Source organism: Desulfuromonas versatilis, from assembly GCF_019704135.1.
In the GTDB taxonomy this organism is placed as follows: Bacteria; Desulfobacterota; Desulfuromonadia; order Desulfuromonadales; family NIT-T3; genus Desulfuromonas_A; species Desulfuromonas_A versatilis.
On record NZ_AP024355.1, the window covers coordinates 854,897 to 911,180 of the forward strand.

General features: G+C 64.2%; 53 protein-coding genes and 1 pseudogene (2 of these 54 cut by a window edge). 15 read left to right on the forward strand and 39 right to left on the reverse strand.

Features of this window, described 5'->3' with window-relative positions; all coding sequences use genetic code 11:
• The 4 genes from mtnA to gatC all read right to left on the reverse strand — a co-directional run.
• Positions 1-83 carry the beginning of an S-methyl-5-thioribose-1-phosphate isomerase gene (gene mtnA / locus DESUT3_RS03740; RefSeq protein WP_221251130.1) on the reverse strand. Its footprint begins 964 nt before the window's first position, so the window shows 83 of its 1,047 coding nt (coding positions 1-83); it begins with the start codon at positions 81-83; the stop codon falls past the left edge of the window.
• Between the two features lie 83 nt (positions 84-166).
• Positions 167-1,615 carry an Asp-tRNA(Asn)/Glu-tRNA(Gln) amidotransferase subunit GatB gene (gatB, locus tag DESUT3_RS03745; protein ID WP_221252455.1) on the reverse strand — a complete coding sequence of 483 codons (1,449 nt, stop codon included), beginning with the start codon at positions 1,613-1,615 and terminating at the stop codon, positions 167-169.
• Between the two features lie 89 nt (positions 1,616-1,704).
• Positions 1,705-3,162 carry an Asp-tRNA(Asn)/Glu-tRNA(Gln) amidotransferase subunit GatA gene (gene gatA / locus DESUT3_RS03750; protein ID WP_221251131.1) on the reverse strand — a complete coding sequence of 486 codons (1,458 nt, stop codon included), beginning with the start codon at positions 3,160-3,162 and terminating at the stop codon, positions 1,705-1,707.
• Positions 3,163-3,219: 57 nt separating this feature from the next.
• Complete coding sequence (gene gatC / locus DESUT3_RS03755) at positions 3,220-3,507, reverse strand: Asp-tRNA(Asn)/Glu-tRNA(Gln) amidotransferase subunit GatC (RefSeq protein ID WP_221251132.1); 288 nt, start codon at positions 3,505-3,507, stop codon at positions 3,220-3,222.
• Positions 3,508-3,718: 211 nt separating this feature from the next.
• Between gatC and DESUT3_RS03760 the strand changes: the two genes are divergently transcribed.
• Both DESUT3_RS03760 and DESUT3_RS03765 read left to right on the forward strand, forming a co-directional pair.
• Entirely contained in the window at positions 3,719-4,372 is a 654-nt protein-coding gene (locus DESUT3_RS03760) for an OmpA family protein (protein WP_221251133.1), read from the forward strand.
• A 492-nt stretch (positions 4,373-4,864) separates the two neighbouring features.
• Positions 4,865-5,410, forward strand: coding sequence for a hypothetical protein (locus tag DESUT3_RS03765; RefSeq protein ID WP_221251134.1), 546 nt, complete (start codon positions 4,865-4,867; stop codon positions 5,408-5,410).
• Positions 5,411-5,716: 306 nt separating this feature from the next.
• On the opposite strand, the gene tatA is transcribed toward DESUT3_RS03765, so the two are convergent.
• From tatA to DESUT3_RS03870, 21 genes are all read right to left on the reverse strand, one after another.
• Positions 5,717-5,908 (reverse strand): twin-arginine translocase TatA/TatE family subunit, encoded by a 192-nt coding sequence (gene tatA, locus DESUT3_RS03770; RefSeq protein ID WP_221251135.1) that lies wholly within the window; start codon positions 5,906-5,908, stop codon positions 5,717-5,719.
• 78 nt (positions 5,909-5,986) lie between these two features.
• Positions 5,987-7,210 carry a molybdopterin molybdotransferase MoeA gene (locus DESUT3_RS03775; RefSeq protein WP_221251136.1) on the reverse strand — a complete coding sequence of 408 codons (1,224 nt, stop codon included), beginning with the start codon at positions 7,208-7,210 and terminating at the stop codon, positions 5,987-5,989.
• Between the two features lie 12 nt (positions 7,211-7,222).
• Complete coding sequence (mobA, locus tag DESUT3_RS03780) at positions 7,223-7,807, reverse strand: molybdenum cofactor guanylyltransferase (protein ID WP_225911612.1); 585 nt, start codon at positions 7,805-7,807, stop codon at positions 7,223-7,225.
• Between the two features lie 121 nt (positions 7,808-7,928).
• A complete protein-coding gene (locus DESUT3_RS03785; RefSeq protein ID WP_221251138.1) occupies positions 7,929-8,711 on the reverse strand; it encodes an IclR family transcriptional regulator in 783 nt (260 codons plus the stop codon).
• Positions 8,712-8,763: 52 nt separating this feature from the next.
• Positions 8,764-9,675 carry an ATP-binding protein gene (locus DESUT3_RS03790; RefSeq protein WP_221251139.1) on the reverse strand — a complete coding sequence of 304 codons (912 nt, stop codon included), beginning with the start codon at positions 9,673-9,675 and terminating at the stop codon, positions 8,764-8,766.
• Between the two features lie 38 nt (positions 9,676-9,713).
• Positions 9,714-10,469 (reverse strand): NADH-quinone oxidoreductase subunit B family protein, encoded by a 756-nt coding sequence (locus tag DESUT3_RS03795; protein WP_221251140.1) that lies wholly within the window; start codon positions 10,467-10,469, stop codon positions 9,714-9,716.
• Positions 10,470-10,481: 12 nt separating this feature from the next.
• Entirely contained in the window at positions 10,482-12,005 is a 1,524-nt protein-coding gene (locus DESUT3_RS03800; RefSeq protein ID WP_221251141.1) for a hydrogenase large subunit, read from the reverse strand.
• The gene (locus DESUT3_RS03805) at positions 12,002-13,426 is read right to left on the reverse strand and encodes a proton-conducting transporter transmembrane domain-containing protein (protein WP_221251142.1); all 1,425 of its coding nucleotides are present in this window, start codon (positions 13,424-13,426) and stop codon (positions 12,002-12,004) included. The genes DESUT3_RS03800 and DESUT3_RS03805 overlap by 4 nt, the downstream gene beginning before the upstream one ends.
• Positions 13,427-13,430: 4 nt before the next feature.
• A complete protein-coding gene (locus DESUT3_RS03810) occupies positions 13,431-14,069 on the reverse strand; it encodes a hydrogenase (RefSeq protein WP_221252456.1) in 639 nt (212 codons plus the stop codon).
• A 22-nt stretch (positions 14,070-14,091) separates the two neighbouring features.
• Positions 14,092-15,006: a respiratory chain complex I subunit 1 family protein gene (locus tag DESUT3_RS03815; protein WP_318835981.1), complete on the reverse strand. Its 915-nt coding sequence runs from the start codon at positions 15,004-15,006 to the stop codon at positions 14,092-14,094.
• 7 nt (positions 15,007-15,013) lie between these two features.
• A complete protein-coding gene (locus tag DESUT3_RS03820) occupies positions 15,014-16,981 on the reverse strand; it encodes a proton-conducting transporter transmembrane domain-containing protein (protein ID WP_221251143.1) in 1,968 nt (655 codons plus the stop codon).
• Positions 16,978-18,981: a proton-conducting transporter transmembrane domain-containing protein gene (locus DESUT3_RS03825; RefSeq protein ID WP_221251144.1), complete on the reverse strand. Its 2,004-nt coding sequence runs from the start codon at positions 18,979-18,981 to the stop codon at positions 16,978-16,980. The genes DESUT3_RS03820 and DESUT3_RS03825 overlap by 4 nt, the downstream gene beginning before the upstream one ends.
• A complete protein-coding gene (locus DESUT3_RS03830; RefSeq protein WP_221251145.1) occupies positions 18,978-19,724 on the reverse strand; it encodes a YoaK family protein in 747 nt (248 codons plus the stop codon). The genes DESUT3_RS03825 and DESUT3_RS03830 overlap by 4 nt, the downstream gene beginning before the upstream one ends.
• 34 nt (positions 19,725-19,758) lie before the next feature.
• On the reverse strand, positions 19,759-20,436 hold the full coding sequence (locus DESUT3_RS03835; protein ID WP_221251146.1) for a PTS sugar transporter subunit IIA: 678 nt from the start codon (positions 20,434-20,436) through the stop codon (positions 19,759-19,761).
• A gap of 220 nt (positions 20,437-20,656) precedes the next feature.
• Positions 20,657-23,758, reverse strand: a complete 3,102-nt coding sequence (locus DESUT3_RS03840) for an efflux RND transporter permease subunit (protein ID WP_221251147.1) — start codon at positions 23,756-23,758, stop codon at positions 20,657-20,659.
• A gap of 184 nt (positions 23,759-23,942) precedes the next feature.
• Positions 23,943-25,277, reverse strand: a complete 1,335-nt coding sequence (locus DESUT3_RS03845; RefSeq protein WP_221251148.1) for an efflux RND transporter periplasmic adaptor subunit — start codon at positions 25,275-25,277, stop codon at positions 23,943-23,945.
• A gap of 192 nt (positions 25,278-25,469) precedes the next feature.
• The gene (locus DESUT3_RS03850; protein ID WP_221251149.1) at positions 25,470-26,756 is read right to left on the reverse strand and encodes a TolC family protein; all 1,287 of its coding nucleotides are present in this window, start codon (positions 26,754-26,756) and stop codon (positions 25,470-25,472) included.
• Positions 26,757-27,032: 276 nt separating this feature from the next.
• Positions 27,033-27,473, reverse strand: a complete 441-nt coding sequence (locus DESUT3_RS03855) for a hypothetical protein (RefSeq protein WP_221251150.1) — start codon at positions 27,471-27,473, stop codon at positions 27,033-27,035.
• Between the two features lie 35 nt (positions 27,474-27,508).
• A complete protein-coding gene (ccsB, locus tag DESUT3_RS03860; protein WP_221252458.1) occupies positions 27,509-28,360 on the reverse strand; it encodes a c-type cytochrome biogenesis protein CcsB in 852 nt (283 codons plus the stop codon).
• Positions 28,361-28,362: 2 nt separating this feature from the next.
• Complete coding sequence (gene resB / locus DESUT3_RS03865; protein ID WP_221251151.1) at positions 28,363-29,757, reverse strand: cytochrome c biogenesis protein ResB; 1,395 nt, start codon at positions 29,755-29,757, stop codon at positions 28,363-28,365.
• Positions 29,758-29,884: 127 nt separating this feature from the next.
• A complete protein-coding gene (locus DESUT3_RS03870; RefSeq protein ID WP_221251152.1) occupies positions 29,885-30,319 on the reverse strand; it encodes a hypothetical protein in 435 nt (144 codons plus the stop codon).
• A 179-nt stretch (positions 30,320-30,498) separates the two neighbouring features.
• Between DESUT3_RS03870 and DESUT3_RS03875 the strand changes: the two genes are divergently transcribed.
• Complete coding sequence (locus DESUT3_RS03875; protein WP_225911613.1) at positions 30,499-30,858, forward strand: ArsR/SmtB family transcription factor; 360 nt, start codon at positions 30,499-30,501, stop codon at positions 30,856-30,858.
• 6 nt (positions 30,859-30,864) lie between these two features.
• Positions 30,865-31,932, forward strand: a pseudogene (locus DESUT3_RS03880) (SO_0444 family Cu/Zn efflux transporter).
• Positions 31,933-32,087: 155 nt separating this feature from the next.
• On the opposite strand, the gene arsB reads toward DESUT3_RS03880, so the two are convergent.
• From arsB to DESUT3_RS03900, 4 genes are all read right to left on the reverse strand, one after another.
• On the reverse strand, positions 32,088-33,158 hold the full coding sequence (gene arsB, locus DESUT3_RS03885; protein WP_221251153.1) for an ACR3 family arsenite efflux transporter: 1,071 nt from the start codon (positions 33,156-33,158) through the stop codon (positions 32,088-32,090).
• 27 nt (positions 33,159-33,185) lie between these two features.
• Positions 33,186-34,403, reverse strand: coding sequence for an organoarsenical effux MFS transporter ArsJ (gene arsJ / locus DESUT3_RS03890; RefSeq protein WP_221251154.1), 1,218 nt, complete (start codon positions 34,401-34,403; stop codon positions 33,186-33,188).
• Positions 34,404-34,503: 100 nt separating this feature from the next.
• Positions 34,504-35,511, reverse strand: coding sequence for an ArsJ-associated glyceraldehyde-3-phosphate dehydrogenase (locus DESUT3_RS03895; RefSeq protein ID WP_221251155.1), 1,008 nt, complete (start codon positions 35,509-35,511; stop codon positions 34,504-34,506).
• A gap of 186 nt (positions 35,512-35,697) precedes the next feature.
• On the reverse strand, positions 35,698-36,045 hold the full coding sequence (locus DESUT3_RS03900) for an ArsR/SmtB family transcription factor (protein ID WP_221251156.1): 348 nt from the start codon (positions 36,043-36,045) through the stop codon (positions 35,698-35,700).
• Between the two features lie 75 nt (positions 36,046-36,120).
• Here DESUT3_RS03900 and phnD point away from each other — a divergent pair, with 75 nt between their 5' ends.
• From phnD to DESUT3_RS03955, 11 genes are all read left to right on the forward strand, one after another.
• Positions 36,121-37,002 carry a phosphate/phosphite/phosphonate ABC transporter substrate-binding protein gene (gene phnD, locus DESUT3_RS03905; protein WP_221251157.1) on the forward strand — a complete coding sequence of 294 codons (882 nt, stop codon included), beginning with the start codon at positions 36,121-36,123 and terminating at the stop codon, positions 37,000-37,002.
• On the forward strand, positions 36,993-38,477 hold the full coding sequence (locus tag DESUT3_RS03910; protein ID WP_221251158.1) for a sensor histidine kinase: 1,485 nt from the start codon (positions 36,993-36,995) through the stop codon (positions 38,475-38,477). The genes phnD and DESUT3_RS03910 overlap by 10 nt, the downstream gene beginning before the upstream one ends.
• The gene (locus DESUT3_RS03915; RefSeq protein ID WP_221251159.1) at positions 38,474-39,820 is read left to right on the forward strand and encodes a sigma-54-dependent transcriptional regulator; all 1,347 of its coding nucleotides are present in this window, start codon (positions 38,474-38,476) and stop codon (positions 39,818-39,820) included. Before DESUT3_RS03910 ends, DESUT3_RS03915 begins: the two co-directional genes overlap by 4 nt.
• A 345-nt stretch (positions 39,821-40,165) precedes the next feature.
• On the forward strand, positions 40,166-42,718 hold the full coding sequence (locus tag DESUT3_RS03920) for a molybdopterin-dependent oxidoreductase (protein WP_221251160.1): 2,553 nt from the start codon (positions 40,166-40,168) through the stop codon (positions 42,716-42,718).
• Positions 42,719-42,744: 26 nt separating this feature from the next.
• Entirely contained in the window at positions 42,745-43,518 is a 774-nt protein-coding gene (locus DESUT3_RS03925) for a 4Fe-4S dicluster domain-containing protein (protein WP_221251161.1), read from the forward strand.
• A 79-nt stretch (positions 43,519-43,597) separates the two neighbouring features.
• A complete protein-coding gene (locus tag DESUT3_RS03930) occupies positions 43,598-44,239 on the forward strand; it encodes a TorD/DmsD family molecular chaperone (protein WP_221251162.1) in 642 nt (213 codons plus the stop codon).
• Between the two features lie 2 nt (positions 44,240-44,241).
• Positions 44,242-45,198, forward strand: coding sequence for a 4Fe-4S binding protein (locus DESUT3_RS03935; protein WP_221251163.1), 957 nt, complete (start codon positions 44,242-44,244; stop codon positions 45,196-45,198).
• An 86-nt stretch (positions 45,199-45,284) separates the two neighbouring features.
• Positions 45,285-45,902, forward strand: coding sequence for a molybdenum cofactor guanylyltransferase (gene mobA, locus DESUT3_RS03940; RefSeq protein WP_221251164.1), 618 nt, complete (start codon positions 45,285-45,287; stop codon positions 45,900-45,902).
• Positions 45,899-46,408: a molybdopterin-guanine dinucleotide biosynthesis protein B gene (gene mobB / locus DESUT3_RS03945; RefSeq protein ID WP_221251165.1), complete on the forward strand. Its 510-nt coding sequence runs from the start codon at positions 45,899-45,901 to the stop codon at positions 46,406-46,408. The genes mobA (DESUT3_RS03940) and mobB overlap by 4 nt, the downstream gene beginning before the upstream one ends.
• On the forward strand, positions 46,405-46,779 hold the full coding sequence (locus DESUT3_RS03950) for a winged helix-turn-helix domain-containing protein (RefSeq protein ID WP_221251166.1): 375 nt from the start codon (positions 46,405-46,407) through the stop codon (positions 46,777-46,779). The genes mobB and DESUT3_RS03950 overlap by 4 nt, the downstream gene beginning before the upstream one ends.
• Before the next feature lie 28 nt (positions 46,780-46,807).
• Positions 46,808-48,019 carry a molybdopterin molybdotransferase MoeA gene (locus DESUT3_RS03955; protein WP_221251167.1) on the forward strand — a complete coding sequence of 404 codons (1,212 nt, stop codon included), beginning with the start codon at positions 46,808-46,810 and terminating at the stop codon, positions 48,017-48,019.
• A gap of 190 nt (positions 48,020-48,209) precedes the next feature.
• Here DESUT3_RS03955 and DESUT3_RS03960 read toward each other — a convergent pair whose 3' ends face one another.
• The 10 genes from DESUT3_RS03960 to DESUT3_RS04005 form a co-directional block, all read right to left on the reverse strand.
• A complete protein-coding gene (locus DESUT3_RS03960; RefSeq protein WP_225911614.1) occupies positions 48,210-48,710 on the reverse strand; it encodes a rhodanese-like domain-containing protein in 501 nt (166 codons plus the stop codon).
• Positions 48,686-49,387: a cytochrome c biogenesis CcdA family protein gene (locus DESUT3_RS03965; RefSeq protein WP_221251168.1), complete on the reverse strand. Its 702-nt coding sequence runs from the start codon at positions 49,385-49,387 to the stop codon at positions 48,686-48,688. Before DESUT3_RS03965 ends, DESUT3_RS03960 begins: the two co-directional genes overlap by 25 nt.
• Positions 49,384-49,758 (reverse strand): thioredoxin family protein, encoded by a 375-nt coding sequence (locus DESUT3_RS03970; protein WP_225911615.1) that lies wholly within the window; start codon positions 49,756-49,758, stop codon positions 49,384-49,386. The genes DESUT3_RS03965 and DESUT3_RS03970 overlap by 4 nt, the downstream gene beginning before the upstream one ends.
• A gap of 10 nt (positions 49,759-49,768) precedes the next feature.
• Complete coding sequence (locus DESUT3_RS03975; protein ID WP_221251169.1) at positions 49,769-50,017, reverse strand: thioredoxin family protein; 249 nt, start codon at positions 50,015-50,017, stop codon at positions 49,769-49,771.
• Between the two features lie 27 nt (positions 50,018-50,044).
• A complete protein-coding gene (locus tag DESUT3_RS03980; RefSeq protein ID WP_221251170.1) occupies positions 50,045-51,367 on the reverse strand; it encodes a permease in 1,323 nt (440 codons plus the stop codon).
• 68 nt (positions 51,368-51,435) lie between these two features.
• Complete coding sequence (locus DESUT3_RS03985; RefSeq protein WP_221251171.1) at positions 51,436-51,768, reverse strand: ArsR/SmtB family transcription factor; 333 nt, start codon at positions 51,766-51,768, stop codon at positions 51,436-51,438.
• 196 nt (positions 51,769-51,964) lie between these two features.
• Positions 51,965-53,122, reverse strand: coding sequence for an NrfD/PsrC family molybdoenzyme membrane anchor subunit (gene nrfD, locus DESUT3_RS03990; protein WP_221251172.1), 1,158 nt, complete (start codon positions 53,120-53,122; stop codon positions 51,965-51,967).
• Positions 53,123-53,223: 101 nt separating this feature from the next.
• The gene (locus DESUT3_RS03995; protein WP_221251173.1) at positions 53,224-53,778 is read right to left on the reverse strand and encodes a 4Fe-4S dicluster domain-containing protein; all 555 of its coding nucleotides are present in this window, start codon (positions 53,776-53,778) and stop codon (positions 53,224-53,226) included.
• A 29-nt stretch (positions 53,779-53,807) separates the two neighbouring features.
• Positions 53,808-56,006: a molybdopterin-containing oxidoreductase family protein gene (locus DESUT3_RS04000; protein WP_221251174.1), complete on the reverse strand. Its 2,199-nt coding sequence runs from the start codon at positions 56,004-56,006 to the stop codon at positions 53,808-53,810.
• 137 nt (positions 56,007-56,143) lie between these two features.
• Positions 56,144-56,284, reverse strand: partial view of a DUF3373 family protein gene (locus tag DESUT3_RS04005; RefSeq protein ID WP_225911616.1) — the 3' end only. Its footprint extends 1,596 nt past the window's final position; 141 of the gene's 1,737 nt are visible here — the last part of the coding sequence; its start codon lies beyond the right edge, outside the window; the stop codon is at positions 56,144-56,146.

Here is a 56,284-nt window from a genome sequence, read left to right on the forward strand (position 1 = left end):
AGCCAGGTCTCCTCGGTGGGGAGCAGGCGCTGGTCGATCATGCGCAGGATGCCGTCGCGGTATTCGATGGGTTTGATGGACATGTTCGGTCTCCGAAAATATTTCCTGTAGGGGCAGACCTGCGTGTCTGCCCGGGCGGACACGCAGGTCCGCCCCTACGGTTGATTTATCCTTGCAGTTTCTTCTTCAGCAGTTCATTCACCGCGGCGGGGTTCGCCTTGCCCTTGCTGGCCTTCATCACCTGGCCGACGAAGAAGCCGAAGACCTTCTCCTTGCCGCCGCGGTACTCCTCGACCTGGCCGGGGTTGGCGGCGAGGATCTCGTCGATGATCTGTTCGATGGCGCCGGTGTCGGTGACCTGCTTGAGGCCCTTCTTCTCGATGATGGCGTCGGCGGTGTCACCGCTTTTCCACATCTCTTCGAAGACGGTCTTGGCGATCTTGCCCGAAATGGTGTTGTCGTCGATGCGCCCCAGCATCCCGGCCAGCAGCTCCGGGGTCACCGGGCACTGGTCGATGCCGATCCCCTCCTCGTTGAGCCGCCGCTGGACCTCGCCCATGACCCAGTTGGAGCAGGCCTTGGCGTTGCCGTGCAGGCGCACGCACGCGTCGTAGTAGTCGGCCACGGGCCGCTCCGCAGAGAGCACCTCGGCGTCGTAGCGGGGGATTCCGTACTCGCTGACGTAGCGCTCGATCTTCGCCTCGGGCAACTCGGGCAGCCCCTGGCGGACCTGGTCGATCCACTGCTCCGAGATCACCAGCGGCACCAGGTCGGGATCGGGGAAGTAGCGGTAGTCGTGGGCCTCCTCCTTGCCGCGCATGGAGCGGGTCATGCCGGTGGTGGTGTCGAACAGGCGGGTCTCCTGAACCACCCGGCCCCCCTCTTCGAGGATCTCGGCCTGGCGCTCCACCTCGTAGTCGATGGCCTGCTTGATGAAGCGGAAGGAGTTGATGTTTTTCAGCTCGGCGCGGGTGCCGAACTCCTTCTGCCCCCAGGGGCGGATCGAGACGTTGGCGTCGCAGCGGAAGGAGCCCTGCTCCATGTTGCCGTCGCAGACCCCGAGGTAGACCACGATCTGGTGCAGCTTCTTCAGGTAGGCGATGGCCTCGTCGGAGGAGCGCATGTCGGGTTCGGAGACCACCTCCAGCAGCGGGGTGCAGGCGCGGTTGAGATCGACGAAGGAGCTGCCGGCGGTATCGGCGGTGTCGCCGTGGACCAGCTTGCCGGCGTCCTCCTCCATGTGGATGCGGGTGATGCCGATGCGCTTGGCCCCGCCGGCCTCGGTCTCGATGTCGAGGTGACCGTGTTCGCAGACCGGCAGCTCGAACTGGGAGATCTGGTAGCCCTTGGGCAGGTCGGGGTAGAAGTAGTTCTTGCGGGCGAAGACCGAGCGCGGGGCGATGCTGCAGTGGGTGGCCAGGCCGGTGCGGATGGCGAATTCCACCGCCTTCTTGTTCAGTACCGGCAGCGCCCCGGGCAGCCCCAGGCAGACCGGGCAGGTGTGGGCGTTGGGTTCGCCGCCGAAGGCCGTGGAACAGCCGCAGAAGATCTTGGTGTTCGTGGTCAGCTGGACGTGGACCTCCAGCCCGATGACGACTTCGTATTTGGATGACATCATTATTTCCCTGTTTTTAGGTAGGGGCGAACCTGTGTGTTCGCCCTCGCCACAATGGGCAGACACACAGGTCTGCCCCTACCACATGATTACAGCGGCGCCTGTTTCCTGTGCCAATCCGTCGCCTGCTCGAAGGCGTGGCCGGCGCGCAGGATGGTCGCCTCGTCGAAGGGTTTGCCGATCAGCTGCAGGCCGATGGGCAGGCCGGCATCGGTGAGGCCGCAGGGCAGGCTCATGGCGCAGGTGCCGGCGAGGTTGACCGGGATGGTGAAGATGTCCGAAAGGTACATCTGCAGCGGATCGTTGACCTTCTCGCCGAGCTTGAAGGCCGCCGTCGGCGCTACCGGGGTGAGGATGACGTCGACCTTGGCGAAGGCGTCGAGGAAGTCCTGGCGGATCAGGGTGCGCACCTTCTGCGCCTTGAGGTAGTAGGCGTCGTAATAGCCGCTGGACAGTGCGTAGGTGCCGAGCATGATGCGCCGCTTGACCTCGTCGCCGAAGCCGGCGGCGCGGGTCTTCATGTACATGTCGATCAGCCCCTGCGCCTCGTCGGAGCGCACCCCGTAGCGCACCCCGTCGTAGCGGGCCAGGTTGCTCGAGGCCTCGGCGGTGGCGATCAGGTAGTAACAGGCCACGGCGTAGTCGGTGTGGGGCAGGCTGACCTCGACGATCTCGGCGCCCAGTTCGCGGTAGGCGGCGATGGCGCTCTCCAGCGCCTGCTTGACCTCGGGGTCGAGCCCCTCGATGAAGTACTCCTTGGGCAGGCCGATCTTGAGCCCCCTGACCCCGTCGCGCAGGCTCGCCAGGTAGTCGGGGACCGGGGTGTCGACGGAGGTCGAGTCGGCCGGGTCGTAGCCGGCCACCGCCTGCAGGAGCAGGGCGCAGTCCTCGACGTCGCGGGCCAGCGGGCCGACCTGGTCGAGGGAGGAGGCGTAGGCGATCACCCCGTAGCGCGAAACCCGTCCGTAGGTCGGCTTGAGGCCGACCACCCCGCAGTGGGAGGCAGGCTGGCGGATCGAACCGCCGGTGTCGGTGCCGAGGGTGCCGGCCGCCTGGCGGGCTGCCACCGCGGCCGCCGACCCGCCCGAAGAGCCGCCGGGGACCGCTGCCAGGCGCCAGGGGTTTTTCACCGGGCCGAAGGCGCTGTTCTCGTTGGAGCTGCCCATGGCGAACTCGTCCATGTTGAGCTTGCCGAGGATCACCGCCCCCTGTTCGCGCAGTTTAGCCACGGCGGTGGCATCGTAGGGCGAGACGTAGTTGGCCAGGATCTTCGAGGCGCAGGTGGTCAGCACCCCCTCGGCGTTGAAAATGTCCTTGAGGGCCATGGGGATGCCGGTCAGCAGCTCGGCTTGGCCCGCGGCGATGCGCCGGTCGGCCTCTTCGGCCTCCTGCAGGGCGCTCTCCTCGACCACGGTGATGAAGGCATTGACCCTGTCGTCGGTGGCCTCGATGCGCTCGAGAAACGCCTTGGTCAGCTCCACCGAGGTGGTTTCCCCGGCGTCCAGCCTGGCGCGCAACTCGTGAATGGTGAGATCGGTCAGGTTCATGATAATACCGTTAGGTGAGGGGTGAGGAGTGAGGGTGGGCTCACGCCTCACGAAATTTTATTCGATGACCCGCGGCACCTTGAACCCGGCGGGGCTCGGCGCGGGGGCGTTGGCGAGGGCCTTGTCGATGCCGATGGAGGGGACCCCTGCATCCTCACGGAAGGCGTTTTCCATCGGCACGGCATGGGCGGTGGGGACGATGCCCTGGGTATCCAGCTCGTTGAGCTTGTCGACGTAGCCGAGGATGGCGTCCATCTGGCCGGTCAGCGCCTCGAGTTCCCTCTCTTCGAGGCTGAGACGCGCCAGTCGGGCCACATGCTCAACTTCGGCACGGGTGATCTTCATACGATTTTCCCTTCCTTTGGCGGAGTCGGTTTCCAGCAGTGCAACCTAGCATGTAAACGGCTGTTTTTCAAGCCCGTTCCGGCCTGGTATGCGGCCCGATGTCTACCTGTACCCAGTTGCAATTTGCGGGGCCGCATGCTTAAATTTAGCTCGAAGCAGATTGAATTCCGGCGCTTGTGCCGGTCTTATTCCCATCGACAAGGAGAACAACATGAAGCAGCTTCTGATCTGCCTGCTTGCCGCTGCCATTGGACTGGCGGGCTGTGCCCAGCCGATGTCCACCACCCAGAAAGGGACGGCCATCGGTACCGGCGTAGGGGCCGCAGTCGGCGCCGGCCTCGGCCAGGCCATCGGCCGCGACACCAAGGGAACCCTGATCGGTGCGGGCGTCGGCGCCGCGGTCGGTGCCCTTGCAGGCGGGGCCATCGGCAACTACATGCAGAAGAACGAAATGGCTCTGCGCCAGGCGGTAGCGGGAGTCGAAGGGGCAAGCGTGCAGCGCAACATGGACACCATCGCCCTGACCTTCAAGTCCGATGTGCTGTTCGACGTCAACTCCTCCACCCTGAAGCCGGGGGCCTATGACGAAATCAACCGGGTGGCCGCGGTCCTCAACGAGTACCCGCAGACCAACATCATGATTTCCGGGCACACCGACAGCACCGGCTCCGAGGTGTACAACCAGCAGCTTTCCGAGCGCCGCGCCATGGCGGTCAAGAACGCTCTGGTCGCCCAGGGGGTGAATTCCATGCGCATGAACACGGTCGGCTACGGCGAGAGCCAGCCGATTGCCGACAACAGCACCGATGGGGGGCGTCAGCTCAACCGCCGGGTAGAGGTTCGCATCACCCCTCAGCAGGGATAACACCCATACCTCAAGAAGTTTTTCCACCGGCCCGCCGTCCTTTGCAGACGGCGGGCTTTTTTCGCCAGGCCCGCAAGGTTTCAGGGTGGTTCAAATTTCCCCCGCCGTGTGTCGTGATTAAACGACAGGGTGGGCTTGGCCCACCGAACCCACCCCCTTTCCTGCCACAGGAGGCTTTGCCCTCCCCCGAGCCCGCTTACCAGGCGGGTTTTCCGCCCCTCGCGCTCCCATCGTCGCTCCAGAATCCCAATCTCGCGAAGTGAATTTTCCCTGGGGCTGGAAAAAGGCTGTCGTCCATGGGCGACACATTCGGGCCCGAATTCTCTGCCGGATCCCGTTTCTGACATGTAACATCCTGAAAAAGTTCATGAAAAAAAAATGGCCCGGCAGTTGCTAGCTGTTCCCTTACCGGGTGTTCGCCGCCTGCGGCGAATGGCCTGGGCAAGGGCAGGCACTCCCGATTTCCCCTCGAATCCGCCATGGAGGCTCCGCATGATCCCAAAAACTCTCCTGGTCAAAGCTCGTCCCGTCCCTTTTGGCAAAGTCCGCAAGACCCCGGCAGCATCGGATGCGGGCGCCTTCTCCCGGCGCAGGCGCCGGGAACCCAGAATCCTCCAGACTCCCGACAGCCCGCGCCAGAGCTACCAGTTTTCGGTTTCGCGGCTGGTGGCCCTGGAGAACTTACATGCCCAGTGGCTGGCGGTCCGCATCCACGAAGCCGGTGGGAGCCTGGACACTCCGGAGATGGACTGGCGCACCGCCGGGCAACTGGTCGTGGAGGACGGGTATTTCGGCCAGGAGCAGACCCTGACCCGAGTGCTGAAGTTGATGCTGGCTATCTCCGGCAACGACCCCGCCTGCCTGGAGCAGGCCCGCAAGGGGTTTCATGCCGGATTCGTGGAGATGAGCGGAGAGTGGGGGGAGGCATTCCCGGAAGTGTGCTGTCTGACCTACAACGTCGTCATGGCCAAGCTGGACGGTTGGCTGGACAATCTGCGGGCGGCTCCGGCTCCGTCGGCGCCAGGCGAGCAGAAATGATCTCGGCGACCGCCACCGAACGCCTCGAGGAGGGCTGCCCTCATGGCTTTGCGGTCCCTGGCCGCGGAGAGGCTCCGCAATTGCTCCGGGTCTGCCCCGGAGGTGTGAATTGCGGGACCGGCCGGTCCGCAGTCGAGGGGGCGACCGCCTGTACCCCGGTGCGCCTTTGGGATGACGCCTGAGCTGCAGGCGGGCTCCCTCGAGGCTGGTAGGTTCAAACCCCGCCGCCGCAACCGGTGGCTTGGATGAAACACAAAAGGCTCGCCGATGGCGGGCCTTTTCATTTTTTCGGCACTTCGGCCGGGGCTATTCGTCTTTCTTGCTTTCCAGCTTCTTTTCCTCGTCTTTGGCGTCTTCGTCCGCCTCTTTAATGCCCTTCTTGAAATTGCGCAGTCCCTGGCCGAGCGCGCCGCCGACCTGGGGGAGCTTTCCAGCGCCGAAGATGATGAGCACCAGCACGAGGATGATGATCATTTCCTGAGTTCCGAGTCCGAACATGGGGCCTGCCTCCTGAATGGGGTTGCAAGAAGCCATTATACATGGGAACTTCAGGAAAACTCAACGTATACATTTGGCTCAGGTCGGCACCGGCCAGGCCAAGCCGGGTGGCAGGCGCATCAGCAGCACGTCGGTTTCGGCCCCGGCTTCAAGGGGCGGGCTTCCCCCGGGAACCGGGAGCAGGGCCTGGGCGCCCTGCATGCTGCGGTTCTGCCCCGAGCCCTGGCGGTCGGAGGGGATGAATTCGTACCTTCCAGCGGCTTCCTTCAGGGTTCCCCAGACGAACCGCTGGCGCTTTTCGCCGCCGCTGATCGCCCCGCCAAGGGTGACTCTGAGCCGCGGCGGCAGCGGGTCGCGAAAACCGGCCAGGCGCCGTAGAGCGGGCCGGACGAAGAGTTCGAAGGTTGCTCCGGAGGCCGCCGGGTTACCGGGGAGACCGAAGACCGGCTTGCCCTGGGCGGTGCCGAACAGCACCGGTTTCCCTGGCTTGATCGCCACCTTCCAGAAACCGCAGCTGAAGCCGAAACGGCCGAGGGTTTCCTGCACATAGTCCCGGTCGCCCGCCGAAACCCCGCCGGTGGTGATCAGCAGGTCGGCCTCGAGGCCGCGGGCAAGCTGGATGGCCAGGTCCTCGGAGGTGTCCCGGGCGATGCCCAGGGGGATGACCTCGCACCCCTCCTCGCGCAGCCGCGCAGAGAGCAGGTAGGTGTTGGAGTTGACAATCTGTCCCGGGCCGGGCTGTTGGCCCAGCTCGACCAGTTCATCGCCGGTGGAAAGCAGGGCGACCCGCGGGGCGGGGATCACCCTTACCCGGTCCGCGCCCCCGGCGGCGAGCAGCCCCATCTCCCCCGACAGGACCGGCGTACCGGCCTCCAGCAGGATCTCGCTACGGCGGATTTCCTCGCCGGCGAGCCTGACGTGCTGCCCCCGGCTGGGCGAGGTGCGCAGAACGATGGAGTCGTCCCGCTGCTCCACCTCCTCGTTGGGAACCACCGTATCGCAGTCAGGTGGCAGGGGCGCCCCGGTCATGATTTTAACGGCCGCCCCGTGGGGCACGGGCTCCTGCCGGGAGGCTCCGGCGGGAATGAAACCGGCCACGGGGAGCCTGGCACCGGCGGACTGGTCGGCGAGGCAGAAGGCGAAACCATCCATGGCCGAATTGTCACTCGGCGGGAGGTTCCAGCGCGCCTGGACCGATTCGGCCAGCACCCGGCCCAGGGCCTGGGAAAGGTCAACCTCCCTGGCGGCCAGCGGCTGCACCGTCTGCAGAACGATGTCGAGGGCTTCCTGGTAATTCAGCATGGGGGGTCCGTTTCAAGGTTTCGGGAGGAGATCTTCCAGGTCCTGAAATTCCTCGGGGGTGTTGACGTTGAGCAGGGCCTGGCGCCACCCCTCGGGAAGCTCGTGCTCATCGACGTAACGCACCCTGACCTGGTCATAAAAGTCGAAAATGCGGTAGCGGCGGTTGTCCAGCAGCCGGCGCATCGGTTCGAGACAGCTTTTTCGGTAGCAGGCAAACAGCGGGTCGAGCCCCTGGCCGGTGCGCGGCAGGACCACGTCATAGCCGTCACGCAGCCTCAGCAGGGCCTTGATCAGGTTCGGGTCGGGAAAGGGCAGGTCGCAGGGGGCGACGAAGATCCAATCGCTGTCGGCCTCGAAAAGGCCCGTGTAGAGGCCTCCCAGGGCGCTGCCGGGGTAGATGTCGGGATGGCAGCACACCCCGGGGCGGGCCAGGTCGGGGCGCTCGCCGGCGATCAGGATGTCGCTGAATATCCTCTGGAAGACGCCGAGGACCCGCTCGAACAGGGCGACGCCTTCAACTTCGAGGGTGGCCTTGTCGCGCCCCATGCGGGAACTTTTCCCCCCGGCCAGAATGACGCCGGTGACCTGTTCCGTCACCCGCGAAGGATCGTTTGTCTCGGTGTGCTCCAGCATAGCGGGCCAAGTTTATGCCAAGCTCCGGGCCGGGGCAAGCAAATTTCCCCGCCGGCGGCGGGGAATGGCGACCCCGGCCGGGGGCTCAGCGAATATACCCCAGCGTGGCCGAAAGCTCGGTTGCCACGGACAACAGCAGCGGGGCGATTTCCTCTTCGATGCGCACCTGGGTCATCCGGAAAGAAGGGCCGGAAACGCTCAGGGCTCCCACCACGGACTGCGTGTAGTCGCGGACCGGGACCGCCACGCAGCGGATTTCCTTTTCGTATTCCTCGTTGTCGATCGCATAGTCCCGGGGGGCGATCTCCTGCAGTTCGCGGCGCAGGGACTCCTTGCTGGTGAGGGTCGTGGGGGTGAACCCCTCCAAGTCCTCCTCGGGATACAGTTTGTCCAGGGTTGCGGCGGGCAGGTGGGCCATGTGCACCTTGCCCGAGGCGGTGCAGTAGGCCGGCAGCCGGGTGCCCAGGCGCGAAACCACCCGCACCGTCTGGTCGCTTTCGACGGCCGCCACGTAAAGAATGTGGCGTTTCTCCAGAAGAGCCAGGTAGGCGGTTTCATGGCAGCTTTGCACGATGTTTTCCAGGGCCGGTCCAGCCCGGCGCAGCAGCCCACCCTGGTGCAGGTAGTTCTGGCCGAGTTCGAGGGCCTTGAGACCGAGCCGGTAACGGTCGAAAGCCTTGTCGTGCTCGACATAGCCCCTGACCTCCAGGTTGGTCAGCAGGCGGATGACGGTGTTTTTCTGCATCTTCAGCTTCAGGGCCAGGTCACTCACGCTCATGGCTTCTTCGGCGCTGTGGAACTGTTCAAGAAGTTCGAGGGCATTGGATACCGCGTGGATGATGTAATCGGATTTTTCTTTTTTGGCCATTTTTCCCGCGCTTGTGAAATGGTGGTTGCAGATGTCGGTATTGGGTTCGGGGTCAGAGACTTGCCCCCGGTGCCCCGGGGGATTTTGCGGCCAGCAGCGCCCTGCCGACCCAGCGTTTGGCAAACTGCAGGGCCGTGCGACCGCAGCGTTTGCTCTTCTCGTGGGACCAGGCGATGGCCTCCTTTTCGATCTCTTCGTCCCAGGGTAGCTCAAGACGGTTGTCACATGCCAGCTTTTCCATGCACTGGCGCACTACCCGCAGGTATTGGTCCTGGGAAAATACGTTGAAGGCCACCCAGAGCCCGAAGCGGTCGGAGAGGGAGATCTTTTCCTCGACCCCCTCGCCGTGGTGCACCTCGTTATTCACCAACTTGGCTCCGAGGTTGTCGGTGGGATATTCGGGCAGCAGGTAGCGGCGGTTGGAGGTGACGTAGATCAGGGTGTTGGCCGGGGCGGCGTACACCGAGCCGTCAAGGGCGCTTTTGAGGACCTTGTAGCTCTTTTCCCCCGGCTCGAAGGAGAGGTCGTCGCAGAAGATGATAAACCTGAAGGGCTCCTGCCCAATCTGCAGGAAGATGTCCGGGAGACTGACCAGGTCGTCCTTGTCGACCTGGATGATGCGCAGCCCCCGGTCGCCGTAGCTGTTGAGCAGGGCCCGGATCACCGAGCTTTTCCCGGTGCCCCGCGAGCCCCACAGCAGCACGTTGTTGGCCGGAAAGCCCCGCAGAAACTGGCGGGTGTTCTCCTCGAGCAGCTGTTTCTGGCGATCGATGCCGAGCAGGTCCTCAAGGCGGATGTTGTCCACCGCCGGCAGCGGCTCCAGGGTGCCGGCGAAGGAGTGGCGCCGCCAGTTGGCGGCCAGGCAGGCCGACCAGTCGATCTCGGGCAGCGGGCGGGGCAGGACCTTTTCCGCCGCGCTCAGGACTCGACGCAGTTGGGCGATCAATTCCGCATCCAGGGGCATGGGCTCTCCTTCGGATCGATGGGCGGGTGGGACGGGGTTCACAGCCGCCCGAGCAGGCGCAGCAGCCCGTCCAGCGCCGTGTAGGGATGGGGCGGACAACCGGGGATGTAGAGATCGACGGGGAGCAGGTCGCCGATCCCGTTGTTGGCCTCCGGGCTGTCGCGAAACGGGCCCCCGCCGATGGCGCAGGCCCCCGAGGCGATCACCAGCTTGGGCTCGGGGACCGCCGCGTAGGTGTCGAGCAGGGCGCTTTTCATGTTCTCGGTGACCGGCCCGGTCACCAGGATGCCGTCGGCGTGACGGGGCGAGGCGACGAACTGGATGCCGAAGCGCCCGAGGTCGAAGACCAGGGTACCGAGCACGTTGAGGTCGGCCTCGCAGGCGTTGCAGCCGCCGGCCGAGACCTGGCGCAGCTTCAGCGAGCGGCCGAAGAGCTTTTTCATGCGGGCCTCCAGGGCCCCGGCCAGCAAGTATTCCCCCTTGCCGATTTCCAGATCCTCCCGGCGCCGGCAGGCCAAACGGTGGTCGCGGCTGAAGCGCAGCGCTTCGTGGGGGCAGGCTGCCGCACACTCGGCGCAGAACAGGCAGCGCCCCAGGTCGAGACGCAGCTCTCCAGCGACCTTCTCCAGGGCTCCGAAAGGGCAGCGCTCCAGGCACTGCTCGCACCCCTCGGGGCAGCGCTCGGGTTTGAGGATGGGGCGGCCGCGGAAACGCTCGGGCAGGGTCGGCTCCTCCTTGGGGTAGCGCGAGGTCCGGTGCCCCTGGCGCAGGCGTTCGCGGATGATGGTCAGCATAAGCGGTTCTCCCTACAAATCAAAGCCGCAGTACGAGAGATTGAAGCTCTTGTTGCACAGCGGAAAATCCGAGATCTGCTCGTTGCGCAGCGCCATGGCCAGTCCGCTCCAGTTGTGGAACGAGGGGTCGACGATCTTGTAGCGGGAGAACCTGCCCGAGGCGTCGGTCAGGCCGACGTGGACCAGTTCGCCGCGCCACCCCTCGACCAGGGCCACCGCCAGGCTCTGCGGTGCCGCGGGCGGCACCTCCCGCCGCGCCTGCCCGGCGGGGAGCGAGGCCAGCGCCTGTTTCAGCCAGGCCAGCGAGCTGTGAATCTCCCGGCGGCGGATGCTGGCGCGGGCGAAGACGTCGCCGCTCTCCTCGATGATGCAATCGTCGAAACTGCCGGCGTAGGCCCCGTGGGGGTGGTGCAGGCGCACGTCGCGGGCCAGGCCGCAGGCCCGGGCGGCCATCCCCACCAGGCCGAGGGCTTCGGCGTCGGCCACCGAAACGGTGCCGGTCCCCTCCATACGGGCCAGGGCCGAGGGGGTGTCGAAGAACAGCTCGGTGGCCCCGCGGGTGTCGCGCTCGATGGCCTTGAGGCGCTCGAGGATGGCGGCGGCCCGGGCCTCGTCGAGGTCGAAGCCGCAGCCGCCCGGGCGCACCTGGCCGCGGCCGAAGCGGCTGCCGCAGAGTTCGGCGCTGAGGTTCAGGTAATCGCCGCGGATGCGGCCGCAGAAGCTGGCGGTGGGCAGAAACCCCACGTCGCCGGCCAACGCGCCGATATCCCCCACGTGGTTGGCCAGCCGCTCCAACTCCAGGGCGATGGCGCGCAGGGCCGCCGCCCGGGGCGAAATCTGCAGGTCGGCGAGGGCTTCGAGGACCATGCAGTAGGCCGAGGCGTGACCGATGCTGGTGTCGCCGGCGACGGTCTCCATCCGGTAGAGGGTGGCCGGGTGCGGCCCGCCCGACAGCTGCTCCTCGATGCCCCGGTGCTGATAGCCGAGGGAGATCTCCAGGTGCATGACCCGCTCCCCGTGGCACTGGAAGCGGAAGTGCCCGGGTTCGATCACCCCGGCGTGCACCGGGCCGACCGCCACCTCGTGGACCTCCTCACCCTCGACCCGGTAGTAGGGCATGTCGCCGCAGACGGGGAGGCCCTGCTGGTTGCGCTCCCAGGGATCACGGCCACGGCGCACCGGGTGAAAGCGCAGCGGTTTGAACCAGGGGTGCCCCTCGGGCAGAACCCCGAACTGCTCGGCGATCTCCCGCTCGAAGAGATGCAGCTGGGGGCAGGCCGGGGTCAGCGAGGCGAAGCGGCTGCCGAGCCGGGTGCGCAGCGGAACCAGGTCCTCCTTCCAGTCGCGGGCGAGCAGCGCATACAGGGCCAGCCCCTCGCCCTGGTCGGGCGCCGCGAAATAGGCGGCGACCCGCCCGCCCCCTTCCACTTCGGCGCGCAGGGTCGCGGCGAAACCGTCGTAATCCAGCTCCGGTACCCGGGCCAGGGGGAGCGAGCCGCCGTTTTTCAGGCTCAGCAGGGACGGGGGCGAGGTCATGGCTGCACCTCCAGCAGTGACGCGGCATTTTCCAGCAGATGCCGCAGCGGCTCGGGAAGATAGAGGCCGAGCAGCAGGATGGCGAGGAGAAATCCCAGCGGCGGGGCGACCAGCAGCAAGCGGTCGCGGAAGGGGGCTTCGCCGGCCGGGGGGTCGCCCTGGGCGACGCTGAGCACCGTGGCCCCCATGCCGATGAAGACGGTAGCCAGCAGCAACAGCACGAGGGCGGCCAGCGGCCCCTGGCCGGCCTGGAACATCCCGCGCAGGATGGTGAACTCGCTGAGGAAGGGACCGAAGGGGGGGGAGCCGGTGATGGCCAGGAAGCCGGCCAGGAACAGCCCGCCGGAGAGCGGCAGGCGGGTGGTCGCGCCGCGGATGTCCTCCAGGCGCTTGCTGGCGAAGGCCCGGTGGATGTTGCCGGCGGCCAGGAACAGGCAGCCCTTGGTCAGGGCGTTGTTGACCAGGTGCAGCAGGGCGCCGAAGGCGGCCAGCCCGCCGATGCCGACCCCCAGGGCGAGAATGCCCATGTGCTCGATGCTCGAATAGGCCAGCAGGCGCTTGATGTCGCGTTGGCGGACCATGAACACCGCCGCCAGCACCAGCGAGAGCAGCCCGAGGCCGAGCAGCATCTGCCGCGCCAGGGCGCCGTCGCCGGCGGCACCCATGATTTGCACCCCGCGCAGGATGCCCAGAAAGGCCACGCTGGTCAGCCCCCCGGCGAGCAGGGCGCCGACCATGCCGGGCGCCTCGCCGTAGGCGTCGGGTTTCCACGAATGCAGCGGCGCCAGCCCCATCTTGGTGCCGAAGCCGACCAGCAGAAAGACGAACCCCGCATGCAGCCAGGGGCGGGAGAGGTGGGCGCCGCCCGCCAGCAGGCGGTCGAGCTGCAGGCTGACCGGCTCGCCGCCGGCCAACCCGGCGTAGGCCACGAACAGCAGGCCGAGCATGGCCAGGGCGATCCCCACCGAACAGATCAGCAGGTACTTCCAGGTCGCCTCGATGGAGAGGCGGTTGCGGTTGTAGTAGATCAGCGGGGCGCTGGCGATGGTGGTGGTCTCCACGGCGAACCAGAGCACCCCCAGGTGACGGGCGGTCACCGCCAGGGTCATGGCCGACAAGAAGGTCAACAGGCAGGGGACCATCTGCCGGTTGCCGCGGTCGCGGCGCAGCTCCAGGTAGTCCACGGCGTAGACCGAGCAACCGAAAAACAGCAGGCTGGTGACCAGCAGGACCAGGGTCGAGAGGGGGTCGAGACCGACCCAGGAGCCCCACCCTGGCCCGCCGTCGGTGCTCACCAGGACGGCCAGCACCAGGTGCAGCGCGCCGCTTGCCGGCAGCAGCCAGGAGCGCCCCCGGTACCAGGGGATGAAGTGGGCGAGCACCGCCACGGCCATGGGAAAGAGGATCAGCACAGCCAGCATGGCATCATTCCTTCAATGCAGAGAGGCGTTCGGTGTTCAGGGTGGAGAATTCCCGGTTGATCTGGTTGATGACGATCCCCATGACGAAGACCCCGACCAGCAGGTCGAGCAGCACCCCGGCCTCGACCATCAGCGGCAGGGCCTCGGAGAGCAGGGTGCCGAAGATGAAGATGCCGTTTTCCAGGATCAGGTAACCGAGCACCTGGGTGATCGCCTTGCGCCGGCTCATCAGCAGCAGAAAACCGGCGAACAGGGTGGCCAGGGAGGTCGGCACGAACAGCCCCTGGTGGTGGGCCGGGACCAGCGGCAGGGAGTCGGCGAAGATGAAGGCTCCGGCGGTGAACAGGGCGCCCAGCACCAGGGTGGGGACGAAGCCGATCAGCGGTTCGACCTCCTTGCGGATGCGCACCTCGCGGATCGCCCGCAACAGCAGCCAGGGGATGAGCAGCCCCTTGAGTCCCAGGGCGCCGGCGGCGAGCAGCAGGGTGTGGGCGTTCAGCCCGTGGGCGAGCAGCGGCAGCAGGGCCAGCAGTCCCCCCTGCAGCGCCACCGCCCGGATGCAGGCGCCGAGCCGGGCGCTGCCCAGGGTGAAGAAGTTGAGCAGGATCACCAGCAGCAGGCAGAGGTTGCTCAATTGATTCATCGCTTCCATTTCGCCTCTCCTCTCAGCGCAGCACCAGCACCAGGGCGAACATCGACAGCAAGGTGGTGCCGACCAGCACCTGGGGGATGCGCACCAGGCGCAGCCGCGCCATGCTCGATTCGACCACTCCCACCAGCACCGCCAGCGCCAACATCCCCGCCAGAAACACCAGGGCGTCCAGCAGCAGGTTGCCGCTTTGCCAGGGGAGCAGCAGGCGCACCAGCGGGGCGCCCAGCACCATCAGCTTCATGGCCGACCCGTAGAGGATCAGACCGAAGGCCGGGCCGCTGTGGTCGAGGACCATGACCTCGTGGATCATGGTCAACTCCAGGTGGGTGTTGGGATCGTCGAAGGGGATGCGCGAGTTTTCCACCAGCAGCACCAAAAACAGGCAGACCGCGACCAGCCCCAGCGAGGCCCCGGCAGTTTGCCAGCCGGCGGCCAGCCCGGGGCCCAGCAGGGTGTTCAGGGACAGCCCGCCGCTTACCCGGGCCAGCACGATCAGGGCGAAGAGCACCGTCGGCTCGGCCAGGCAGGCGAAGGTCACCTCGCGGGCGGCCCCCATCCCTTCGAAGCTCGAGCCGGTATCGAGAGCGGCCGTCGCGGTGAAAAAGCGGGCCAGGCCGAACAGGTAGACGAACAGGATCAGGTCCCCGTCGAAGGAGAACGGGGCCGGCAGGGCGCCGAAGGGAACCAGCAGGGAGGCCAGCAGGGGCACCACCAGGGCGGTTACCGGGCCCGCCAGGAAGACCCAGGTGGTGGTGCGGCTGAAGACGAACCCCTTGCGCCAGAGCCGGGCCAGGTCGTAATAGGGCTGCAGCAGGGGCGCCCCGCTGCGGCCGGCGAAGCGGGCCTTGGTCCGGGCGATCACCCCCTGCAGCAAAGGGGCGAAGGTCAGCAGCAGAAACAGATGGAGCAGCAGCCGGGCGATTGTCATCACGACCTCAGGTGAGAAGAACCAGGCCCAGCAGGGCCAGCAGGGTTAGGATCAGGTAGAGCAGGTAGAGGCCGACCCGGCCGTTCTGTACGACCGCGCGCAGCCAGGTGAACAGCCAGGCAAGCTTCCCCGAGGCCGGCAGCAGCACCCGGTCGAGCACGGCGTCCGGGGTATGGGTGGAGAGCTCCGCCGGCCCGGGATGGAGCCCTTCGACCCTGCCGCCGTGACGCTCCGTCAGCAGGCCGCAGCGGAACAGGCCCGCCAGAAAATCGGCGAAGGAGGAGGCCGAATACTGCATGCGGGTGGTCGGCCGGGCAAAGCCGCAGCCCCAGGTGGCGACGTCCCTGGGGGCCCTGCGACTGTGCCCGGCCAGCCACCCGCCGCATCCCGCCAGTGCCAGAACCAGCAGCCAGCCGCCCAGGCCGACCCAGTGCAGAGGGGCCAGCGGCGCCGCCAGCGAAACCGCGGCGGCCAGCGGGCTCCAGTCGAGCGCGGCCCGCTGCAGCAGCGGCGCCAGGGTCCAGGGGAGCAGGCCGATCCAGGCGCAGGCCCCAAACAGCAGCGCCATCGGCCAGCGCATGGCCGGCCCGGCTTCGCGGGCCTTTAGCGCCCCGTCGCTGCGCGGCTCGCCGAGAAACGCGATGCCGAACACCTTGACGAAGCAGGCAAGCGCCAGGGCGCCGATCAGCGCCAGAGCCGGGGCGACCATCGCCGCCAGCTGCAAGGCGAGGGGGCCTTGGCGAAGGGCGCGAAACGCCCCCAGGTAGATCAGCCATTCGCTGACGAAGCCGTTGAAGGGGGGGAGCCCGCAGATCGCCACCGCCCCGCCGAGAAAGCAGACCCCGGTCCAGGGCTGGCGTCGCAGCAGCCCGCCCATTTGGTCGATCTCCCGGGTGCCCGTGGCGTGGATCAGGCTGCCGGCGCTTAGAAACAGCAGGGACTTGAACAGCCCGTGGTTGACCACGTGCAGCAGCGCCCCGCCGATCCCCAGCAGGACCAACTCCGGCACCTGGTGGCTGCGGCCGAGCAGGGCGATCCCCAGGCCGAGGGCGATGATGCCGATGTTCTCCACGCTGTGGTAGGCGAGCAGCCGCTTGATGTCGTGCTGGGCCAGGGCCAGCACCACCCCGAGCACCCCGGAGAGCGCCCCCAGGGCGAGCACCGTCCAGCCCCACCAGGGAGGGATCTCGGCGAAGAAGGAGCTCAGCCGCACCAGCCCGTAGATGCCGGTCTTGATCATCGCCCCGGAGAGCAGCGCCGAGGCGTGGCTGGGGGCCGCCGCGTGGGCGCCGGGCAGCCAGATGTGCAGCGGCATCAGCCCGGCCTTGAGGCCGAAGCCGGCCAGCCCGAGCAGAAACAGGGGCGCGCCGCCGGCCGCCAGAGTTCCGCCGGCGGGGAAGGCGAAGCTGCCCGCGGCCTGCTCGAGCAGGGCGAACAGCGCGAACAGGGCCAGGGTGCCGGTGTGGGTGGCCGCCAGGTAGATCAGCCCGGCCCGGCGCGCTTCGCCCTTGTGCTCCTCGGTGGTGATGAGAAAAAAACCCGAGAGGGCCATGATTTCCCAGGCAACCAGGAACAGCAGGCCGTTGCGGGCCACCAGCAGCAGGAGCATGGCGGCGGTGATCAGGCCGTAGAAAAGCCGCAGCCGGCGTCCGCCCCGGGGGTGGTGGCGCCGGGTCCAGTAGCCGAGGCCGAACAGGCTGCCGGCGGCGGCGATCAGCAGCAGGGGGAACAGGAACAGGGCCGAGATGCCGTCGATCCCCAGCGCCAATTCGCCGCCCGGAACCGGCCAGGGCAGGCGCAGCGAGGCTTCCAGTTTGCCGGCCAATGCCCCGGCGATCCCACCCCCTGCCAGCAGGGTCCCGGCGAGCAACAGCGCACAGGCCGGTTTTTCGCCGCCCCCGCCCTGTCGCCCGGCCAGCAGCCCCGACAGCCCCGCGGTCATGATCAGCCCGATGCCCGCCAGCAGCCAGCTCATGAGCTGCCTCCGCCGTGGCCCGCGAGGACGATCCAGCCGAGCAGGGCCGCGCAGGTGATGAAGATATAGAGCAGGTAGGCGTGGAGCCGCCCCTGCTGCAGCCAGCGCAGCTTCACGCAGCGCTCGGCGACCCAGGCGGAAAACGGCCGCAGCAGCCGCTCCAGGGTCGGGTCGCTGGAAGACTGGCGCAGCCGCGCTGGAGCGGGAAACAGCCCCTGCACCCGTCCCCCTTCGACCTGGGGACGCAGCACCTTGGGGAGCAGGTGATCCTGGCAAAGCTCGGCATACGCTTCGCCGGTGTAAGACATGCGCGGGGCCGGGAAGGCGAAGCCGCACCCCCAGGTCGGTTCTGCGGCCCGGCCGCACCGGCGGCGCAGGGCGGCCAGCAGCAGGGCCGCCGCGGCCAGAGCCAGCCAGAGCAGCAGCGCCCAGCGTCCGAGCCCGGCCAGCTGCCCGGCGGGGCCGGCCAGGGCGGCGCCCGCCTCGGCATCGAGGACGGCCAGCGGGGTGGCCAGCAGCCGCAGCGCCCCCTGGGGATAGAGCCCCACGGCCAGGCAGCCGCTCAGCAGCACGGCCATGGCGGCGCGCATCTCAGGAGCGGCTTCCCGGGCCTGGCCGGCGGCCTCCGAACGGGGCTCGCCGAGCAGGCTTATGCCGACCAGGCGGGTGAAGGTGACCAGCGCCAGCGCCCCGGTCAGCCCCAGCAGGCCGACCAGCAGCAGCGGTGCCAGGGTGGCGAACCCGGTCTCGGTGAGCCCCGACTGCAGCAGGCCCAGGTAGATCAGCCACTCGCCGACCAGGCCGTTGAGCGGCGGCAGGGCGGCGATGGCCAGGCTGCCGCCGAGCCACAGGGCGCCGGTCGTCGGCATGCGCCGCAGCAGTCCGCCCATGCGGTCCATGTCGCGGGTGCCGGTGGCGGTGAACAGCGCCCCCGCGCCGAGAAACATCAGCCCCTTGAACAGGGCGTGGTTCCAGAGGTGCAGCAGGCCGCCGGCCAGGGCCAGGGCGGCGATCGCCGGATGCCCCTGGCCTGCCGCCACCATGCCGACCCCCTGGCCGAGAAAGACGATGCCGACGTTCTCCACCGTGGAGTAGGCCAGGCAGCGCTTGATGTCGCGCTGCAGCGCCGCCAGGCTGATGCCGTAGAGAGCCCCGCCGATGCCGAGCAGGGCCAGCAGCCAGCCCCACCACGCGGGGGCGGGAGGCAGCAGGGTCGCCATGCGCAGGATGCCGTAGATGCCGGTTTTTACCAGCACCCCGGACATCAGCGCCGAGACGTGGCTGGGGGCCGCCGGGTGGGCGTCGGGGAGCCAGACGTGCAGGGGAAACAGCCCCGCCTTGACGCCGAAGCCCCCCACCGCCAGCAGAAAGAGGGTGGCCGCTGCCGTCGCCGGGAGCCCGGAAAGGGGGGCGAAATCGGCGAAATTCAGGCTGCCGCAGTAGCTGCCGGCCAGCAGAAACAGGACCAGCAGCAGCATCAGCCCGCAATGGGCCGCCATCAGGTAGAGCCAGGCCGCCTGGCGCACCTCGGGATGTCGGTGGTCCCAGGCGACCAGGAAATAGGAGCAGAGGGTCATCAGCTCCCAGCCGGCCAGAAACAGCACCGCGTTGGCCGCGGTGACCACCAGCAGCATGGCGGCGATCAGCAGGTTGAAGAAAAACCAGTGCGGGGCCAGGGAGCGATGCCGCCCCTCCTGGCGCAGGTAGGGGCCGGCGTAGAGGGCGCAGAGCGGGGCCAGCAGGGCGATGGGGAGCAGGAAGAACGCCGCAAGCGGATCGAGAGCCAGGGCGAAGGCGCCGCCGGGGACCGACCAGGGCAGATTCAGGGAGGCGGCTTCGCCGCTCAGCAGCACGCGCAGCGCGGCGGCCGCCGCCGGCAGGCTGCCGAGCAGGGCGACGAGGGCGCCCACGCGGCTGGCCAGCTCGGGGCGGCGTGCCGCCGGCAGCGCCGCCAGCGCGCCGCCGGCCAGAATCGCCATGGCTGCAAGCAGCAGGGTCATTTGAGCGAATCCGCCTCCTGCGGTGGGAAATACCCCCAGCGCTCCAGGGGGAGTTCATTGAGATGACGGCGGCGCCAGGCGTAATAGAATGCCCCGGCCAGGGTACAGCCGGCGGCGACCAGCAGCAGGGCGATCGCCCCGACCCGGGCATGGCAGGCCGCGCCGAGCAGGCCGCCGCCGAAAAAACCGCAGAGGATCGACAGCAACAGGACCAGTTTCCAGAACTCGGTGCGCCGGTAGCGCAGCCAGTGGCCGAGCATCACCCCGATATCGGTGACGATGCCGGTGACATGGGTGGTGCGCAGGATCAGGCCGCAGTAGCTGCTGGCCATGGCGTTTTGCAGCCCGCAGGCCATGGCCGCCGTGGCGATGCCGCCCGAACGGCCGGTGACCAGCAAAAAGGTCGCCAGGGCCAGCAGGGCCCCTTCGAACATCATCGCTACGCCATAGCGGCGGCCCGGCTGCACCTTGGTGCCGCCGATGACCAGGCCGCTGAGGATGGCGCCGCACAAAAAGGCAAAGAAAATGGCCATCGCCCCTTCCAGGTCCTGGCGGTTGCAGGTGGAGAGGTCGATGGCCAGGCGGGCGACGGCCCCGGACATGTGGCTGACCGGGACATGGTAGATCCCCAGCAGTACCGCGTTGACGTAACCGGCGGTTCCGGCGAGCAGGGCCCCGTAGACGAAGACCCAGGGGCGTTCCCGGTGGAGCGTGCTTTTTTCCTTGAATGGCGAATAAGGCATATCCGTTACTTTTCCTCCGCCGGCGGGGTTCGTATCACCCCTGAAACCTTCCTTCGGCAGCGGCCAGCGCGGCGAAAATCTTTTCCCGGCTCTGTTCGCTGCGCAGCGCCCGGGCGAACTCGGCATCCTGCAGGGCGAAACCGACCCGGGAGAGCAGGTGCAGGTGAAAGCGCAGGGTCGGCGAGATGATCAACAGCAGGACCCCTACCGGCTTGCCGTCGAGGGCGTGGAAAGCGACGGGGTTTTCCAGAAAACAGAGGGTCACCGTCGGCCGGGTGACGTGCAGCAGCCCGGGGCTGCGCGGATGGGGGATGGCGATGCCTCCGCCCACCGCCGTGGAGGCGAGCTGCTCGCGGGCGACCAGCACCTGCTGCAGGTAACCGCGGTCCACCTCCTCGGGCAGGCGCAGGTGAGCCACCGCGTCGGCCAGCACCTCGTCGCGGTTTTTCCCTTCGATGCGGTAGAACACCCCGCCGGCCTCCAGCGCCTCGTAGAGGGTCGGCAGCGGCTGGGCGTCGGTCTCCGGTTCACTGAAGGCGTCGGCCGCCAGGCCCATCCGGCGGGAGGTGGCCCACTCGATCAGCTCGGCCCGGTTGAAGCGGTAACTCTCGTTGACCTTGTAGGCCGGGACGATCTCCTGTTTGATCCAGCGGTAGATGGTCTTTTCCGAGACCGTGAGCAGACGGGCCGCATCTTTAACAGAAAGGTTCATTATTGCTCCGGATGGGACAAAAGTGTCTGGCTTTGGACATCTTTGGACATTACATGCTTTGCGGGAGAGATGTCAAGGGGGCGAAGGGGGCGCGCAGCTGGAAAAAAGCCCACGCCGGCTGGCGTGGGCAATGGCATTAAAGTGCTAAGGGCAAGGGGCGGTCGTTTGGCGGGACAGCCCCCCGGGGATGGGTTGCCGTCCAGGAGGTCAGTTGTCTGGCCTAAACCTCCGTCTCCACCTTGACGGCGAACCATTTGTAGAGCGCCGGAATGACCAGCAGAGTGAGTATGGTCGAGGTCACCAGCCCGCCCACCACCACCGTGGCCAGGGGGCGCTGCACTTCGCTCCCCGTCCCGCTGGAGAAGAGCAGCGGGATCAGCCCCAGGGCGGTGGTGATGGCGGTCATCAGCACCGGTCGCAGGCGCAGGCAGGCCCCCTTGATCGAGGCCTCGTCGATGGCCACCCCGTCGCGCAGCAGCTGGTTTAGGTAGGTGACCAGCACCATGCCGTTCTCCAGGGCGATGCCGAACAGGGCGATGAAGCCGACCGAGGAGGGGACCGAAAGGTTCTGCCCGGTCACCCAGAGCCCGACGATGCCGCCGACCAGGGCCAGGGGGATGTTGAGCAAGATCAGGAACGTGTTTTTCAGCGAATTGAAGTTCATGAACAGCAGAAGCAAGATCACCAACAGGGTCACCGGCACCACCAGCGCCAGGCGCTTGTTGGCCTGCTGCTGCAGCTCGAACTGCCCGCCCCAGCTGACCAGGTAGCCTGCCGGCATCTGCACCTTTTCGGCGATGGCCTGCTGGCCTTCGGCGACGAAGGAGCCAATGTCGCGGCCGCGCACGTTGGTCTGCACGGTGATGAAGCGCTGATTGTTTTCGCGGGTGATCTGGCGCGGGCCGACGAACTCGTCGATGGAGGCGAGCTGGTCCAGCGGAACCTTGGCCCCGTCGGGCGCGGCGATCAGGATATGCTTGATGGCCTCGGCATCGGCGCGCGCTTCGGGAGCGAAGCGCACGAAGATGTCGAAGCGGCGGATCTCTTCGAAAATCTGTCCGGCGGTTTCGCCGCCGACGGCGGTGCGGATGACGCTCTGCACGTCCTCTACGTTGATGCCGTAGCGGGCGATGGCCTGGCGGTCGATGCGGATGCGCAGCTGCGGGGTGCCGGTGACCTGGTCCTTCTGCACGTCGCTGGCCCCGGCAACCTCGCGGATCACCGCCTCGATCTCGGTTGCTTTTTCTTTCAGTACCTCCATGTCGGCCCCGAAGATCTTGATCGCCAGCTCGGCCTTGGTGCCGGTAAGCAGCTCGTCCACCGCCGCGGCGATGGGCTGGGTGAAGTTGAACTGGGCGCCCGGGAAATCCTCGAAGGCGTGGCTCATCTTCTCGTAGAGTGCATCCGGCGTCTCGGCGCTGGTCCACTCTCCTTGCGGCTTGAGGGCGACGAAGGCCTCGGCGCTGTTGACCGGGTCGGCGTGCGCCCCGACCTCGCCGCGGCCGACGCGGGTGACGATCCGCTCCACCTCGGGGAACTGCGCGAACATGCGGCGCTCGAAGCGCAGCATGGTGTCACGGGATTCCTCCAGGGCGATGGAGGGCGCCATGGTCGCCCGCACCAGCAGATCCCCTTCGTCGAGACGGGGGACGAACTCCGAGCCGAGCCGCGGCAGCACCAGCGCCCCGAGGGCCAGCATCGCGACCGCCAGCCCCACCGCCAGCGAACGGTGGCGCACGAACAGGCTCAGTGCCGGCCGGTAGGGGAGCAGCAGCCAGCGGATGATCCAGGCCTCCTTGGGCCCTTTGCCTTCGGCCACCGATTTGGGCCGGCGCATCAGCAGGTGCGAGGCCACCGGCGCCAGCAGCAGGGCATAGAGCAGCGAGCCTAGCATGGCGAGGGAAACCGTGTGGGCCAGCGGTTTGAAGGTCTTGCCCTCGACCCCCTGCAGGGTGAACAGGGGTAGAAAGACGATGATGATGATGGCAATGGCGAAGATAATCGGCCGGCCCACCTCGGCGCAGGCCCGGGCGACGATGGCCCGGCGCGAGTCCTGCGGGTCGGCCTCGCGCAGCATGCGGTCGACGTTCTCCACCATGACGATGGTGGCATCGACCATCATGCCGATGGCGATGGCCAGCCCCCCCAGCGACATGAGGTTGGCGCTGATGCCGAAGATCTTCATCAGGATGAAGGCGAAGAAGATCGAAAACGGGATCGACAGCGCCACCACCAGGCTGGCCCGGAAGCCCCCCATGAAGATCAGCAGCACCCCGGCGACCAGCAGCACGCCGAACACCAGCGCGTCGGTGACGGTCTTGACGCACTTGCCGACCAGGGTGGCCTGGTCGTAGTAGGGGATGACCCTGACCCCCTCGGGGAGCACCTTGTTGACCTCGTCGAGCTTGGCCTTGACGTCGGCGATGACCGTGGAGGTGTTGGTGCCGATCAGCTTGAGCACCATGCCGACCACCACCTCGCCGGCGCCGTTCATGGTGGCCAGCCCCCGGCGGATCTCGCCGCCGATGACCACATCGGCCACCTGCTCGAGGTAGACCGGGGTGCCGTCCTGCACCTTGAGCACGATGCGCTCCAGGTCGGAGATCCGCTCGGCCAGGCCGACGGAGCGCACGATGTATTCCTCGGCGTTTTTCACCAGGAACTGGGCGCCGACGTTGCCGTTGTTGGCCTGCACCTTCTCGACGATCTCGTCGATGGCCAGGTCGTAGCGCAGCAGGTCGGCGGGGCGCACCTGCACCTGGAACTGCTTGACCTCGCCGCCCAGGGAGAGCACCTCGGTCACCCCGGGGACGGTCTGCAGGTTGAACTTGATCAACCAGTCCTGGATCTCGCGCATCTCCTCCGGGCTGCGGCTGGCTTTTTCATCCTCGAGCACATAGAAAAGTATCTGCCCCAGGCCGGTGGCGATGGGGCCCATCTCCGGCTCGCCGAACCCTTCTGGGATCTGCTCGCGAGCCAGCTGCAGGCGCTCGCCCACCAGCTGGCGGGCGAAATAGATGTCGGTGCCGTCTTCGAAGTAGATGTTGATGACCGACAGGCCGAAGTTGGAGACCGAGCGGATCTCCTTGAGATCGGGCAGGCCGTTCATGGCCGTCTCGACCGGGTAGGTAACGTATTTCTCCACCTCCTCGGGGGCCAGCCCCTCGGTTTCGGTAAAAACCTGCACCAGCGCCGGGGTGACATCGGGAAAAGCGTCGACGGGCAGCTGCCGGTAGCTGTACCAGCCAGCGGCCAGCACCAGCACGCCGAGCACGCTCATCAGCAGGCGGCTGCGCAGAACAAAACGGATGATGTTTTCCATAGAGGATCCCTTTAAATCTAAAAGGCGTAATTGGCCACGGATCAAATCTGATCAGATCTGATTTTCAAAACCTTAAAAGAAATCAGACCCCAAAAGACAGGTGATTGAGCCTGAAAAAAGCCTCTGCCTTTGACTTATCCGAATTGATCGGATTTTATCCGTGGCCGAACTCGTCCTTTCGGTTTTAATGATTATGGCCGTCGCCGAAGGCGCCCTTGGACAGTTGAGCCTTCAGGGTGAACGCCCCCTTGCTCACATAGGTCTGGCCAGGCTTGAGTCCGGCGAGGATCTCCACCTGGGCGGCGTTCTGGCGGCCGGTCTGCACCGGCTGCGGCTCAAAGCCCTTGGCAGTCTGCACGAAGATCACGGTGCGCTCCTCGAAGGTCTGCAGGGCGCTCTTGGGCACGACGATCCCCGCCGTGCTGTTGGCCACCGCCACCCGGGCGGTCACAAACAGGCCCGGGCGTAGAGTCCCCTCGGGGTTGGGCAGCACCACGCGGGCCTTGGCGGTGCGGGTCGCTTCGCCGACCAGGGGGCCGACCCAGGCGATCTCGCCGCTGACGGCCGGGATGCCGTGGCCGATCTCGATCAGCACGTTCTGCCCCCGGTGGATCTGGGCCAGGTCCTTCTGGTAGACGTTGATGTCGACCCAGACCGTGGCCAGGTCGGCGATGGTGAAGATCTCGGCATCGGCGCCGACGCTCTCGCCCAGGGTCAGGTGCTTTTCGATGATGGTGCCGGCGAAGGGCGCCCGGATCTGGTAGCGGGTGTAGGTGACGTCGGCGTGCCCGGGCAGCTCCTTGAGGTAGGCGTCGGAGAAGCCCAGGGCGTGCAGCTGCTGCTCCGCCGAGTTCCTCTCGATGCGCGCCTCGGCCAGCGCCTGGCGGGCGTCGAGATATTCCTGCTCGCTGGTGACCTTCTTCTGCCAGAGCCGCTCCTCACGCTCGAACCTGGCCTGGGCCAGCTTGCGGCGCTCGTCGGCCGCCAGGAAGGCCGCCTTGGCCTCGGCCAGCTCGCGGCTGTCGATGACCGCCATCACCTCGCCGGCCTTGACCTGATCGCCGAGGCTCTTGCGCACCTCGCGCACGATGCCGGGCACCCGGGGGACGACATGGGCGAGGCGGTCGGCGTTGAGGACGATCTCGCCGGGCAGCTCGGCATACTGGTCGAGGGAGCCCTTGGCAGCCCTGGCCAGCTCGATGCCGAACTCCTTCAGCTCCGCCGGCGAAAGCTTCACCACCTCTTCGCCGTGCTCGTCGTGTCCCTCATGACCGTCATGCTCGTCATGTTCATCGCGGTCGGCGTGATCGTCGTGGCGCTCATGATCCTCATGGCCGGCATGCTCGTCGCCGGACTCTTCCTCGTCGAACAGATCGTCCAGTTGCTCCCCTTTATCGTGGCTGTCGTGGTCGTGGGCGGCAGGGGCTTCGCCGGCTGCGGCTGCAGGCCGCCAGGGGGCGGCAGCGAAGGCGAGGATGCCTAGAAACAGGGTGGACACAATCAGTGCTCTGGTTTTCATCTATTCACCTCAATGCGTGGACTGGTCTTGGAAAAACTATTTGGCCACGGATCAAATCTGATCAAATCTGATTTTCAAGATCTTGGAGACTTATTGTCGATACCCCGGAAAATGCATCTCTGAACAAACCCATGTCTTTGATTGATCCGATTTTATCCGCCTTTATCCGTGGCTAATTGCCGTTTGTTTGTTTTATTTATCAGCGGTTTCCAACAGATCGTGCAGCGGCGCCCCGATCAGGCGTTTCGCCTCGGTGCGCGCCAGGTGGTAGCTGGTCAGGGCCTGGAGGTACTGGCTCCTGACCTCGAACAGGGTGCGCTGGGCGTCGAGCATCTGCAGAAAGTCGAACTTCCCCTCACGGTAGGCAAATTCGGTCGACTCGAAGGCGCTCTGCGCCCCGGGCAGGATCTCGTCGCGCAGGGCGCTCGCCTCGGCGTGGGCGGCGGCGAGGTTCTGCCAGGCTTCGGCAAGGCCGGCCCGCGCTTCGCTTGCGGCGGCCCGGCGCTCGGCGCGTGCTTTCTCCAGGATTGCCCGGGCTTCGCGAATGCCCCCCTGGTTGCGGTCGAACAGCGGCAGGGGCAGTTCGATCCCCGCCACCAGGGCGTTGCTGTCGGATTCCTGCGAGTTACGCACCCCCAGGCTGAGGGTGAGGTCGGGGATGGCCGCGCTCCGGGCCAGGGCCAGCGAGGCCTCGCGCTGCTCGAGTTCGCTCCCCCAGCGGGCCAGATCCGGGTTGTTCGCCAGCTGGGCGGCAAACTGCTCCTCGGCGGGCAGGGGCGCGATGGCGGTCAGGTCGCCGAGCGCCCGCGCGAAGGCCGGGCGCTCCTCCCCCCAGAAGGCGGCCAGGCGCCGGCGCGCGGCCTCGAGATCGCGGCCGGCCCTGAAGGCCGCGGTGCGGGCGGCGGCCAGCTCGACCTGGGCCCGGGTCTGCTCCACCGGGGGCACCTTGCCGGCTTCGACCCGCGCGGCAACCGCCTCAAAAACCTGCTCGGAAAGCCGCGCCAGTTCCCCGGCCTGGGCGAGGCTCTGTTGGGCGGCCAGCAGCTGGATGAAGGCCTTGGCGGTGCCGGCGAGCAGGTCGAGCTTGCGGGCCTGGTAGTCCCAGCCAGCCAGGTCCTTGTCATAGCCGGCGACCTGGCGGCGTTTACTCCGTTTGCCTCCCAGTTCCACGAGCTGGGCGAGGGCGATGGTGGTCTCGGCGCCGTCGAGGCCCTCGAGCTCGTCCTCGCCGGCGAAGTTCTCCACCTCGATGGCCAGCTCGGGGTTGGGAAGCAGCCCCGCCTGCAGGGCGGTGGCGTCCTTGGCGCGCAGCTCTTCGCCGAATGCGGCCAGGGTCGGGTTGTGCTCGCTGGCCAGGGCGAGGGCCCTCGTCAGGGTGAGATTTTCTCCGGCGGGTAGAAGGTCGTCCGGCTGGCTCCAGGCCGGGCCGGCCGGAAGCAGAAAATACAGGGCACCGAGCAGAATCATGGCTCTGCGCATGGATGCACTCCTTTGCATAGTTGAAGTTGAGCGGGAAAGGCGATGCTCCTTTCCCCCAAAATCTAACCTGAAAACCTCAATTGGCCACGGATAGGATCGGATAAAATCTGAGAAAGCAAAGGCATAGCCTTCCGGGTTTTGATCATTCAAAATCCGATCTGATCAGATTTGATCCGTGGCCAAAGGCTTTTTCCGGGTCCAAGTCAGGAAAGCCGAAGACGGCTCAGCGCGCCGCGCAATTGCGGGGGCGCGCTGGCCGGGAGGGTGAGCTGGGGATCAATTCCGCAGGACGATGGTGCGCAGGGCGACCAGGTACTGGGGCGAGGGCGGCGGCGCCGGTGCGGGTTTGGCGGGCTGGAACAGGGCGGCTTGCGGCCGGAGGGTCGCGGAAGTCGCCGAGGGAAGGGCCGGCAGCAGCTGCTGGCCGGGCTCGGGGTGGCCCGGCTCGGAGCGCAATTGCTGCAGGGCGAGAGTGGTGTCGCTGCATTGGTCGGCCGGGGAGGCCAGGCTCGGCCCCCCCGGCGCGGTTGCTTCATCCGGATGAAACTTCTCCTCCCCGACGCAGCTCAGTTCGCAGGAGCCTGCCAGGTTGAACTCCAGGTGGGTGTACCCGTCCGCCTCCTGGCACCAGAGCAGGGCCTGGGCCGGTGTGCTGCCGAAGAAGAAATAGCTCAGCAGAAGCAGCAGCGCGGTGGTTTTCCGGAGAAGTCTCGTCATTGCCGAAAATCTCAAGGGTCGGTGAACGCTCAGGCCTACCCGCCGTAGGAATGCAGCCCCGATAATACCAGATTTACGCCCAGGTAGCAGAACAGGGTCGCGGCAAAGCCGAAGATTGACAAATAGGCCGCCTTGCGCCCCACCCAGCCGCGGGTGAAGCGGGCGTGCAGGAAGGCCGCGTAGATGAACCAGACGATCAGGCTCCAGGTCTCCTTGGGGTCCCAGCTCCAGTAGGTGCCCCAGGCGTAGTTGGCCCAGGCGGCGCCGGTGATGATCCCCAGGGTCAGCATGGGGAAGCCGACCATGATCGCCTTGTAGTTGAGGTCGTCGAGGATCTTGGCCGAGGGGAACATGCCGAGAATCCCTCCGGCGGGCGAATTCTCAGGCAACTTCTCCTCCTTGCCGACCTTGACCAGGTACATGATCGACACCCCGCAGGCCATGGCGAAGGCCGCATAGCCGATGAAGCAGGTGATCACGTGGTAGGTCAGCCAGTTGCTCTGCAGCGCCGGCACCAGCGGCTCGATGGCGTCGTTGAGCCGCAGCTGCGCCCAGGTCATGCCGAGAAAGGCGAAGGGGAGCACGAAGGCGCCCACCGACCGCTGCTTGTACTTGAGATCGAAGAGCAGGTAGATCAGCAGGATCGACCAGGCGAAAAAAACCACCGACTCGTAGAGGTTGGAGAGCGGCGCGTGGCCGTAGCCCATGTTTTTTGATTCGATCCAGCGCAGGGCGATGGCGCCGGTGTTGGCGGCGAAACCCGCCCAGGCGGCCAGGGTGGCGATGAGAGCGACCGCCTTGCTGCGGCCGGCGATGAAGACGACGAACAGGACCATCGAGGCGAAATAGGCGATGGTCGTGGCGTTGAACAACATGGAGCTGGTCATGGTCATTTCCCTCCGTCACGGCCGCCTTCGGCCGAGGGTGCGAGTTGCTGTCTGAGGTCTTTCTTGAACTGGTCGAAATAGAGCTCGAAGGCCGGCTGGTTGCGATGGGCCGAGCCGCACAGCCGCACGCGGCTGCGCCCGCCCTGCTCCTCGATGCTCACCCAGATGCGCCGGTGAGAGAGGAAGAAGGCCACCAGCGAGCCGAGCACCAGCAGGGTGCAGCCGAGCCAGACCACCCAGACGCCGGGGTCCTTTTTCACCTGCAGGCCGGTGAACTGGGGCTGGCTGAAGCCGAGCAGGGCGAAGGCGAACTCGCCGCCGCGGCGGGCGTCGAAGTCGGGGAAGTTCTGCAGCACGATGAAGGGGTTGCCGTGTTTGCCTTCGGGGGTGTTGAGGTGCATCTGCACCGCCGGGCCGAACTGGTTGTAGGAGGGGGTGAAGCCGGTGACGGCGAAGGAGTAGCCCCCGGGCAGTGCCACCTGTTCCCCCTGGCGCGCGCTGATCTCGAGGGGCTCGCCGCCGCTGCTGGGCTTGACCCGCATCTGCACCGTCGGGTCGCCGGCCGGGCCGTAGCTCGACTGGTAGAAGGTGATCCCCTTGTAGGTGATCGGGTCGTTGACGATGATCTTGCGGTCGCTGACCACCTCCTGGCCCTGGTCGACGATGTCGAGGATGCTCATGAACTCCTTGGGGCGGTTGCTGCCGTCGTAGTAGGTGACTTCGAAATCGTCGCAGCGCACCGCGAAGCCCAGCTCGATGGGGGCCCCGCCGTTCTGGGGCCAGACCCGGCTCTCCTCGGTCCCCTCGGCGATGTTCACGTAGGCCTTGAAGCCCCAGAGGTTGCCGATGATGGCGCCGATGAAGATGACCAGGATCGAGAGATGGGTGACGTAGACCCCCAGCCTGGCCCAGGGGGCCTTCTGGGCGTAGAAGTGCAGCCGCCCTTCGCGCTCGGTGAGGGTCGGCGCGGCGAAGCGGCCGCCGAGAAAATCGGCCACCTGGTCGCGGACCCGGGCGGGCGGGGCATCGACCAGAAGCTCATCGGCGTTGGCCGAGAGCCTGAACTGGGTCTCGTCGGCGACCAGGAGCGGTTGGCGGACCGACTTCCAGACATGGGGGAAGCGCTTGATGGAGCAGGCGGTCAGGTTGATGCAGAACAGCACCAGCAGGGCCAGGAACCACCAGGAGTGGTACATGTCGGTCAGCTGGAAGCTGAGGAAGAAGCGATAGGTCGATTCTCCGTACTGCTGGATGTATTCGGCGGCGGGGCGGTTCTGCTGGATGACCGTGCCGATGATCGAGGTGACGGCCAGCAGGATCAGGGTGATGATGGTCAGTTTGAGGGAACAGAAAAAATTCCAGAGGGACTGGAAAAAAGTCTCTTTTTTTGCGCTCAAGGCAAGGATCTCCTGAATGTCGGATCAACAGCTTGGTCCCCGCGGATGGACGCGAGCGGTCTTCGGGCGCACTGCGCCGCGGAGCCTCCGTACGATGCCGGGGGGCGGAAAAACGGGGGGCTGTTGCTTAATTCAGAAGGACAACCGTTTTCAGGTGGGTCAGGGGAGCGTTGGCCGCAGGGGGTGGTTGGGGGAGCCGGCTGGGGAGGGCCAGGGCGGCCGCCGCCGGGGAGCGCGCAGGCAGCAGGGAAGCTACCGAGACAGCCGCCGGAGCCAGTTTGGCTTCAAGGCGTTTACCGCTCAGCGCCCGGGCGGTGAAAGAGGTTGGGATGTCGAGACAGGGGCCGCAGCAGGCCGGCTTTGCCAGAGCCGGGGCGGCGGGGTCAGCCTGCTTCTCCGCCTGGGTGACAGGACCGCAGCCGCCTGCGGCTGGGACCTTGTACCGGGTGTGCCCATCGACGCCGAAACACCAGACCGCGGCATGGACGTACCCGTACCCCGAGGCCAGGTAGGCCAGGATGCAGAGCAGGGCCAGGATTTTTCCGCTGAAGGGTTTCGACATGGGTGGCTGCCTGAGTAAAAAAAACGATTCCTTCAAGGTTAATCCAATCCGGGAAGTTTTTGCAAGAGGGTCCCGAACCGATCCGGTCATTTTTCATGAAAACGGCCGGTTGACAAAAGGTCGCCGGCCGCTGCATCATCTAACAAACATGTGAATAAGTGTTCAATTGATGGGTTGCCATGAACCACGACCTTTGCCAAGTCACGATCGTTCACCAGGACCGGCTGGCCAGGGCCCGCCGGGACATGCCCGCCGAGGCGGACCTGCTCGCCCAGGCCGAACTCTACAAGCTGCTCGGCGAGCCGACCCGGCTGCGCCTGCTGCAGGCGCTTTCGGTGGAGGAACTGTGCGTCTGCGATCTGGCGGCGCTGCTCGACTCGTCCCCCTCGGCGGTCTCGCACCAGCTGCGGCTGCTGCGTACCGCCGGCCTGGTCCGGTTTCGGAGGGACGGCAAGATGGTCTATTACAGCCTCGACGACGCTCACCTGCGGACCCTGCTGGCCGAAGGGGAGCGTTACGTTGAAGAGAGAATCAGGTAGGTTGATATGGACGTTTTTTGGGGAATTCTTTACGAGTGCTGGGTGGTGCTGGTCGAATCGGCCCCCTACGTGCTGTTCGGCTTCTTCGCCGCCGGGGTGCTCAAGGCGCTGATCCCCGAGGAGGCAGTGGCCCGCCACCTGGGTGAGAACAACTTCAAATCGGTGCTGAAGGCCTCACTGTTCGGGGTGCCGCTGCCGCTGTGCTCCTGCGGGGTGATCCCCGCGGCGGTGGAACTGCGCAAGCAGGGCGCCAGCAAGGGGGCCTCTGCGTCGTTTCTGGTCTCGGTGCCGGAGACCGGCGTCGATTCCATCGCCATCACCTGGGCCCTGCTCGACCCGCTGATGACCGTGCTGCGGCCGGTGGCGGCGTTTGTCACCGCCATGGTCACCGGGTTGGCGATCAACCGCCTGCCCGAGGAGGTGCAGCCGGCCTCGGCGCTGGAGGGCAAGCAGCCGGGCTGTGGCTGACCGTCCAAGCCGGGCGGGGGTGCCCCGCTCAATAACAAACCGCCGCTGTTCCACCGCCTGCGCCACGGGCTCGGCTACGCCTTCGGCGAACTGCTGGGGGATATCGGCAAGTGGCTGATGCTCGGCATCCTGGTCGCCGGGGTGATCGCCTACCTGGTGCCCGACGAGTTCTTCGCCCGCTACCTGGGCGGCGAGCTGAGCTCGCTGCTGATCATGCTGGTGGTGGGCATTCCGCTCTATATCTGCGCCAGCGCCTCCACCCCCGTCGCCGCGGCCATGGTCCTCAAGGGGCTCTCGCCCGGTGCGGCCCTGGTCTTCCTGCTCGCCGGGCCGGCCACCAACGCGGCGACCATCACCATTGTCTACCGCTACTGGGGGCGGGCGGCCACCCTGGTCTACCTCGCCTGCATCGCCGTATGTTCGCTGACCCTGGGCTGGCTGGTCAACCGGCTCTATGCCTGGAGCGGCATCGACATCCTGAGCTGGGTGTACGCCGGGGAGGAGGCGGCCTCGCCGCTGGCCGTGGCCTCGGCGGTGCTGCTGCTGGCAATGCTGGCCTGGCAGCTGGTGCCGTGGGGGAAGAAAAGCGCCTGTTGCGGTGGGTGAGATGAAAGGAAAACCAGTATCAAAGCAGTGGAAATGTTCCGTTGCTCTTGATGAATAGAATTCTCCTCCCCTTGAAGGGGAGGGTGAGGCCGAGCTTGAGGAACACGGCGAAGATTTTCCGGGGCGACAAGGTGCTGCGGTTTTTTGGCGAAATTTTACCCGATATCTCCGACCGCCCCTGGCTGCCGGTAAAATTTCTTCTGCAGCCAGAACGCCACGTTGACCAAGGCAATCAAAGCCGGAACTTCGACTAGTGGGCCAATCACGGCGGTAAAGGCGACCGCCGAATCGAGTCCAAAGACCGCCACGGCCACGGCGATGGCCAGTTCGAAGTTGTTTCCAGCTGCGGTGAAGGCGACGGTGGCCGTCTTCGAATAATCCGCCCCGACCTTGACCCCCATGTAAAAGCTGACCAGAAACATCGCCACGAAGTAGATCAGCAAGGGGATGGCGATGCGCACCACGTCGAGGGGAATAGTCACAATCAGCTCCCCTTTGAGGCTGAACATGACGACGATGGTGAACAGCAGGGCGATCAGGGTGATGGGGCTGATCTTCGGCATGAAGACCTTTTCGTACCAGTCGCGCCCTTTGGCTTTGAGCAGCACCAGGCGGGTCAGCATCCCGGCGACGAAGGGGATACCAAGATAGATCGCCACGCTTTCGGCAATCTGGCCGATGCTCACCTCGACCACCGCTCCCTGCAGGCCGAACAGCGGCGGCAACACGGTGACGAAGAACCAGGCGTAGACCGAGTAGAAGAGCACCTGGAAGACCGAATTGAAAGCGACCAGCCCGGCGCAGTATTCGGTGTTCCCCTTGGCCAGTTCATTCCAGACGATGACCATAGCGATGCAGCGGGCCAGGCCGATCATGATCAGGCCGACCATGTACTCGGGGTAGTTGCCGAGAAAAAGGATGGCGAGGGTGAACATCAGCACGGGGCCGATCACCCAGTTCTGCAGCAGCGAGATGCCGAGAATCCTTTTGTTGGCGAACACCTCGCCCAGTTCCTCATAGCGCACCTTGGCCAGCGGCGGGTACATCATCAGGATCAGGCCGATAGCGATGGGGATATTGGTGGTGCCGACGGAAAAAGCGTTGACCACATCCTTCACCCCGGGGAACAGCCAGCCGCCGCCGACCCCGACAAACATGGCGAGAAAGATCCACAGGGTCAGGTAGCGGTCGAGAAACGAGAGCTGTTTGGTCAAACCGTGCTGCATGGCGCGGTCTCCTTTCGTTGAGTAAAATCAAGCCGTAATAATGTGTCCGCGTGGCAGCAACAGCGAGATCCCTCCTGCCAGCAGCACGAACAGGGCCGAAACCCACAGACAGCCCACCAAGCCGGCCATCTGAAAGACAATCCCCGACAGCAGCGTGCCGACCAGCCTGCCGGCGGCGTTGGCCATGTAGTAGAAGCCGACATTGAGGGCCGCTTGATCGGCCTCGGTGTAGGCGAGGATCAGGTAGGAGTGCACCGAGGAGTTGACGGCGAAAACCAGTCCGAACAGGGCCAGCCCGACGACCACCGTCAGCCAGGGAGATAACTCCAGTGCCACGCCAATGGCGATCAGTGCCGTCAAACCTGCCAGGGTAAAGGCCCCGACGCTGGCTGTCCCGCCGCGTGGGGTCCCGCCCCGCAACGACCTTTTCAGCAGTTTGGGGGCCAACGCCTGCACCCCGCCATAACCGATCACCCAGAGGGCGAGATAGCCGCCAACCTCGGTATGACTCCAGTTCAGGCTGGCGGAGAGAAAGACCGGCAGGCCAACCACGAACCAGATATCTCGCGAGCCGAACAGAAACAGCCGTGCTGCAGACAAGAGATTGATGTCGCGACTTTTCGCGAAGATGGCGCTGAACCGGGTCTTCTTCTTTGCCATGCCGATCTCACGCGGCAATGAGAGCAGGGTCGCCAGCAGCACCAGCAGCAGGCCCGCCGCCATCAGCCAGAGCGCCCCGCGAAAGCCGACCGTGGTCAGCAGCAGGCCGCCGAGGAAGAACCCGGCCCCTTTCAGGGCGTTCTTCGAGCCGGTCAAAATCGCCACCCACTTGAACAGGGTGCTGTCGCCATCGGCAGGCACCAGCACCTTGATGGCGCTCTTGCTGCTCATCTTGGTCAGGTCCTTGGCGATCCCCGAGAGGGCCTGCAGCCCCATGACGTAGCAGACCGAAAAGAGCGGTGTCCAGTTCGGATCGAGCAGGCCCAAGGCCCCGAGTGCGATAACTTGCAACGCCAGCCCGGCGAAAAGGGTGACCTTGAGCCCCAGGTGCGAGCCGATCCATCCACCGACCAGATTGGTCACCACCCCGAAGAACTCATAGAGCAGAAACAGCAGGGCAATCTGCACCGCGGTGTAGCCGAGTTCGTGGAAGTGCAGCAGCACCAGCATGCGCAGGGCGCCGTCGGTGAGGGTGAAGCCCCAGTAGGCGCCGGTGACCAGGGTGTAGTTTTTCAGGTCGGTCATGGGTTTATTGTTTGCCCTTTTCTTTGGGGCCGCGACAGATCCGACCGATTGGTCCGATCCGACGGATCAGTCGGATCCGATGCGGCCCCTCGCCCAGCTCCTACAGCCCGTCCGCCACTTTCTTTGCCAGCTCCATCATGCGGTTGGCGTAGCCCATCTCGTTGTCGTACCAGATGAAGACCTTGAGCTGGGTGCCGTCGACGACCATGGTGCTGGGGGCGTCGACGATGGCGGATCTGGGGTCGCTCTTGAAGTCGATGGAGACCAGCGGACGCTCCTCGATGCCGAGGATCCCCTGCAGATAGGTGTCGGCCGCCTCGTGGAACAGGGCGTTGACCTCTTCGGCTGTGACTGCGCGCTGCATCTCGAACACGGCATCAGTGATCGAGCCGGTCAACAGCGGTACGCGCACGGCGTGGCCGTTGAGTTTGCCCTTGAGCTCGGGGTAGATCAGGGTGATGGCGGTAGCACTGCCGGTGGTGGTGGGGATCAGCGACATGCTTGCCGCCCTGGCCCGGCGCAGGTCCTTGTGGGGGGCGTCGATCACCACCTGGGTGTTGGTGGCGTCGTGGATGGTGGTGATCACGCCGTGCTCAATGCCGATCTTCTCGTGCAGCACCTTGACCACCGGGGCCAGGCAGTTGGTAGTACAACTGGCGGCGGTGAGCAGGTGGTGCTCGGCCGGATTGTAGAGGTGGTCGTTGACCCCCATGACGATGTTCAGCGCCCCCTGCTTGACGGGTGCGGCGACGATCACCTTTTTCACCCCGCGATCGTAATAGGGCTGCAGCAGCTCGGTGGTGCGGAATTTCCCGGAGGCTTCGATGACGATGTCGATCCCCAGTTCGTTCCAGGGAACTTCGCCGGGCGTTTTGTATTCACTGAAGCCGATTCGCTTGCCATCGATGAACACCGATCGGTCATCGTGTTCGATTCTTCGATTCCAACGTCCGTGCACCGAGTCGAATTCCAGCAAATGGGCGGCGCACTCGGCTCCCCCCTTAATCTCGTTGATATGGACGATCTCAAACTCCGGCCAGTCCCAGGCGGCGCGCAGCGCAAGCCGTCCCATGCGTCCGAAGCCGTTGATGCCGATGCGGATGCTCATGATTCACTCCTTGGTTTTCAATGCCTTGACAGAGACTCGTCCGATTGGGGAGCATTTTTTCAAACCGCCCCAGGATTGCAGCCACATCAGGACTGGGCGGACAGAGGACAGGTATTTTTCCCTTCACTTCGTTGTTCTAATCAGTCTATAGTATCCGCATTAGCGGATAATTAGGCTGAAAAAAAATCAGCGGCAGGCCGCAGTGCCTTTCTGGTTAATCAGTTGTTCCAGTGCCAAAGCGTCTTGGCGCGCCAGGGGCAGCTCGCTGAGGCGATGTTGCAGAAGCTCCAGCAGATCCTTGTGCAGGGGGCCTGCGGGCTGAGCGAACCGGTAATACATCCACACCCCCTGACGGCGGTCGCTGACCAAGCCGGCGTTGCGCAGGTAGGCCAGATGTCTGGACACGGTGGACTGGGGCAATTCGAGGATGCTCACCAGGTCGCAGACACAGAGTTCACCCGCGCTCAAAAGAGCAAGGATCCTCAACCGGGTTTCGTCGGAAAGTGCCTTGAACAAATGTGCCGTCTTCTTCATGGGGAAAGAATATCCGGATAGGCGGATAAGGTCAAGCCATTAAATGCAAGAACACTCAGATCCGAAGGGCAATGCATGAAAAGATCTCTTCTGGTTTTTCTGATCGCAGTTCTTCTTCTCCCGGCAACCGCTTTGCCCGGCCGGGCTACTGAGAAGGTGGAAAAGCCCGTCGTTCATTTCGGCGTCATCCCCCGTTACAACCCCATGGTCATGTACCGCAACTATCAGCCGATCATGGACTATCTTTCGGAGCATACGCCGTTTCGTTTTGAATTGAAGCTCTCCCGCAGCTATGCCGATGCGATCCGCATGCTGCGGGAAGGCCAAACCCAGGTGGCCTCGCTGGGCGATGTCACCTTCGCCGAGGCGTTTCGCGAATTCGGCGTCATTCCTCTGGTCAAACCCCTGAACAACCTGGGAGAGGCCTTTTACCAGAGCATCATCATTGTGCGCCAGGACAGCCCGATCCAAACGCTGGAAGACCTCAAAGGGCACACCTTCGCCTTCGGCAACATCCACTCCACCTCGGGAAACCTCATTCCCCGCCATTATCTTTTCCGCCGCGGGATCTCGCTTTTCGATCTGGAATCCTTCGAGAACCTGGATACCCACGACAAGGTGGTCAAGGCCGTACTTAAAGGGAAGGTGGCCGCCGGTGCGGTCAAGGATGTGGTGGCTTACCAGTACCAGTTCCATGGTTTGCGGTTTCTGGCCAACATCGGCCCTATTCCGAGCGTTCCCATTGTGGTCCGGCATGACACGCCTCCGGCCGTGGTCGAGGCATTGAGGACAGCCCTGCTGGCGATCAACCGGAAGAGTCCCGAGCAGATCAAAGAGATGCGGGGATGGGATCCCGAGTTCCGCAACGGGTTTACCGAGGCCCAAACCAGCGATTACCGGATCATCTTTGAAATGCTTGACAGCATCGACGAAGGGTGCGGAGCCAGATGCCATTGAAACCCTCTTTTTTCTGGGGGCTTCGGGCCCGCTTCATGCTTCTGGCGGTGGCTCTGACCTGCCTGTTTTCCTCGGCCTGGGGGATCTGGACATGGCAGCGGGAAAAGGCACAGTTGCGGCAGAACCTATCCAGTCAGGGGGTTCTGCTGGTTTCCTCCATGGCCATTCCCATCATCAACGCCCTGCTTTATGAAGAACTGGGGATCGTTGAAGAAGGGGGCCTGCTCGACAATTTCGTCACCGATATCATGGCCAATGACCAGCTGTGTCCGCTCTACGCCATGGTTCTGGATCAGGACGGCAGGGTGCTGGCCCACAATCGTCTCTCCGAATACGGCTCGCTTTACCAGGACCCCCTGACCCGTTCCGCCTTGTCGGCGGCAGGGGTCGTGGAGGGGGAGACGTTGGTCGATAACCAGCCGGCCATCGATTTTGCCGCCCCCTTGGCGATTGGAACGAAGCGCTGGGGGTGTCTGCGGGTCGGCGTTTCCCTGGCCCCCCTCGAAGCGACCATGGCCAGCCTGAAGAAGGGCCTCCTCGGGTTTGCCGGCGTTTTTTCGGCCATGGCTCTGCTGCTCTTCTACCTGGTGGCTCGAAGACTGTCGGCGCCCCTGGTCGTGCTTTCCCGGCAAATGGAGGCGGTGCAGGAAGGTCTACGCCCTACTGCACCTTCCGCCATTCGCAGTGATGAAATCGGGCAGTTGCAGAGCAGCTTCTTCCGCATGGTGGATCGGCTCCAGAAAAGCGAGAGGGAGCGGCAGATTTCGCAGCAACGGATGCTGGAAAACGAAAAACTTGCCACGATCGGCATGATCGTTTCGGGTGTCGCGCACGAGGTCAACAATCCCCTGGCCGGCATTCTAGGGGCGCTCTATCACTTGGAACGCAAGGGGGGAGCGGAGTCCGGCAAGTATGTCTCCCTGATTTCCGGAGAAGTCGAGCGGATAAGGAGGATTGTCGGCCAATTGCTGGATCTGTCGCGCTCTGGGGCTGTAGAATCGAGGGAGATGAAAAGTCAGGCTTTTTTCGCCGGCATTTCCCTGCTGGCGAAGATGGCCTTAAAGGGGCGCAAGGTTCGCCTGGAGTGCAAGGACCTTTGCACGCCCAAAGCCCTGTGGGTCGATGCCGACAAGGTCAATCAGGTGGTTCTGAACCTGGTGCTGAATGCGGCCGACGCTTCTCCTGAAAATGGCCTGATCACGCTGCAGGCCTACGATTTTGATGACAATTACTGCATCCGGGTGGACGATTCGGGCCCCGGCGTCCCCCCTCACCTTCGAAAACGCATCTTTGAGCCGTTTTTCACCACCAAGGAGCCGGGGCGTGGCTCCGGCCTCGGTCTGGCTATCTGTCGCAACATCGCCGAGCGGCATGGGGGGAGTCTGGAACTGGATTCGAGCCGGAACAAGGGGAGTGGTATTATTTTCCGAATTCCCATAGCCAAACCGAAAAACCGAAAAGGGGCGACGAAATGAGTCACCGCGTATTTCTGGTCGAAGACGAGGCCGCCCATCGGGAAATGCTTGCGGAGGCGTTGATCGACGCCGGCTATGAGGTAATTGCCGCGGCAACCGGGCAGCAGGCGCTGGATGCGTTGAGCCATTCGACTTTTGACGTGGCGCTGGTGGATATTTGCCTGCCGGATGTGGACGGGTTCGGAGTGCTGGACCTTCTGCGCACCCAGCAGCCCGCCTGCCCGGTTCTGCTCATGACCGGACAGGCCACCATCGAGGCGGCCGTATCCGCGATGAAAAGAGGGGCCTACGATTTTCTGGCCAAACCGTTTCGGCTTGAGCTCATGCTGCTTAAGCTGGAGCGCCTGTTTCAACTCGTTTCCCTGGAAAAGGAGAACCGCGACCTCAGAAAATCGACTCAAAATACAAACCTGGTCGGCAGCAGCCCCGAGTTCAGACGCTTTCTGGAAGCGGCCGAAAATGTCGCCGGCTCTTCCGCCACGATTCTCATCCAGGGGGAGAGCGGGACGGGCAAGGAACTGGTGGCGGATCTTATTCATTCCCGCAGCCCGGTCAAAGATGGTCCGCTGGTCAAGGTGAACTGCGGCGCCATCCCTGAATCCCTTCTGGAGGCAGAGCTTTTCGGGTACGGCAAAGGGGCCTTCACTGGGGCCGAGCGGGACCATCGGGGGTACCTGGAGCAGGCCCAGGATGGAACCTTGTTTCTGGATGAAATCGGCGAAATCCCCCATGCCATGCAGGTCAAACTGCTGCGGGTTCTGCAGGAGCGGCAGGTCCGACGCCTGGGAGGGGAGAAGGCCATTCCGGTGTCCTTTCGGCTGGTGGCCGCCACCAACCGGGACTTCAGCCAGTTGCGCGAAGAAGGGGTGATCCGCAAAGACTTTTTCTACCGTCTGCACGTCGTGCCCCTGAAACTCCCGCCGCTGCGCCGGAGGCAGGCCGACATTCCCTTGCTGGTTGACCATTTCATCCGCAAGTACGCCAACCGCTATGCCAAGCCTCCGATCCGGCTTCGTCCTGAATCCTTGGAAAGACTCCAGGCCTACCCTTTTCCCGGGAATGTGCGCGAACTGGAAAACCTCATCGAAAGGCTCCAGGTGATGAGTCCGGGGACGGAAATATCCCCTCGTGACCTGCCAATCGAAATGACCCGGCAGGCCAGTGAGGGCTCCCCGGTTTTTCAGTGTTTTCGAACCGAACTGCCGCTGAAGGAAGCCATCCATGATTTTGAAAGGCGCTTCATTCAGCGGGTGCTGGAAGAGGAGGGCGGGAACCGCACCGCCGCCGCCAAGCGCCTGGGGATCTCCCGAAAAAATCTGTGGGAGAAACTCGTCGACCGCTAATTCGTCACCGCTCTTTCGTCGTGATGCTTACCTGACTTTCCTTCAAGACTCCCACCGGCCATTTTCAAGCCGTCTTCCTCTGTCCGGCAAATCCCCGAGTGTTACTTTTTCGTAGCAGGAGCAGGCCTGGTTGCAAAAGGTCTTTTGTTTCAAATGGTTGGCTTGCCCTCATCGGGCGACGCTACCTCCGGGTAACGGTTGACTCCTTATGCCACACTTGAAAACTACAGTATTATCGATCACTTACGGTGGCATGGGATTTGCTCCTGCCTAACAAAGGTTAAAGACACAGTCGAGTTGCTGCAGTGCAAACCTGCTCCTCAATAACAGACAATGGAGGCGTTTATGAAACTGTCACGCAGAAAATTCCTGCAAGCTTCAGCTGCTACCGGGGGCGTTGTCCTGGCCGGTTGTGCGGGGAGAAAGCCCGAAACCAGTGCCATGACCGAAGCGCAGGCCAAGCCGAAATCCCCCGGCCAGGGAGAGTGGAAACCCAGCACCTGTCAGGGGTGCACCACCTGGTGCCCCGTCGAGGTGCTGGTGCAGGATGGACGGGTGGTTAAAGTACGGGGCAACCAGCGCTCGAAAAGCAACCACGGCTACGTCTGTCCCCGCGGCCATCTCTCCATCGGCCAGATGTACGACCCCGACCGCATCAAGGTGCCGATGAAGCGCACCAACCCGAAAAAGGGGCGGGGCGTCGATCCGAAGTTCGTGCCCATCAGCTGGGACGAGGCCCTGGAAACCGTCGCCGAGAAGATGATGGAGCTGCGCCGGGCCGGCGAACCCGAGAAGTTCATGCTGATGCGCGGCCGCTACACCTATTGTCGGGACGTCCTCTACGATGCGGTCCCCAAAATCTTCGGTTCCCCCAACAACATCTCCCACAGCGCCCTCTGCGCCGAGGCCGAGAAGTTCGGCGCCTACTACACCGAGGGGTACTGGGACTACCGCGACTACGACCTGGAGAACACCAAGTACGTCCTGCTGTTCGGCGGCGACCCCCTGGCCTCCAACCGCCAGGTGCCCAACGCGATTCACCAATGGGGCAAGGTCATGGATCAGGCGACCATCGCCGTGGTCGATCCGCGCTTCTCCGCCTCGGCGTCAAAGGCCCACGAGTGGCTGCCGGTTATCCCGGGACAGGACGGCGCCCTGGCGGTGGCCATGGCCCACGTGATCCTCACCCAGGGGTTGTGGAGCCGCGAATTCGTCGGCGATTTCCAGGACGGCCAGAACCGTTTCAAGGCCGGGCAGAGCGTCGATGAGGGCCTGTTCGACGAAAAGCTCACTAACGGTGTGGTCAAGTGGTGGAACCTGGAGCTCAAAGACCGCACGCCGGAGTGGGCCGCCGGCCTCTGCGGCATCCCTGCCGAGCAGATCGTGCGGGTTGCCAGCGGCCTGGCCAAGGCGGCACCCAACTGCATGGTCTGGATGGCGCCCGGCGCCGCCATGCAGCCGCGCGGCGCCTACGCGGCGTTTGCCGCCCATGCCCTCAACGGCCTGGTCGGCTCGGTGGACAGCGAGGGGGGGACCCTGCAAAAGATGAAGGCCCCCTACGAGCACATCCCCCTCTACGGCGACAAGTTCAAGCCCTACATCGACGAGATCGCCGCCAAGGGTGGCAAGCACAAGAAGATCGACCAGCGCGGCACCCTGGAATTCCCCGCCCTCGCCAGCGGCAAATCGGGCGGCGGGGTGGTCACCAACCGAGCCGCCGACGGCATCCTCAACGCCGATCCCTACGACATCAAGGTGGCCGTTGGCTACTGGAACAACTTCACCTTTTCCTGCACCGGAGCGGAGCGCTGGGAGAAGGCGATGGAAAAGATCCCCTTCTTCGTCCACATCACCACCAACCCGGCGGAGATGACCCAGTATGCCGACATCGTTCTGCCGGCGGCCTTCCACAAGTTCGAGCGCTGGGGGTTTGTACCCTCCAAGTTCAACCGTTACAGCTACATCAGTCTGCAGCAACCGGTGGTCAAACCTCTGTGGGACGTGCGCATCGACGAAACGGAAATCTCCTGGCTGCTGGCGGAGAAACTGAAGGAGAAAGGTTTCCCAAACCTCTACGACTATTTCCACAACGAGATGGTCGATCTGGAGACCGGCCAAAAGCCGACCAACTCTCAGGAGTTCGCTCTCTTTACCGTAAAATACATGACCCAGAACATGTGGGACCCGGCCAAGAACAAAGATGGTGACAAGTTCAGCGGCTGGAGTGAGTTTCTTGCCGCCGGGCTGTGGCAGTCGAGCCAGTATCCTTTCAAAATGAACTGGGGCAAGTGGAAGACCGAAACCAAGAAATTCGAATTCTACAGCGAGACCCTGAAAAAGGCCCTCACCGAACACGCCGAGAAAAACAAGGCGACGGTGGATGGCGTAATGGAAGCTGCCCAGTACGTTGCCCGGGGCGAGCAGGCTTTCATCCCTCATTACGAACCGCCCAAGATCCATGGCGACGAGAAGGAGTTCCCCTTCGTCTTCATCGACAACAAGAACCGCCTCAACCGCGAGGCCCGCAGCGCCAACCTGCCAAATTTCCACGAGTTCACCAAGGTCGGCCCGGGTGACGTGAGCCATCAGGACGCGCTCAAGATCAATCCTGCCGACGCCAGAATCCTCGGCCTCAAGGATGGCGATACCGTGAAGGTTATTTCGCCGGTCGCCGAGATGACCGTGACCGTGGCGCTTTGGGAAGGGGTGCGCCCGGGGACGGTGAACAAGAGCTACGGCCAGGGGCACTGGGCCTACGGCAAGGTCGCGGCCGCCGACTATCATGCGGCCAAACCCCGCGGCGGCAACAACAATGAGATCCTGGTCGCCGATTACGACCGGCTGAGCGGTTCCACCGCCCGGCACGCCGTTACCCGGGTCAAGATCGTCAAAGCCTGATCGACTATCAAGGAATGGAGGCGGATATGCCCAAGAAATACGGAATGGTTATCGACCTGCACCAGTGTGTGGGCTGCGGCGCCTGCGCCCTGGCCTGCAAAAACGAGAACAACACGCGCACCCGGGATGAGGGGCAGAGCTACAACTGGGCCGACTTTCTGATGAAGACCGAGGGGAGCTTCCCCAACGTCAAGTCGACCACCATCCCCGTGCTGTGCAACCACTGCACCAACGCCTTCTGCGTGGAGGCCTGCCCGGTCACCCCCAAGGCCATGTTCAAGGCCGACGACAACACCACGCTGCACAACCAGGGGCGCTGCATCGGTTGCCGCCTCTGCCAGGAGGCCTGCCCCTACAGCCAGTTCGAGCTGGCCGAAGGGAGCTTCAAGGGCGAATCATACAGCGTGATCAGCTTCAACTTCCATGGTCGCGAAACCCAACCCATGTGGAGCGACGGGAAAGAACTGATTCCCGGATGCACCGCCTCGGGAGCGGAGTCGGCGCAAAAAGCCGGGGCGACCCCGCCCGCCATGAACCAGTACGAGTCGGGGGATTACCAACCGGTAAGGCGCTCCGGGGTGGTGGAAAAATGCATCTTCTGCCACCACCGCATCACCCACGGTCTGCTGCCGGCCTGTGTCGAGGCCTGTCCGGCCCAGGCGCGACTCTTCGGGGATCTCAACGATCCCGCCAGCGCTCCGGCTCTGACTCTGAAAAAGCACCAGGCCAGCGTGCTTCTGGAGGAGGAGGGGACCGAGCCCAACGTCTTCTACGTTCGCGAATACGGCGTCAAGGGCTGATCGATGACAACCATCCTGGGGCCGGCGCCCGTCGGCCCCAGGAATAACAGAAAATGACTGACTCTATATGGCGAAAATCATGGCACAAACGAACTCCTCCTCCGCTGCTGACCTGGCTCAGGAAGAAATCTGTCGGCTGCTTGCCGCGAGTTTTTATCAGCCTGATGAAATGTTTCGCGAAGAACAGGTTTTCCAGCGCCTGGCCGAGTTGGCTGGAGAAATCGACCCCGACCTGGCGGAAATCTCCCGAGCTCTGGCCGAGGCTTTCGCTGGCGAAGACCTGCAGGACCTTCTGCTCGACTACAGCCGGCTGTTCCTTGGCCCCTTCGAAATCCTGGCCAAACCCTACGGGTCGGTGTGGCTGGAGGGGGATAAGGTACTGATGGGGCAGTCGACTGCGGCGGTCAGAGAATTGTACCGGGAAGGCGGTTTCGACCTGGCGGAGGACTTTCGCGAGGTGCCCGACCACATCGCCGCCGAACTGGAGTTCCTCTATCTGCTCAATTACCAGGTAAACGAAGCGTTGTCCGCCTCGGATCTCGGCGCCCTGGAGCAGATAAAATCCCTGAGGAAACACTTGCTCCAGGAACATCTCGGACGCTGGGTGTCCCCCTTCACGAGCGCCATGGAGCAGGGTGCCCAATCCCGTTTTTATCGCCTGCTGGCAAAACTGACCAAGCACTTTGTCCAGCGGCAGACCACCCTGGCTGCACAAGGCTGAACATGGTTGGCACCACGGCCATAACGCTCCTGACCCCGGAGCACCCCGTTACCCTCGCCAGGGGCCATTGCCTGCGCTATCGTTTCGCGCCGGCCGATTGCCGTTCCTGCGTCGATCATTGTCCCCATCAGGCCCTGAGCCCCACCCCCAGAGGGTTAGAGCTCGACCGGGGAAGCTGCCGCGGGTGCCTGCTCTGCCTGAGCGCCTGCCCGAGCGGGGCGTTGGAGGGTTGCCATCTCAACCTCGCGGAGAAACTGCAGCAACTTTCTCGCCACTCCCGGCCGGTATTGGGCTGCGCCGGCAGCCCCTCCCAGGCGCACGAACGGGTGCCGTGCCTGGGGGCGCTCGCCCATCCCGAGGTGCTGCTGGCAGTGGCGGCCCTCATGCCCCAACCGCTGCAGCTCAACCTGACAGCTTGCGCCCAGTGCCCCAACGCGGCCATCGTTGCGCCCCTGATTGCGGCGCTGAAGAGCCTGGAGCAAATGAAGGGGTTCCCCTATGCCGGACGCCTCGAGCTGATCACCCACGCACCGGACCTTCACTATCAGGCAGCCGGGCTGTCAAGGCGGGAATTTTTCACCCTGTTCCGGAAAAAGTCATCGGCAACCGCGGTCCGCCTCGTCGATCGTCTGGCTGCCAGTTCACCGACGCCGTCCTTTCAGAACAAGCGGCTTCCCCATTTCCGCGCTCTGCTTCTGGCCGCCTGGCCGGAGATCCTCGAAGACTTCCGTCCGCAGGTCAGGGCGGCCTTTTTTCCACGGCTGCAGATCAGTCAAGACTGTCGCGGCTGCACCGGCTGCGTCGGCATCTGTCCCACGGGAGCCTTGACTCCGGCCGATCGAAGCGGGAGCCCGCCCCTGGTACGGCCCGAACTCTGCGGCGCCTGCGGAGCCTGTTCGACCTTCTGCAGGCGACAGGCCATCCAGGTCGCAAAAAGTGCCGCCACGGCTCCCCGATGACGCCGCAGCCTGGCACAGGCGCTTGGCCATAAACCCACTTAATCTTTAAAGAAATCGATAAAGCGATGAAGGCGCAGTGGTAATTTATGCCCTCCGTTATGTCCAATCCGCACAACGGTTTCCGCCCATGGGAGGATGTCAGCGGGGTGATTCTCGCCGGCGGGCGCAGCCGCCGCATGGGGCGCGACAAGGCCTGTCTGGAGATCGATGGGCAGACCCTCTTCAGCCGCACCCGCGAGATGCTGTGCAGCGTTTTCGACCAGGTGCTGATTGGAGGAGATCGCCCCGACCTGGCCACCGCGCAGATCCCCTGCGTTTCCGACATCTATCCCGGCAGCGCACTGGGCGGACTGCACGGTGCGCTCAGCGCCGCCCGCACGCCCTGGATTTTCGCCGTCCCCTGCGATCTGGCCCACCCCGACCCGGAGCTGGTCCGCTTCATCCTGGCCCGAAAGGACGGCTGGGACGTCGTCGTGCCGCGTTCTCCGGCCGGGCTGGAGCCGGTCTTCGCCCTCTATCACAAAAATTGCCTGGGACCGATGGAGCGGATGTTGGCGCGGGGCGACTTCCGGATCTACGATTTTTATCACCAAGTGCATGTCCGCTACCTTGACTCCGAAACCCTCCCCGCGGGCTGGGCACGGGCGCTGCGCAACCTCAACACCCCGGAGGATCTCCGGCGCATGTCCAAGGAGGAACCATGACCCCACCCGTCGTTTCCATCGTCGCCAAGAGCGGCACCGGCAAGACCACCCTGTTGGAGAAACTGATCGCCGAGCTGAAAATGCGCGGCTACCGCGTCGGTGCCGTCAAGCACGATGCCCACAGCTTCAGCATCGATCATGAAGGCAAGGACTCCTGGCGCCTGACCCAGGCCGGCGCCGACACGACCCTGATTACATCCCCGGCCAAGGTCGCCATGGTAAAACAAAATCCCGTCGGACAGGAGCCCAGCCTGGCCGAAACGGTGAACAGCTACTGCGGCGATCTCGACATCGTTCTCACCGAGGGGTTCAAGCGCAGCCGCATGCCGAAGATCGAGGTCCACCGGCTGGAGCGTAGCGCCACCCTGATGTGCCGCGGCGAGGAACATGATCCAACGCTGATCGCCGTCGCTTCCGATCAGCCGCGGCAACTCGACGTGCCGGTTTTCCATATCGACGATGCCGCCGGACTGTGCGACCTGATCGTTGCCCGGTTCCTGTCGTGAAACCGCTGCGGGTGCGCTCCAAGGTCTGGCTGGAGGCCGACGGCGAACCGCTGCTCGGCGACGGGCGCGAACAACTGCTGCGCCTGATCGATGAGCTGGGTTCGATCAACGCCGCCGCCCGGGAAATGGGCCTGACCTACCGGCGGGCCTGGTCCTTTCTGCAGGCCATGGAGGACAAACTGGGCGTGCCCCTGCTGCGCCGGGAAAAGGGGGGCCCCGGAGGGGGTCATTCCGCGCTTACCCCCACAGCCCGGGAGTTGCTGGAGAAATACGATCGCCTGCGCGACGGTCTCAACCTGCTCATCGATCGCAAATTCGCGGACATTTTCGCGCTTCAGGAAGATCCCCCGGCGGCGCCCCGGCCAAAATGATACGAGACATGCGACGAAGGAGCACCTCATGCTGAGCTATGAAGAAGCCCTGGACATTATCCTCCGCACGCTGGCTCCTCTGCCGGCCGAAGACATTGCCCTGCCCGAGGCCCTGGGGCGGGCATTGGCCGAAGCGGTCCCATCCCGCTGGGACATGCCACCGGCCGACAATTCGGCCATGGACGGCTTCGCCTTCGCCGCGGCCGGCCTGGCGCCGCAGGGCAGACTGAAGGTTGCCGGATTATCCCGGGCCGGCGCAGGCTTTCCAGGGCCGGTTTTGCCGGGCGAAGCGGTCAAAATTATGACCGGAGCCCCCCTTCCGGAAGGCTGCGATACGGTGGTGCCCATCGAGGTCGTGGAGGAGGTGGCTGGCGTCATCGAGTTTCGCTCTTCGGTGCCAAATGGCGATCACGTGCGTTATCAGGGGGAGGAGTTTCGCCAGGGCGAAACCCTTCTGGGGGCGGGGACGACCCTGCGCGCCGGGGAGATCGGCCTGCTCGCTTCGGCCGGAGTGGCCCGGGTCAGGGTCCATCGGCAGCCGCGGGTGGCCCTTCTCACCACCGGCGACGAACTGGTCGACATCGGGGTTCGACCCGGCCCCGGACAGATCGTCAATTCCAACCGCTATCTGCTCACCGCCCGGTTGCAGGAGGAGGGGTGCACGGTCTGGCCGCTGGAGATTGCCGGCGACCAGCGCAGCGAGCTGACTGACCGTTTGGCGCAAGGGCTTCAGGCCGATGTGCTGATCACCACCGGCGGTGTTTCGATGGGCGATTACGACCTGGTTCAGAGTTGTCTCAAGGACCTCGGGTTCGAACTTGGATTCTGGAAAGTCGCCATCAAGCCCGGCAAGCCGGTGCTGTTTGGCAGGGTGGGAGACAAACCGGTTTTCGGCCTCCCCGGCAACCCGGCGGCCGCCGCGGCCACCTTTCAACTCTTCGTCCGGCCGGCCCTGCGGCGGCTCTGTGGTTATTGCGACCCCCTGCCCCCCCGCAGCCGGGCGACTCTGACCGCCCCGGTCAGCGGTGGCGGCAACCGCCGGCAGTTTCTCTGGGGTGCGGTCGTTGAAGAGGATGGACGATACCTCTTCACCCCCTCCGGCAAGCAGGGCTCCGGCCAGACCCGCTCCCTGCAAGGGGCCCAGGCGCTTCTGCCCGTCGCCGCCGGAAGCGGCGACCTAGCCGCCGGCCAGGAGGTGGAAATCATGCTGATCTATTTACCGGGCGGTGCGGCCAGTTAGCGATGCCGCAGGAAAGTACCGGTTAAAAATCGACCCGAACGATTCACTTTGAAATCCGCCGCGCTGCCTTCTTACGCAACTCCTTCTGCCCCAGCAACGAATTGGGCCGAATTGGAATAACTGGCGGACTGTTTCAGGCAAAAGCTCCCCCGAATCAAAGGGGGAGCCTTTTGGTTGTCCTCTCCGCTATCTATTTCTGCTCCCGCAGTAACTTCAAAAAATACATCGCCGCATCACCCCGCAAATTCTCAACAAGACCAATCAACCCATCAGTCAGGTACCTGGCGGGAATACCCTTGGAGCGCAGATAGGTCATGGCGATGATCGCCCGATCCTTGTGGGGACAGGCGGTGACGATGATTTTGTCCTTCGGCAGTTCATTCAGGCGGGCAGGCAGTTCGTTAAGCGGGATTTTCAGGGCGAAGCTCGGCCCCCATGCTTCCTGTTCTTCCTTGAAGCGGATATCGACCAACACTGCTTTGCCGTCTTCCAGCAGATCGAGCACTTTCTTGCTGCTGACCTTCATTTCCAGCCGGGCGTCGTAACCATAGTTTTGGATGTAACTTTCCAGCACGGCGTCGCTCGCCAGTGCGGGAGTCCCCAGAAACAGCAGCGTCAGCAAGGCAATCGTAAAGTTTTTCATCCATTTTTCCTTTTGTTTGGAGGTCAGGGTGCCGAATAGATCAGCCAAACCCCTCCTGCCATCACCAGCAGGCCACAAACGCGCTTTATCCAGAGAGTGCCTTGCGAGCGTTCGTTCCAGTTCAGGTACTGCTGGACCTTTTCCGTGAAGGTTCCCGCAAAGACGATCACCGCGCAGTGACCGAAGCCATAGGCCAGCAGCAGGAATGTCGCGTAGAGCAGATTGCTGCCCGCAGCGGCAAAGGCAACGCCGAGAACCGGTCCCATAAAGGCAAAGGTACAGGGGCCGAGGGCCACGCCGAAGACCAGCCCCAAAATCAGCGCCGCCAGCAGCCCCTTGCGCTGCGTGCCGACCTGCCCCAGCCCGGGCCAGGGCATGGGAAAAGCTCCCAGCAAGTGCAGGCCGAAGAGGAAGAAAATTCCCGCCACCAACCAGTTGCCCCATGGGCCAAGGTCGCCGAGCATGCGCCCGGCCAGCGCCGTCAAAAGGCCGATCAGGGCAATGGACATCAGGATGCCAAACGCGAACAAGTTGGCGATGACAAAGGCCCGGCGGGTCGTCATGGTTTCCTGGCCTTCGATGAATCCGACGACCAGCGGAATGCTCGCCAGATGGCAGGGGGACAAAACGATGCTGAGGATGCCCCACCCCGCAGCGGCAGCGAGGGCAACCAGCGGTGCTCCGGACACGGCCTGACTCAGTTGCCCCAACAGGGTTTCGATCATGGTTTGTCCTTCTCGAAGGGATAGCCCAGCTCCCGCCACTTGGCGAGGATCTCTTCGCGGCCATAGAACCCGGTGTGCCGGAACAGTTCCCGCCCGTCGGCCGCATAGAAGATTTGCGTCGGGATCATTTTGACGCCATAGCTGGCCGCCTCCTCCCGCGATTTCCAGGCATCAATAAAAACGACCTCCAGTTTGCCGGCCAAGTCTTCTCTGAGCTGTTCCAGGACAGGCGCCATCTTAATGCAGGGGATGCACCTGTCGGCACCGACATCGACGAGCCGGGGAAGCGCTTCAGAGAAGACAGTGCAAGGTAATACCAGCACCAATAGACCGATGAACAGGATTGTCCGGAGAACCTGTCGGGGCATCATTTCACCTCCTTTATTCAGCCGCGATCGGTCGCATGAGTTTCATGATCTGGTCCGGGTTGAGAACTTTTCCCTGAGAGACGACTTTGCCGTCGATGGCCAGCCCCGGGGTGGTCATGCAACCGAATTTCATGATGTCGTTAATCTGGGTGACCTTTTCGAACACCACCTCTTCGCCCAACACCTGGGCGGCCTCTTTGACGTTGGCGGCCAGTTGGTTGCACTTGGCGCAGCCGGTTCCGAGAATCTGAATCTTTTTCATGCTCCTCTCCTTTCCATAGGTTGCAGGCTAACTGACCAGGGCTCCGTAGATCAGCCCCGAAAGGGTGGCCATCAGGATGACCAGACCGACAAAGACAACTGTTTTTTTCGTGCCCATGACGCTGCGGATGACCAGCATGTTCGGCAGCGAGAGGGCGGGACCGGCCAGCAGCAGCGCCAAGGCCGGCCCCTTGCCCATGCCGGCGCCGATCAGCCCCTGCAGGATCGGCACCTCGGTCAGGGTGGCGAAATACATGAAGGCCCCCACCACCGAGGCGAACAGGTTGGCCCACAGGGAGTTGCCGCCAACCAGGCCGGCGATCCAGCCGGAGGGAATCAGCCCCTCGTGGTCGGGGCGGCCGAGCAGCGCCCCGGCAATCAGCACCCCCCAGAAGAGCAGCGGCAGAATCTTCTTGGCGAAATCCCAACTGGTGGAAAACCATTCGCGCAGCTCGCCGTCGTCGTCCCTGCCGGTGGCCGTCAGGGAGGAGAGCCCCACCGCGCCGGTGATAAAGGCCAGCGAGGGATGCTCCGGCAGGGTTAAGGCAAGGGCTGCAACCGGCAGGCTGGCGATCAGCATGTGCCACTTACCGACCTTGAACCAGGCGACCAGAATCGCCGCCAGCGCCAGGGCGAAGAGCCCGGTGAGAGTCCACTTGGCGGCGTAGATCGCCTGCCACAGCCCCGAGGGGTCCGCCGGGCGCCCCCAGTTGGCGAAGACCAGGATGCCGACCATGCTGCCGAAATAGAGAGCATTCTGCCACAGGGGCCGGGCCACCTCCGGTTCAGGCATGGCGGCGGCCGCCTCAACCTTTTCGAGCTCTTCCCGGCGGAAAAACAGATGCATGAGCAGCCCGATAACGACGGCGAAAACGACCGCACCCACCGCCCTGGCGATGCCCATCGCCGGGCCGAGTACCGCTCCGGTCAAAACGATGGCCAGGATGTTGATGGCCGGCCCCGAGTAGAGAAAGGCGCTTGCCGGGCCCAACCCCGCGCCCATGCGGTAGATGCCGGCGAAGAGCGGCAAAATGGTGCAGGAACAGACCGCCAGGATGGTTCCCGACACCGAGGCGACCCCGTAGGCCAGCAGCTTGTTCGCTTTGGGCCCGAGGTACCGCATCACCGCCGCCTGGCTGACGAAGACCCCCACCGCACCGGCAATGAAAAAGGCTGGCACCAGGCAGAGCAGCACGTGCTCCTGGGCATACCACTTGACCAGGTGGAGCGATTCCCACAGGGCGTTCTCCACCCGTTGCGACTGCTGAAGCCAGTCCACCGGCAGATAATAGCAGGCGATAAAGATGGCAATGATCGCTGCCAGCGGCTTCCATTCCCTCGACCAGTTCATAATCCGGACCCTTCTTGGCATTTTACTATTTGGCACAAAAGCCAAATACTTGAGCAAAAAAATAGGAATTATTTCCCGACAGCCTCAAGCAGAGCCGACTGCTCCCGCACCTGGGTTTCCAGCACCGATTCCACACAGCCGAAAAAGTTAAGAATGCAGGGTACCCGCAAGCGGTAGAAGACCTGGTTGCCCCGCTTGTCATCGACCACGATGCCGGCTTGCTTCAGCACCGACAGGTGCTTGGAAACGGTGGAGACGTCGGCCCCGATCATCTCAGTCAGATCGCAGACGCAGCGCTCCTCTTTCTCCAACTCTTCGATAATGAACAACCGGGTCGGGTGAGCCATGGCCTTGAGGACCCGGGCGCGGGCTTCGAGGTGATTTTTCCGTTTCTGATCCATGCGGATCTCCTTCCTGTGTTTGGCAATATAGCCAAATAGCCAATTATGTCAAGCCGTTTTTTTCTACCACGCACACGGGGGGGCGCCGGGTTTGTCCTGAAAATGGAAGCCTTTCCCCTTCCCATAAAAAAAAGGCCGGTGCACGGCACCGGCCCGCAAGGGAGGAATTGCATTGAATCCAGGAGGTGGTGAACCCTTAATGGCGGTGCCCGCCTTCGAGGTCAAATATCTTTTCCGCCAAGGTGTAGAGAAAGAGGCAGACGGCGATAGCGCCGATGACGATGGCAATTTCAGCCAAAGATGGAAAATAACTCAGCAGGCCATGGGCGCCCCTGGCTGAATCTTCGCGCATGGGGACCAGTTGACCGGCGATAACCAGATCGTAGCGCATGAAGAAGATCCCGATGGTTGTCATCATGCCGGCAAACATGACGCCGAAGACGGTGCGCGTCTTGGGGTTGACCAGGATCAGGAAGGGGATGAGCATGCCGATCAGCACCTCGAAGAACCAGAAGTTCACCGCCAGCGGGCCGTTGATCAGGGCCATGGTCGCCTCGTATTTCTCGGGCGGCTGGCCGTAGAGCCCGGGGATGATCTTCCAGACCACGAAGAACATCAGGATGCCCAGGAACAGGGCCTGCAGCTTGCCCATGGTGAGCATGAACTCGGCGTACTTCGGGGAGAGTTCCCGGCCGCGGGCCTTGTGGTTGAAGTAGACGATCAGGGCCGTCAGGGCCCCGCCCGATACCAGGGCCGAGAGGATGAAGTAGATCGGCATGAAGGAGCCGTACCAGTAATGGCGGGCTTCCAGCAGGCCGAAAACGGCGCCGAGGTTGGAGTGGGCGGTGATGGCGGCGAAGAAGCCGAGCAGGCCGCTGATAAAGGCCAGCCGCCGGTTGCCCAGCATCAGGAAGGTGAATTCGCAGATCAGCAGCACCAGGTAGAGCCCGTACAGGGCGCCCATCCACCAGATGGCCGAGGTGAAGTTCGGGCTGATGATGGCGTAGATCCCCATGCGGATCGGGTGGTTGAGCTCCATCGCCATGGTGCCGAACCCGGTCACCAGGGTGAGGATCGCCAGCAGGTGCCCGCGCCGGCCGATAATCTCGAATTTCTCAAAGCCCCAGACATCGCCGAGGCTCGACACCAGGCAGAGCCCGGTGCTGGAGACGACGAAGAAGACGTAGGTCGAAATGAGAATCCCCCAGGGGATCTCGCGGGTCACGTTGTAGACGTGGGCATGCCCCTTGACCAGGACCATGGCCACGGCTACCGCCCCGGCGAGCATCCCCGCGCCGAGCAGGCCGAACCAGAGGATTTCCCCGGGCCGTTTGGGTAAGGCGAGCGTGGTCATTGTTTGACTCCGTTGTTTGCGAAAGGCGTAAGGCGTAAGGCGTAAGACGTAATGGGTAGACGATTTTTCCCATTACGCATTACGCGTTACGAATCACGGGTTCAAATCAGATAGAACAGGTACGGCTTGGTGCCCATCTCCGGCTTGAGGACCCGGTGCGGGTTTTTCGCCAGCAGCTTCGACACCTCGCTCTGGGGATCGTTGAGATCGCCGAACACCCGGACCTTGGTCGGGCAGGTCTCGACGCAGGCCGGCAGCCGGCCGGAATAGACGCGGTGGGCGCAGAAGGTGCACTTGTCGACGGCCTCGATTTCCTCGTTGTAGTAGCGGGCGTTGTAAGGGCAGGCGGTCATGCAGTACTTGCAGCCGATGCACTTTTTCTCCTCGACGGTGACGATGCCGTCCTGGTTGACGCCCGTAGCGCGGGTCGGACAGACCCTCTCGCAGGGGGTGTTGCCGCACTGCATGCACTGGCCGGGGGTGAAGCTCTGGCCAAGGTTGGGATAGCTGCCGCGCAGTGGTTCCTCGGTTACCCAGTTGCGGTGGTTGTCCCGGCCCAGGGGGACGTTGTTTTCAGCCTTGCAGGCCACCGTGCAGGCCTTGCAGTCGATACACCTGCGGGTATCGAGCACGATGGCGAATCGTTTGTTCTTCATCAGTCAAACTCCTTCCGTTTCAGCGCGGGTCAGGCCGGGGAGATTTCCACAAAGGTCTGGTGCATGGCCACGTTGCCCGAAATCGGGCAGGCGTTGTCTTCGAGCAGTTCGGCGTCGCAGCCGCCTTTGCCGTGGATCCGCGACAGCCCCTTGGAGAGCACGCCGAAGCCGTGGGCCATGTAGACGCAGTCCGGACGGATTTTTTCGGTGGCCTCCAGGCGCAGGGTCTGTTCGCCGACCGCGCTCTTGACCCGGACCATGCGCCCGTCCCTCAGGCCCAGGCGGGCGGCTTCGCCGGCATTGAGCCAGAGGGTGTTTTCGGGCATCAGGTCGTGCAGGAAAGGGTTGTTCTGCGTGGTGCCGTGGGTGAAGTAGGCGTGGCGCCCGACGATCAGCCGGTATTTGCCTGCAGGCACGGCGGCCGGCGATGCATAGACCGGCAGCGGATCGTGGCCGTTTTCGGCGTATTTTTCCGAGTAGATCTCGATCTTGCCGCTCTTGGTCTTGAGGCGCTTGCCGCGGCTGGAGCCGTAGGTGGGGCGCTCCGACTCGAAGTAGACCCCCCTGGTTTCGAGCATCGTCTGGGCTTCGGGCAGATGCTGGAGCTGATGTTCGACGTACTCCTCGATGGTGTAATCGAAGGATTCGTAGACCTCCTCGCCCAGCCGCTTGGCGATCTGCTGCATGATCCAGAGATTGGGCCTGGCCTCGAACAGGGGCTCGACCACCTGGTGGCGCAGCGAGAGCACCGGCAGAATCCCCGAGAGCGATTCGACCGGGTCCATGCGCTCCAGGTAGGTGGCCTCGGGGAGCACCACGTCCGAGTACCAGGCGGTGTCGCTCATGGCGATGTCGATGGTGCAGATGAAATCCATCTGTTCCAGCATCTTCAGGGTCTTGGCCCGGTTGGGGACCGACTGCAGGGGGTTCTGCTTGTAGACCATCATCCCCTTGACCGGGTAGGGTTGGCCCTCGAGCACCCGGTCGCGGAAATGCTTCCACGAGCCGTCCTTCTCCGAAAGGTAGGTGACGCAGTCCTTGTCGAGGCGCGGCGGGACGTCGTCGTACCAGGGGGCGACGTAGACGTGCTCGGCCAGCTTGATCTTGCCGTTGGGGACCATCCCGCCGGGTACGTCCCAGTTGCCGACGATGGCGTTGAGGATCGCCATGGCCCGGCGCATCTGGGTGTCGTTGTCGAAGAAGGAGGAGCGGCGCCCCTGGTAGTAGACCGCTTTCGGCGCGGCGGCGGCGAACTCGCGGGCGATGCGGGCGATGTCCGCTGCCGGGATCTCGCACTCCGCGGCTGCCCATTCGGGGGTGTAGGGCTCGATGTGCGGCACCAGCTGCTCGAACCCGACGCATTCGTCGGCGACAAACTGCTTGTCGTAGAGCTCTTCCTTGACGATGACGTGGATCATCGCCAGCATGAAGGCCATGTCGGTGCCTGGCTTGACCGGGAACCACTCGTCGGCCTTGGCGGAGGTCTTGGTGAAGCGCGGGTCGAGGTAGACGACCTTGCGGTTGCCGCCGGCCCCCTTGATCAGGTCGATGGTGTCAGGGGTGATGAAGGCCTCGGAGCGGTTGGCGCCGCTCATGATGATGTAGTCGGCGTTGAGTACGTCGGGGGTGGGGTTGGTGCCGAAGGTGGCGCCGAAACCCTGGATGTTGGAAGCCAGGCAGAGCGAGGGGTGGCGCAGGGTGTTGGGCGAGCCGAAACACTCGGCGAGCATCAGGAAGAAATGCTCCTGGAACCCTTCGGTGGAGACGAACATCATGCCGGCCCGGGTGTGCTGCTCGGCGATCCGGTTCATGTTCTTCACCACCAGGTCGAGAGCCTCGTCCCAGCTGGCCCGCCGCCATTTGCCCTCGCCGCGCTCGCCGGTGCGGATCAGCGGGTACTTGAGGCGGTCGGGGTCGTAGACGCTCTGGTGGCCGGCGTTGCCGCGGGCGCAGAGCATGTCGCGGCTCTTGATGTAATGGGGGTTGGGATCGAGCTTCTGGATCACCCCGTCGCGCACCCGGGCGATGACCCCGCACTTGTTGACGCACATCTCGCAGCTGGTGAAGACGTCCCTGGTGGGCAGGGTCGCCGGCTCGCCGACCTTGCCGTCCTTAGCCAGGGCCCTCAGTACGGTGACCTGCGAGCCGACGGCCGCCGTCGCCAGGGCGCAGGACGAGATGCCCAGAAACCGGCGGCGGCTTACTTTTTTATCGATCAGGCTGGACACGGTCTTCTCCTTCTCGGTGTCACGGTTTTTGTATCAGCACATTCAGATATCCGGATTGTTCGGTTTTTCAAAGGGGGGAGAAGAAAGTCTTCTCCTCCCCCCTGCGTGTTACGAATGTTGGTCGGCGAAAAATTCGCCTAGAACTTGACGGTCAGCGAGGCATAGCCGTCCCATGCGGTATCTACCGCGGGGAGCATGGAAGAAGCCTTGCCGTCCTGAACGTCGGCGATTTTCACCGGGGCGCCGACCGGAGAACCGCTTCCGGTGTACTCGTAGTC

Coding starts and splice junctions, on each gene's coding strand:
- gatB (WP_221252455.1), bottom strand. CDS start 1,615: ATGTCATCCAAATACGAAGTCGTCATCGGGCTGGAGGTCCACGTCCAG.
- gatA (WP_221251131.1), bottom strand. CDS start 3,162: ATGAACCTGACCGATCTCACCATTCACGAGTTGCGCGCCAGGCTGGAC.
- gatC (WP_221251132.1), bottom strand. CDS start 3,507: ATGAAGATCACCCGTGCCGAAGTTGAGCATGTGGCCCGACTGGCGCGT.
- DESUT3_RS03760 (WP_221251133.1), top strand. CDS start 3,719: ATGAAGCAGCTTCTGATCTGCCTGCTTGCCGCTGCCATTGGACTGGCG.
- DESUT3_RS03765 (WP_221251134.1), top strand. CDS start 4,865: ATGATCCCAAAAACTCTCCTGGTCAAAGCTCGTCCCGTCCCTTTTGGC.
- tatA (WP_221251135.1), bottom strand. CDS start 5,908: ATGTTCGGACTCGGAACTCAGGAAATGATCATCATCCTCGTGCTGGTG.
- DESUT3_RS03775 (WP_221251136.1), bottom strand. CDS start 7,210: ATGCTGAATTACCAGGAAGCCCTCGACATCGTTCTGCAGACGGTGCAG.
- DESUT3_RS03785 (WP_221251138.1), bottom strand. CDS start 8,711: ATGGCCAAAAAAGAAAAATCCGATTACATCATCCACGCGGTATCCAAT.
- DESUT3_RS03790 (WP_221251139.1), bottom strand. CDS start 9,675: ATGCCCCTGGATGCGGAATTGATCGCCCAACTGCGTCGAGTCCTGAGC.
- DESUT3_RS03795 (WP_221251140.1), bottom strand. CDS start 10,469: ATGCTGACCATCATCCGCGAACGCCTGCGCCAGGGGCACCGGACCTCG.
- DESUT3_RS03800 (WP_221251141.1), bottom strand. CDS start 12,005: ATGACCTCGCCCCCGTCCCTGCTGAGCCTGAAAAACGGCGGCTCGCTC.
- DESUT3_RS03805 (WP_221251142.1), bottom strand. CDS start 13,426: ATGCTGGCTGTGCTGATCCTCTTTCCCATGGCCGTGGCGGTGCTCGCC.
- DESUT3_RS03810 (WP_221252456.1), bottom strand. CDS start 14,069: ATGAATCAATTGAGCAACCTCTGCCTGCTGCTGGTGATCCTGCTCAAC.
- DESUT3_RS03815 (WP_318835981.1), bottom strand. CDS start 15,006: ATGACAATCGCCCGGCTGCTGCTCCATCTGTTTCTGCTGCTGACCTTC.
- DESUT3_RS03820 (WP_221251143.1), bottom strand. CDS start 16,981: ATGAGCTGGCTGCTGGCGGGCATCGGGCTGATCATGACCGCGGGGCTG.
- DESUT3_RS03825 (WP_221251144.1), bottom strand. CDS start 18,981: ATGACCCTGCTGCTTGCAGCCATGGCGATTCTGGCCGGCGGCGCGCTG.
- DESUT3_RS03830 (WP_221251145.1), bottom strand. CDS start 19,724: ATGCCTTATTCGCCATTCAAGGAAAAAAGCACGCTCCACCGGGAACGC.
- DESUT3_RS03835 (WP_221251146.1), bottom strand. CDS start 20,436: ATGAACCTTTCTGTTAAAGATGCGGCCCGTCTGCTCACGGTCTCGGAA.
- DESUT3_RS03840 (WP_221251147.1), bottom strand. CDS start 23,758: ATGGAAAACATCATCCGTTTTGTTCTGCGCAGCCGCCTGCTGATGAGC.
- DESUT3_RS03845 (WP_221251148.1), bottom strand. CDS start 25,277: ATGAAAACCAGAGCACTGATTGTGTCCACCCTGTTTCTAGGCATCCTC.
- DESUT3_RS03850 (WP_221251149.1), bottom strand. CDS start 26,756: ATGCGCAGAGCCATGATTCTGCTCGGTGCCCTGTATTTTCTGCTTCCG.
- DESUT3_RS03855 (WP_221251150.1), bottom strand. CDS start 27,473: ATGACGAGACTTCTCCGGAAAACCACCGCGCTGCTGCTTCTGCTGAGC.
- ccsB (WP_221252458.1), bottom strand. CDS start 28,360: ATGACCAGCTCCATGTTGTTCAACGCCACGACCATCGCCTATTTCGCC.
- DESUT3_RS03870 (WP_221251152.1), bottom strand. CDS start 30,319: ATGTCGAAACCCTTCAGCGGAAAAATCCTGGCCCTGCTCTGCATCCTG.
- DESUT3_RS03875 (WP_225911613.1), top strand. CDS start 30,499: ATGAACCACGACCTTTGCCAAGTCACGATCGTTCACCAGGACCGGCTG.
- arsB (WP_221251153.1), bottom strand. CDS start 33,158: ATGCAGCACGGTTTGACCAAACAGCTCTCGTTTCTCGACCGCTACCTG.
- arsJ (WP_221251154.1), bottom strand. CDS start 34,403: ATGACCGACCTGAAAAACTACACCCTGGTCACCGGCGCCTACTGGGGC.
- DESUT3_RS03895 (WP_221251155.1), bottom strand. CDS start 35,511: ATGAGCATCCGCATCGGCATCAACGGCTTCGGACGCATGGGACGGCTT.
- DESUT3_RS03900 (WP_221251156.1), bottom strand. CDS start 36,045: ATGAAGAAGACGGCACATTTGTTCAAGGCACTTTCCGACGAAACCCGG.
- phnD (WP_221251157.1), top strand. CDS start 36,121: ATGAAAAGATCTCTTCTGGTTTTTCTGATCGCAGTTCTTCTTCTCCCG.
- DESUT3_RS03910 (WP_221251158.1), top strand. CDS start 36,993: ATGCCATTGAAACCCTCTTTTTTCTGGGGGCTTCGGGCCCGCTTCATG.
- DESUT3_RS03915 (WP_221251159.1), top strand. CDS start 38,474: ATGAGTCACCGCGTATTTCTGGTCGAAGACGAGGCCGCCCATCGGGAA.
- DESUT3_RS03920 (WP_221251160.1), top strand. CDS start 40,166: ATGAAACTGTCACGCAGAAAATTCCTGCAAGCTTCAGCTGCTACCGGG.
- DESUT3_RS03925 (WP_221251161.1), top strand. CDS start 42,745: ATGCCCAAGAAATACGGAATGGTTATCGACCTGCACCAGTGTGTGGGC.
- DESUT3_RS03930 (WP_221251162.1), top strand. CDS start 43,598: ATGGCACAAACGAACTCCTCCTCCGCTGCTGACCTGGCTCAGGAAGAA.
- DESUT3_RS03935 (WP_221251163.1), top strand. CDS start 44,242: ATGGTTGGCACCACGGCCATAACGCTCCTGACCCCGGAGCACCCCGTT.
- mobA (WP_221251164.1), top strand. CDS start 45,285: ATGCCCTCCGTTATGTCCAATCCGCACAACGGTTTCCGCCCATGGGAG.
- mobB (WP_221251165.1), top strand. CDS start 45,899: ATGACCCCACCCGTCGTTTCCATCGTCGCCAAGAGCGGCACCGGCAAG.
- DESUT3_RS03955 (WP_221251167.1), top strand. CDS start 46,808: ATGCTGAGCTATGAAGAAGCCCTGGACATTATCCTCCGCACGCTGGCT.
- DESUT3_RS03965 (WP_221251168.1), bottom strand. CDS start 49,387: ATGATCGAAACCCTGTTGGGGCAACTGAGTCAGGCCGTGTCCGGAGCA.
- DESUT3_RS03970 (WP_225911615.1), bottom strand. CDS start 49,758: ATGATGCCCCGACAGGTTCTCCGGACAATCCTGTTCATCGGTCTATTG.
- DESUT3_RS03975 (WP_221251169.1), bottom strand. CDS start 50,017: ATGAAAAAGATTCAGATTCTCGGAACCGGCTGCGCCAAGTGCAACCAA.
- DESUT3_RS03980 (WP_221251170.1), bottom strand. CDS start 51,367: ATGAACTGGTCGAGGGAATGGAAGCCGCTGGCAGCGATCATTGCCATC.
- DESUT3_RS03985 (WP_221251171.1), bottom strand. CDS start 51,768: ATGGATCAGAAACGGAAAAATCACCTCGAAGCCCGCGCCCGGGTCCTC.
- nrfD (WP_221251172.1), bottom strand. CDS start 53,122: ATGACCACGCTCGCCTTACCCAAACGGCCCGGGGAAATCCTCTGGTTC.
- DESUT3_RS03995 (WP_221251173.1), bottom strand. CDS start 53,778: ATGAAGAACAAACGATTCGCCATCGTGCTCGATACCCGCAGGTGTATC.